Source organism: uncultured Granulicatella sp. (assembly GCF_963521425.1).
Taxonomy (GTDB): Bacteria; Bacillota; Bacilli; order Lactobacillales; family Aerococcaceae; genus Granulicatella.
Genome location: NZ_CAUQUN010000002.1, coordinates 57,672 through 107,386 on the forward strand (window position 1 = coordinate 57,672; position 49,715 = coordinate 107,386).

General features: G+C 32.1%; 51 protein-coding genes (1 of these 51 only partly in view). 48 read left to right on the forward strand and 3 right to left on the reverse strand.

Going from position 1 to position 49,715, the window contains the following annotated elements; all coding sequences use genetic code 11:
- From RWO76_RS01005 to cbpB, 19 genes are all read left to right on the forward strand, one after another.
- Positions 1–630, forward strand: partial view of a sensor histidine kinase gene (locus tag RWO76_RS01005; protein ID WP_314353712.1) — the 3' portion only. 426 nt of this gene lie to the left of the window's left edge; the window shows 630 of its 1,056 coding nt (coding positions 427–1,056); its start codon lies beyond the left edge, outside the window; the stop codon is at positions 628–630.
- Positions 631–634: 4 nt separating this feature from the next.
- On the forward strand, positions 635–1,270 hold the full coding sequence (locus RWO76_RS01010) for a response regulator transcription factor (RefSeq protein WP_314353714.1): 636 nt from the start codon (positions 635–637) through the stop codon (positions 1,268–1,270).
- A gap of 433 nt (positions 1,271–1,703) precedes the next feature.
- A complete protein-coding gene (locus RWO76_RS01015; RefSeq protein WP_314353716.1) occupies positions 1,704–3,380 on the forward strand; it encodes a polysaccharide biosynthesis protein in 1,677 nt (558 codons plus the stop codon).
- A gap of 5 nt (positions 3,381–3,385) precedes the next feature.
- A complete protein-coding gene (locus tag RWO76_RS01020; RefSeq protein WP_314353718.1) occupies positions 3,386–4,117 on the forward strand; it encodes a pseudouridine synthase in 732 nt (243 codons plus the stop codon).
- Positions 4,118–4,232: 115 nt separating this feature from the next.
- Complete coding sequence (pepV, locus tag RWO76_RS01025) at positions 4,233–5,642, forward strand: dipeptidase PepV (protein WP_314353720.1); 1,410 nt, start codon at positions 4,233–4,235, stop codon at positions 5,640–5,642.
- 158 nt (positions 5,643–5,800) lie between these two features.
- The gene (locus tag RWO76_RS01030) at positions 5,801–7,522 is read left to right on the forward strand and encodes a septation ring formation regulator EzrA (RefSeq protein WP_314353722.1); all 1,722 of its coding nucleotides are present in this window, start codon (positions 5,801–5,803) and stop codon (positions 7,520–7,522) included.
- A 117-nt stretch (positions 7,523–7,639) separates the two neighbouring features.
- Entirely contained in the window at positions 7,640–7,999 is a 360-nt protein-coding gene (zapA, locus tag RWO76_RS01035) for a cell division protein ZapA (RefSeq protein WP_314353724.1), read from the forward strand.
- Positions 8,000–8,006: 7 nt separating this feature from the next.
- Positions 8,007–8,543 carry a CvpA family protein gene (locus tag RWO76_RS01040; RefSeq protein WP_314353725.1) on the forward strand — a complete coding sequence of 179 codons (537 nt, stop codon included), beginning with the start codon at positions 8,007–8,009 and terminating at the stop codon, positions 8,541–8,543.
- A gap of 101 nt (positions 8,544–8,644) precedes the next feature.
- Positions 8,645–11,002 (forward strand): endonuclease MutS2, encoded by a 2,358-nt coding sequence (locus tag RWO76_RS01045; protein ID WP_314353726.1) that lies wholly within the window; start codon positions 8,645–8,647, stop codon positions 11,000–11,002.
- A 152-nt stretch (positions 11,003–11,154) separates the two neighbouring features.
- Positions 11,155–11,466, forward strand: coding sequence for a thioredoxin (trxA, locus tag RWO76_RS01050; RefSeq protein ID WP_314110744.1), 312 nt, complete (start codon positions 11,155–11,157; stop codon positions 11,464–11,466).
- A 279-nt stretch (positions 11,467–11,745) separates the two neighbouring features.
- Entirely contained in the window at positions 11,746–11,871 is a 126-nt protein-coding gene (locus tag RWO76_RS01055) for a putative holin-like toxin (protein WP_314353727.1), read from the forward strand.
- A 465-nt stretch (positions 11,872–12,336) separates the two neighbouring features.
- Entirely contained in the window at positions 12,337–12,705 is a 369-nt protein-coding gene (locus RWO76_RS01060) for a GntR family transcriptional regulator (protein ID WP_006702888.1), read from the forward strand.
- Positions 12,706–12,718: 13 nt separating this feature from the next.
- Positions 12,719–13,573: an ABC transporter ATP-binding protein gene (locus tag RWO76_RS01065; RefSeq protein WP_314353729.1), complete on the forward strand. Its 855-nt coding sequence runs from the start codon at positions 12,719–12,721 to the stop codon at positions 13,571–13,573.
- A 1-nt stretch (position 13,574) separates the two neighbouring features.
- Positions 13,575–14,258 (forward strand): hypothetical protein, encoded by a 684-nt coding sequence (locus tag RWO76_RS01070; RefSeq protein WP_314353730.1) that lies wholly within the window; start codon positions 13,575–13,577, stop codon positions 14,256–14,258.
- An 11-nt stretch (positions 14,259–14,269) separates the two neighbouring features.
- Positions 14,270–14,983, forward strand: coding sequence for a hypothetical protein (locus RWO76_RS01075; RefSeq protein ID WP_314353731.1), 714 nt, complete (start codon positions 14,270–14,272; stop codon positions 14,981–14,983).
- A gap of 91 nt (positions 14,984–15,074) precedes the next feature.
- Complete coding sequence (locus tag RWO76_RS01080; RefSeq protein WP_314353732.1) at positions 15,075–15,812, forward strand: hypothetical protein; 738 nt, start codon at positions 15,075–15,077, stop codon at positions 15,810–15,812.
- A 134-nt stretch (positions 15,813–15,946) separates the two neighbouring features.
- A complete protein-coding gene (gene racE, locus RWO76_RS01085) occupies positions 15,947–17,383 on the forward strand; it encodes a glutamate racemase (protein ID WP_314353734.1) in 1,437 nt (478 codons plus the stop codon).
- Positions 17,384–17,394: 11 nt separating this feature from the next.
- On the forward strand, positions 17,395–17,943 hold the full coding sequence (locus RWO76_RS01090; RefSeq protein WP_314353736.1) for a metallophosphoesterase: 549 nt from the start codon (positions 17,395–17,397) through the stop codon (positions 17,941–17,943).
- Complete coding sequence (gene cbpB / locus RWO76_RS01095; protein WP_314353738.1) at positions 17,936–18,400, forward strand: cyclic-di-AMP-binding protein CbpB; 465 nt, start codon at positions 17,936–17,938, stop codon at positions 18,398–18,400. Before RWO76_RS01090 ends, cbpB begins: the two co-directional genes overlap by 8 nt.
- A 35-nt stretch (positions 18,401–18,435) precedes the next feature.
- Here cbpB and RWO76_RS01100 read toward each other — a convergent pair whose 3' ends face one another.
- Positions 18,436–19,302 carry a mechanosensitive ion channel family protein gene (locus tag RWO76_RS01100; protein ID WP_399543031.1) on the reverse strand — a complete coding sequence of 289 codons (867 nt, stop codon included), beginning with the start codon at positions 19,300–19,302 and terminating at the stop codon, positions 18,436–18,438.
- 144 nt (positions 19,303–19,446) lie between these two features.
- Between RWO76_RS01100 and RWO76_RS01105 the strand changes: the two genes are divergently transcribed.
- Both RWO76_RS01105 and RWO76_RS01110 read left to right on the forward strand, forming a co-directional pair.
- Positions 19,447–19,842: a DUF948 domain-containing protein gene (locus RWO76_RS01105; RefSeq protein ID WP_314353739.1), complete on the forward strand. Its 396-nt coding sequence runs from the start codon at positions 19,447–19,449 to the stop codon at positions 19,840–19,842.
- An 18-nt stretch (positions 19,843–19,860) separates the two neighbouring features.
- Positions 19,861–20,256: a YtxH domain-containing protein gene (locus RWO76_RS01110; protein ID WP_314353741.1), complete on the forward strand. Its 396-nt coding sequence runs from the start codon at positions 19,861–19,863 to the stop codon at positions 20,254–20,256.
- Between the two features lie 129 nt (positions 20,257–20,385).
- Here RWO76_RS01110 and RWO76_RS01115 read toward each other — a convergent pair whose 3' ends face one another.
- Entirely contained in the window at positions 20,386–21,498 is a 1,113-nt protein-coding gene (locus RWO76_RS01115) for a Xaa-Pro peptidase family protein (RefSeq protein ID WP_314353743.1), read from the reverse strand.
- A 187-nt stretch (positions 21,499–21,685) separates the two neighbouring features.
- On the opposite strand from RWO76_RS01115, the gene ccpA reads away from it, so the two are divergent.
- The 4 genes from ccpA (at position 21,686) to RWO76_RS01135 (ending at position 29,068) form a co-directional block, all read left to right on the forward strand.
- Entirely contained in the window at positions 21,686–22,687 is a 1,002-nt protein-coding gene (gene ccpA, locus RWO76_RS01120) for a catabolite control protein A (protein WP_314353744.1), read from the forward strand.
- 278 nt (positions 22,688–22,965) lie between these two features.
- Positions 22,966–25,671, forward strand: coding sequence for a pneumococcal-type histidine triad protein (locus tag RWO76_RS01125; RefSeq protein ID WP_314353745.1), 2,706 nt, complete (start codon positions 22,966–22,968; stop codon positions 25,669–25,671).
- A 214-nt stretch (positions 25,672–25,885) separates the two neighbouring features.
- Entirely contained in the window at positions 25,886–28,270 is a 2,385-nt protein-coding gene (locus tag RWO76_RS01130) for a C69 family dipeptidase (RefSeq protein WP_314353746.1), read from the forward strand.
- A 105-nt stretch (positions 28,271–28,375) separates the two neighbouring features.
- Positions 28,376–29,068 carry a DUF554 domain-containing protein gene (locus tag RWO76_RS01135; RefSeq protein ID WP_314353747.1) on the forward strand — a complete coding sequence of 231 codons (693 nt, stop codon included), beginning with the start codon at positions 28,376–28,378 and terminating at the stop codon, positions 29,066–29,068.
- Positions 29,069–29,137: 69 nt separating this feature from the next.
- Here the strand turns inward: RWO76_RS01135 and RWO76_RS01140 are convergent, their stop codons facing one another.
- Entirely contained in the window at positions 29,138–30,988 is a 1,851-nt protein-coding gene (locus tag RWO76_RS01140) for a glycoside hydrolase family 13 protein (RefSeq protein WP_314353748.1), read from the reverse strand.
- 283 nt (positions 30,989–31,271) lie between these two features.
- Between RWO76_RS01140 and glgB the strand changes: the two genes are divergently transcribed.
- The 23 genes from glgB to RWO76_RS01255 all read left to right on the forward strand — a co-directional run.
- Entirely contained in the window at positions 31,272–33,128 is a 1,857-nt protein-coding gene (gene glgB / locus RWO76_RS01145; RefSeq protein WP_314353749.1) for a 1,4-alpha-glucan branching protein GlgB, read from the forward strand.
- A 19-nt stretch (positions 33,129–33,147) separates the two neighbouring features.
- A complete protein-coding gene (locus RWO76_RS01150) occupies positions 33,148–34,320 on the forward strand; it encodes a glucose-1-phosphate adenylyltransferase (RefSeq protein ID WP_314353751.1) in 1,173 nt (390 codons plus the stop codon).
- 1 nt (position 34,321) lies between these two features.
- Positions 34,322–35,434: a glucose-1-phosphate adenylyltransferase subunit GlgD gene (gene glgD, locus RWO76_RS01155; RefSeq protein WP_314353753.1), complete on the forward strand. Its 1,113-nt coding sequence runs from the start codon at positions 34,322–34,324 to the stop codon at positions 35,432–35,434.
- 128 nt (positions 35,435–35,562) lie between these two features.
- Positions 35,563–36,039, forward strand: a complete 477-nt coding sequence (locus RWO76_RS01160) for a DUF5590 domain-containing protein (RefSeq protein ID WP_314353754.1) — start codon at positions 35,563–35,565, stop codon at positions 36,037–36,039.
- Between the two features lie 12 nt (positions 36,040–36,051).
- On the forward strand, positions 36,052–37,239 hold the full coding sequence (locus RWO76_RS01165) for a pyridoxal phosphate-dependent aminotransferase (protein WP_314353755.1): 1,188 nt from the start codon (positions 36,052–36,054) through the stop codon (positions 37,237–37,239).
- 29 nt (positions 37,240–37,268) lie between these two features.
- Positions 37,269–38,570, forward strand: a complete 1,302-nt coding sequence (gene asnS, locus RWO76_RS01170; protein WP_314353782.1) for an asparagine--tRNA ligase — start codon at positions 37,269–37,271, stop codon at positions 38,568–38,570.
- A 63-nt stretch (positions 38,571–38,633) separates the two neighbouring features.
- A complete protein-coding gene (locus RWO76_RS01175; RefSeq protein ID WP_314353784.1) occupies positions 38,634–39,326 on the forward strand; it encodes a DnaD domain protein in 693 nt (230 codons plus the stop codon).
- 12 nt (positions 39,327–39,338) lie between these two features.
- Complete coding sequence (gene nth / locus RWO76_RS01180) at positions 39,339–39,977, forward strand: endonuclease III (protein ID WP_314353757.1); 639 nt, start codon at positions 39,339–39,341, stop codon at positions 39,975–39,977.
- 214 nt (positions 39,978–40,191) lie between these two features.
- Positions 40,192–40,542, forward strand: coding sequence for a DUF2187 domain-containing protein (locus RWO76_RS01185; RefSeq protein WP_314353759.1), 351 nt, complete (start codon positions 40,192–40,194; stop codon positions 40,540–40,542).
- Positions 40,543–40,583: 41 nt separating this feature from the next.
- A complete protein-coding gene (locus RWO76_RS01190) occupies positions 40,584–41,501 on the forward strand; it encodes a hypothetical protein (protein ID WP_314353760.1) in 918 nt (305 codons plus the stop codon).
- 167 nt (positions 41,502–41,668) lie between these two features.
- Entirely contained in the window at positions 41,669–41,881 is a 213-nt protein-coding gene (locus RWO76_RS01195; protein ID WP_314353761.1) for a cold-shock protein, read from the forward strand.
- Positions 41,878–42,282 carry a ribonuclease HI family protein gene (locus RWO76_RS01200; protein WP_314353762.1) on the forward strand — a complete coding sequence of 135 codons (405 nt, stop codon included), beginning with the start codon at positions 41,878–41,880 and terminating at the stop codon, positions 42,280–42,282. The genes RWO76_RS01195 and RWO76_RS01200 overlap by 4 nt, the downstream gene beginning before the upstream one ends.
- A 12-nt stretch (positions 42,283–42,294) precedes the next feature.
- On the forward strand, positions 42,295–42,576 hold the full coding sequence (locus tag RWO76_RS01205) for a glutaredoxin (RefSeq protein WP_314077977.1): 282 nt from the start codon (positions 42,295–42,297) through the stop codon (positions 42,574–42,576).
- Positions 42,542–42,847, forward strand: a complete 306-nt coding sequence (locus tag RWO76_RS01210; RefSeq protein WP_314353764.1) for a DUF1294 domain-containing protein — start codon at positions 42,542–42,544, stop codon at positions 42,845–42,847. The genes RWO76_RS01205 and RWO76_RS01210 overlap by 35 nt, the downstream gene beginning before the upstream one ends.
- Positions 42,848–42,857: 10 nt before the next feature.
- Entirely contained in the window at positions 42,858–43,535 is a 678-nt protein-coding gene (locus tag RWO76_RS01215; protein WP_314353765.1) for a YoaK family protein, read from the forward strand.
- A complete protein-coding gene (locus tag RWO76_RS01220) occupies positions 43,532–44,053 on the forward strand; it encodes an isochorismatase family cysteine hydrolase (RefSeq protein WP_314353767.1) in 522 nt (173 codons plus the stop codon). The genes RWO76_RS01215 and RWO76_RS01220 overlap by 4 nt, the downstream gene beginning before the upstream one ends.
- Before the next feature lie 15 nt (positions 44,054–44,068).
- Positions 44,069–44,260, forward strand: a complete 192-nt coding sequence (locus RWO76_RS01225) for a hypothetical protein (protein WP_314353769.1) — start codon at positions 44,069–44,071, stop codon at positions 44,258–44,260.
- Positions 44,261–44,273: 13 nt separating this feature from the next.
- Positions 44,274–44,624, forward strand: coding sequence for a thioredoxin domain-containing protein (locus RWO76_RS01230; RefSeq protein ID WP_314353770.1), 351 nt, complete (start codon positions 44,274–44,276; stop codon positions 44,622–44,624).
- A 33-nt stretch (positions 44,625–44,657) separates the two neighbouring features.
- On the forward strand, positions 44,658–46,010 hold the full coding sequence (locus RWO76_RS01235) for a DUF2130 domain-containing protein (RefSeq protein ID WP_314353771.1): 1,353 nt from the start codon (positions 44,658–44,660) through the stop codon (positions 46,008–46,010).
- Between the two features lie 11 nt (positions 46,011–46,021).
- The gene (locus tag RWO76_RS01240; protein WP_314353773.1) at positions 46,022–46,732 is read left to right on the forward strand and encodes a phenylalanine--tRNA ligase beta subunit-related protein; all 711 of its coding nucleotides are present in this window, start codon (positions 46,022–46,024) and stop codon (positions 46,730–46,732) included.
- Between the two features lie 71 nt (positions 46,733–46,803).
- Positions 46,804–47,862: a DNA polymerase IV gene (gene dinB / locus RWO76_RS01245; RefSeq protein WP_314353774.1), complete on the forward strand. Its 1,059-nt coding sequence runs from the start codon at positions 46,804–46,806 to the stop codon at positions 47,860–47,862.
- Between the two features lie 314 nt (positions 47,863–48,176).
- A complete protein-coding gene (gene pdhA, locus RWO76_RS01250) occupies positions 48,177–49,283 on the forward strand; it encodes a pyruvate dehydrogenase (acetyl-transferring) E1 component subunit alpha (RefSeq protein ID WP_314353775.1) in 1,107 nt (368 codons plus the stop codon).
- A gap of 2 nt (positions 49,284–49,285) precedes the next feature.
- The coding region (locus RWO76_RS01255; protein ID WP_399543035.1) for an alpha-ketoacid dehydrogenase subunit beta at positions 49,286–49,715 on the forward strand (430 nt) is incomplete at its 3' end.

Here is a 49,715-nt window from a genome sequence, read left to right on the forward strand (position 1 = left end):
GAAACGAAGGAAGAAATTATTGAATTGGAAAGACATCGTATTGCTCGAGAATTACATGATTCGGTGAGTCAACAATTATTTGCTGCGATGATGATGCTTTCTGCGATGAATGAGCAAAAAGAACAATTATCTCCAGTAATCCAGCAACAATTAGCATTAGTAGAGAAAGTTATTAATGATTCTCAATCAGAAATGAGAGCTTTATTATTACACTTACGTCCGATTTCACTTGAAAATAAAACATTAGTTCAAGGGATTGAAAGCTTATTAAAAGAATTAACGACAAAAGTGCAATTATCGCTTCATTGGGAATTAGATGAAGTGACACTTCCTAGTACTTTTGAAGATCATCTTTTTAGAATTGTACAAGAATTGGTCTCAAATACATTACGACATGCAAAAGCCAAACAATTAGAAGTCTTTTTAAAACAAAAGGATGATTATATTATTTTGAAACTAGTTGATGATGGAATTGGATTTGATACAAGTGTTTCAAAAGCAGGTAGTTATGGTTTGAAAAATATTGAAGAACGTGTTGCAGGAATGGGAGGACAATGCAAAATTATTAGTATTGCCAATCAAGGAACGATTATTGAAATTAAAATTCCTCAAAAGCAGGAGAAGGAGTAGTTGAATGATTAAAGTTCTATTAGTAGATGACCATGAAATGGTTCGATTAGGTGTATCAGCCTATTTATCTGTTCAAGAGGATATTGAAGTAATAGCTCAAGCAGAGAATGGAAAAATCGGTGTTGAAAAAGCACTAGAATTAAAACCAGATATTATTTTAATGGATTTAGTAATGCCTGTGATGGATGGAATTGAAGCGACGAAAGAAATTCTATCGAAATGGAAAGAAGCTAAAATTATTATTGTGACAAGCTTTATAGATGATGAAAAAGTTTATCCAGCTATTAGTGCTGGGGCAAAAAGTTATTTACTAAAAACTTCGTCTGCTTCTGAAATTGCGCAAGCGATTCGTGATACTTATCGTGGAGAAGGAGTATTCGAAAAAGAAGTAAGTGAGAAGTTAGAACATCGTCATCAAGTAGAAGAAGAATTTCGTTTATTTGAAGAATTAACAAGCCGCGAAAAAGAAGTGCTATTATTAATTGCTCAAGGAAAATCGAACCAAGAAATTGCGGACGAATGTTTTATTACTTTAAAAACGGTAAAAACGCATGTTTCGAATATTTTATCGAAATTGCAAGTTGAAGACCGTACACAAGCAACGATTTATGCATTTAAGCATCATTTGGTTCAGCCTTGATTGTTATTTATAATGACTTTTCTAATTTATAGTAGTAATGGACGGCAGCAGCTTCGCAAAGCGAATCTCATGCCTAAAATTTGAGCCTAGGTTCTCAAATTTTCCAGTGATAAAAGCCACCCTTGGCTTTTATCACCTATACTACTATGAAAAGTCTTTGAATGTGTCATGTAAATATTAGAGAACGTAAAAGAGAATGACTTTTCTAATTTATAGTGGTAATGGACAGTAGCAGCCTTGCAAAGCGAATCTCATGCCTAATACTACTATGAAAAGTCTTTTGTGCTGACATATATAGAGAGAGTAAATTAAAGTGAATGAGTGACTGTTTCAGTAGAAAAATCTGAAACAGTCATTTTATTTTTTATTTTACAATGCTTGAAAAATATTGTACGCTTAGGATTAGAAAAACTTTTCATGAAAGTAGGATATTATGATACGGAATAATAAAAAATCAATTGGATTAAGCGATAAAATCCGTATGCAAAAAGAATCAACAGAAGTATTATTAGAAAGTTCTTCTTGGTTAACCATCGGTAGTATGGTATCTAGATTATTAGGAGCTTTATATATTATTCCATGGGGAGCGATGTTTGCAACTCAAAGGGATGATGCGAACTTCTTATATTTCATTGCATACAATATTTATGCGTTAGTATTACAAATTTCAACAGCCGGAATTCCACTAGCTATTTCAAAGATTGTAGCTGATAATCAATCAAGAAGAGATTATGCAACAAGTTGGAAAATTTTTAAAGGTGGAATGTTATTCATGACGATAATGGGAATTCTTAGTGCAATTGCCATGTATGTAACAGCACCTTATTTTGCTAAAGGAGCATCATCTCAAGAAATTCAAGATAGTATATTAGTGATTCGTTCCTTAGTTCCAGCAGTTATGATAATTCCACCATTAAGTTTATTAAGAGGATATTATCAAGGATATAGTGATATGGCACCTTCTGCTAAATCACAATTATGGGAACAAGTAGTTCGTATTATTTATATGCTTGTTTTAACATTTATTGTCATGAAATTATTCGGTGGAAGTTATGCTGTAGCGGTTGCTCATTCAACTTTTGCTGCTTTTGTAGGAGCAGTCGTTGCATTTGCTTACTTAGGATATAAAATGTGGAAAGATATGCCTGGAATGAAGCAACTTATGACTGAAGGTCGTCCCGCCCGCCAAATGAGTTTTGGTAGAATTGTGCAAGAAGTTATGAGGGAAGCACTTCCTTTTGTGATTGTAACTTCTAGTATTCAAATTATAAGTATTATAGATCAAGAAACATTTCAGCCATTGGCAATGACGCTAACACAATTAAATTTTGATCAAAGTAAGGAATTGTTAACAATATTTGGTTTTAATGCCAATAAAATTATTATGATTATTGTATCTTTGGCAATCAGTATAGCGACTGCAGCTTTACCTTTATTGGCTTCACATTATTCTGTTAAAAATCATCAAGAGGTAAAAAAAGTTGTAGAAGAGAATATTGGGTTATACTCATTTATTATGATACCCGCATCTTTAGGAATGGCAGTTGTTGCTGAACCTATTTATAATGTATTTTATTCTCCAAGTATTGATGGAACATATTTGTTAAAAGTTTCGTGTATATTGTGTATTTTTATGGGAGCTTTTACGGTCTTTACATCTATTCAACAATCAATGCAACAGCATGTGATCGCGATAAAAGCTTTAGTGATTGCATTAGTTATTAAGTTATTATGGCAACCAATGATGATTTATTTCTTTGAGGGTGCTGGACCATTATGGGCAACAAGTATTGCATTTCTTTTTTCAACGATTTATATGGGATATCATTTGTACCATCAAACTTTATTTAATTTGAAAAAGGTTGGAATTCAATTAGTCAAAGTAATTATTATTTCACTCATTATGACGGTTGTTAGTTCTATAACATTATTTGGATTAAAACTATTTATGAATATTGATGGTAAATTTACTGCGATGATTGCTGTAGCAATTGTAGGACTTGTTGGAGTAGTTGTTTATGCATTGATTAGCTTGTATATAAGATTAGCAGATGAAATATTAGGGCAAAGAATTGTTGCAATTCGTAGAAAACTAAAAATGAAGGAGTAGGTTTAGTGAGACTAGATAAGTTTTTAGCTGATTCAGGAATTGCAACACGTTCTCAAGTAAAGTTAATTTTAAAACAAAAGCGTGTTCGAAAAAATCAAGAAATTGTGACTAATGGTAAGGTACAAATTGATGAGAAACTTGATGCAATCTATTTAGATAATGAAAGAATCTATTATGAAAAATATTTATACTATGTGATGAATAAGCCAAAAGGGGTTATTTCAGCAACAGAGGATACGAAACATGCGACCGTGTTGAATTTAATTGGTGAATTAGCACAGAAACGAGGAGTCTTTCCTGTAGGAAGACTAGATATAGATACGCATGGATTTCTATTATTAACAAATAATGGAGCTTTAAGTCATGCAATGTTATCTCCCAAAAAACATGTGGAAAAAACTTATGTTGCTAAAATTAAAGGAATCATGACTGAGGAGGATCAAGTTTCTTTTGAAAAGGGAATTACATTAGATGATGGTTATGAATGTATGCCAGCTCATTTAGAGATTCTTTCCGTTGATGAAAGTCATCTAACTTCACTTGTCCAAATTAAAATAAAAGAAGGTAAATTTCATCAAGTGAAACGTATGGTGAAAGCTTGCGAAAAAACGGTAGTAGATTTACAACGAATCAGTATGGGGCCATTACACTTAGATGAAACCTTAAAACTTGGAGAATTTCGTAGTTTAACTGATTCAGAATTAGAAGCCTTAAAAATTTTTAATGTAGAATTATAATGAATAGAGGAGTAAGAAATGAATGTTTCTTATTCCTTTTTTAGTTATCTCTTCTAGCAAATTATATGGAAAAATGATAAGATAAACCTAATGAATTTCGTAAAGGAGCGATAATATGACAATTGATTGGAAAAAAGAAGTTGAAAGTCGTAAAGAAGACTTATTAAAAGATTTATTTGATTTATTACGTATTGATAGTGTTCGTGATGATTCAAAAGCAAGTGAGGATGCACCAGTAGGCCCTGGTCCTAAAAAAGCTTTAGAAGCCTTTTTAGCTATTGGGGAACGTGATGGATTTACAACAAAAATGGTTGGAAATTTAGCAGGTCATATTGAATTTGCTCCGAATCCTGACTATAAAGAAACGTTAGGAGTTTTAGGCCACGTGGACGTTGTTCCTGTTGGAACAGGTTGGGAAACAGATCCTTTTGAACCACAAATTATGAATGACCGTATTTATGCTCGTGGTTCAAGTGATGATAAAGGACCAAGTATGGCAGCTTATTATGCGCTAAAAATGATTAAAGAATTAGGCTTACCAGTATCAAAACGTGTTCGTTTCATTATTGGTACAGATGAAGAATCTGGTTGGAAATGTATGGATCGTTACTTCCAAACTGAAGAAATGCCAGATTTTGGTTTTTCACCAGATGCAGAATTCCCAATTATTAACGGTGAAAAAGGAATTTTATCTCTACATTTTGAGTTAGCAGCAGGAGAAAGCAAAGGCCACTTCCAATTGAGAAAATTCCATTCTGGATTAAGAGAAAATATGGTACCTCAAGATGCTCACGCAGAAGTAGTCGTTCCAAATTCTTCAGAATTTGTTGCAGCATTTGATGCTTATATTGCAGCAAATCCAGTTGAAGGAACAGCTGAAGTTCAAGAAGGTGTAGTGGTATTAGATGTAGTTGGTAAATCAGCTCATGGTTCAACTCCTAAAGCAGGAATTAATGCAGCAACCTATCTAGCAGCATTCTTAAATCAATATGAGTTTACAGGACAAGAGAAAAACTTCTTATCATTTGCTGCAGATGTCCTTCACCTAGATACAGATGGTGCAAAATTAAATGTAGCATTTGAAGATTCAGTAATGGGACCATTAACAGCAAATGCAGGTATTTTAACATTTTCTCCTGAAGTAGGAGGAAAATTAGTAGTTAACTTCCGTTACCCACGTGGAATTGATGCGAAAACATTAGAAACAAAAGCAAATGCAGTGTCTTCTAACTATGGATTGACTGTTTCTGCTGGTAAATCTCAAGTACCTCACTATGTTTCACCAGAAGATCCATTAGTAGCCACATTATTAGATGTATATGCAAAACAAACAGGACTTCCAGCTCACGAACAATCAATTGGTGGAGGAACTTATGGTCGTATTTTTGAACGTGGAGTAGCGTATGGTGCTTTATTCCCAGATTCAATTGATACAATGCACCAAGCAAATGAATTCTTCGCATTAGATGATTTATTCCGTTCAGCAGCTATTTATGCTGAAGCAATTTATGAATTGATTAAATAAGAAATCAGAAAACTTTTTTAAGGACTAAATATTCGCTATAAATTGCGGATTTTGGTCCTTTTTTTTCGAAAAAAATTTTGCTATAAACCATACAAACGTGATATACTAGTCCTGTATGTAAATTAATATGTAGATAAATAAATTTTGGAGGAAGAGATATGGGATTTTTATATTTCTTACTTATAATCGTGGTGGTAGGGGCCATTGGTTATGGAGTAGCACATTACTTAAGTCAAAAACAAAGTAAAGTTATCGAAGAATTAGGAGTAAAGAAACAAAAATTAATGACTGTTCCAATTGCAGATATTTTATTCACGTTAAAAAATCTGAATTTAACAGGACAAACAAAACGTACGTATGAAACTTGGCAAGCAACTTGGCAAACAATCACTCGTTTCCGTTTTCCAGAAATCGAAGCTGCATTAGTAAGTGCTGAACAATATACACAACGTTTGAATTTTGTTAAAGGTTCTCAAATTTCAAATCAAGCTAGTCAATTGATTGAAGAAACTAAAGCTGAAGTAGATAAAATTTATACAGCATTACAAAAATTATTAGATAGCGAAAAGAAAAACCGTGAAGAATTAGAAGTGTTACAAGAACGTTATGCAAGTATGCGTAAAGATTTATTAGCACATAGTTTCTCATTTGGTGAAGCGTTAGAGTCATTAGAAAAACGTTTATCTTATTTAGAATTAGATTTTACAAAATTTAATACTTTAACGAACGAAGGTGACCACTTAGAAGCTAAAGAAGTATTAGGACGAATCGAAACTGAAATGCAAGATTTCGAACAAATTGTGGAAGAAGTTCCTAAATACTTAAAGGAAATCGAAGAAGAATATGAAGACCAAGTAGCTGATTTAAAAGAAGGCTATCAAAAAATGGTGGAAGAGCACTATCAATTCCCTAAAATTTCTATTCCTACTGAAATTCAAAAAATTGAAGAAATTATTGCTGTTGCAAGAGAACATATTAAAGCAACTGAATTAGAAGATGCTCGTCAACAATTAGATAAAGTTGCGCGTGAAATTGATCAATTATATGCAGTAATGGAAACTGAAATTGAAGCTAAAGCATTTGTTAAAAGAAATCGTGCTCAAGTAGAAAGAAAATTAAATCAAGTATTACAAAGCAACCGTTATGTCAATATCGAAGTGGATCGTGTATCTCAAAACTTTGTATTATCGAATAATGAGTTTAATCGTGTGCAAGATTTTGCAAAACAATTAGAAAAAGAACAAGAAGCTGTTGCATACTACAGTAAAGCATTACAAAATCAGCAAGTTCCTTATTCTATTGTGAAAGAACATTATGAAATTGTATTAAATACTTTAAAAGAAATTGATGAAAATCAATTAACATTAGTAAATACATTGACTGATTTAAGTCAACAAGAAAAGAGTATTCGTGATGGCTTAGATGTATTTGAATTAGATTTACGTAATATGAAACGTACGATTGAAAAATATCATTTACCAGGCTTACCGAAAGAATATTTAGAATTGTTCTTTGCAACAAGTTCTCGTATCGAACAATTATCTCAATTAATGAATCGTGTAAAATTAGATATGACTGAAATTACAGGATTAAATCAAACTATTGAAGATGATGTTGAAAAATTAGATATCATGACAGAAGAAATTGTCGACCATGCTCAATTAACAGAGTACATGATTCAACATGCGAACCGTTATCGTTTAGATCATCCAGAAATTGATACAGCTATTCAACAAGCTTTAGAGCAATTTAATCATTTCTATCGTTATGAAGAATCATTAGCGATTATTGAAAAAGCATTGAATCAAGTGGATCCTAGTTCTGCTCAACGTGTACGTGATAATTATCAAGCAGAAAAAAATAACAGTTTATTCTTCTAAACTAAAAAAAGAAGCCGTAAGGCTTCTTTTTTGTTTTACAATCCCATTTTACGTGTTTTTTTGAAAAAAAAATGGTACACTTAAAACAATATGGTAACGAATGAAAGGATGAAAGTTGTGTCTCAAAAGAAACAGCGTTATCGTGCAAATATTGCTGGAAAGACTTATACCATTTTAGGTACAAAATCTCATCAGCATATGCATAGCGTCATTAAATTATTAAACGAACAGTGGAATGAACTCAGTGAAGTTGCTAAAGAATGTTCCAATGAAGAAAAGGCCATTTTATTAGCCATTAATGCAGTGAGTTTACAATTAGAAAAACAAGAAGAATTAATGATGTTAGAAGAAGAAAATCAACAATTGAAGAAAAATGTTTCTCATCATAGAGGAAATAAACGTCAAAGTATTGCTCTAGAACGTAAGGAACAATTTGAAAAACAATTTGCAGAACAAGAAGATTTATGGAGAAAGTAGGTAGTAAATGGTAACAATCGGAATTGTCATATTTTTATTATTAGGAATTTATACAGGTGCTAGACGTGGGTTAGCTTTACAATTACTTCATTTAGTAGGTTATATCATTTCTATTTTTATTTCTATTTTTGGTTATCGAGCATTTTCTAAAATGATTGAAATGTATGTACCTTTCCCATCTTATATTCCTGGAACACATTTAGCGATTTTTTCGGATGGACAGGCATTAGAAATGGATCAATCTTTTTATTATTTATTCTCGTTTATTGTCATTATGGTTGTGAATTGGGCGATTGTTCGTTTAATTACAACAGTGATTAAAGAAATGACAAAATTACCAATTATTAAACAATTTAATGCATTAGGGGGAGCAATTTTAGGATTTGTTTTCCACTATGTAGCGATTTTCTTTGTATTATATTTAGTAGCGATGATTCCTACAGATTCAGTACAAAAGATTTTTGAAGGACATACTCTAGCGAATTGGATTGTGACTAATACACCATTATTTTCAGAAATTGTTAAAATGTGGTTGTTTTCATAATCTGTGATTAGAAATCCATTCAACAAAGAATAGTAGAATCTATAAGAGTGGAAAATAATATTTATTTTTCACTTTTTTTCTGTCTAAAAGGAGGAGAAAGCATGAATCAAAAAATTGAAGATATTTTAGAATTTCATAAAATACGACATGCTGTAAAAGAATTTGCGAATACTCAAAAAGCAAAAACAATGATTCTTCAATTACCAATTGAAACGAATGCAAAAAAAATTCGCCATAAAATTGAAGAAACAAGAGATGCAGTGACACTTTTACGATTAAAACAAGGAATCCCCATTCCTAAATTAGAAGATATTAGTGTATCGATTAAACGATTAGAAGTAGAAGCAGGATTAAATGGAAGAGAATTAAGCGAAATCTTAAAAGTATTACAAACAACGAATCAAGTGGCAACTTTCTTTGAAAAAGTGAAGGAAGAAGAGATTACATTAGATCGATTACCACAATTAGTGGAAAAATTAGAATATTTACCTGAAATTTCGAAACAATTACAGTTATCTATCCGTGAAGATGGGTATGTATTAGATGATGCCTCCATCGCATTAAAAGGAATTCGTCAAGGCATTTCTAGAACCGAACAAGAAATTAAAGGGCAATTGGATACGTATGTCACTGGAAAATATGCAAAATATTTAACGGACTCTTTAATTACAATTCGTAATGATCGTTATGTTGTTCCTGTTAAAGCAGAATATAAATCTACCTTTGGTGGAATTGTGCATGACCAAAGTGCAACAGGGCAAACATTATTTATGGAACCACAAGCGATTGTAAACTTGAATAATAAATTACGAGATTATCAATTACAAGAAAAGAAAGAAGTCGAGCGCATTTTACTTGAATTATCAGAACAATTAATGCCTCACACACCTTCTCTGACTCAAAATCACTATGTATTATCTCGTTTAGATATCGTAAACGCAAAAGCATTGTATGCCAAACAAATAAAAGCAAATGAGCCAATTATTGATGAAGAGAACCATGTTGCGATTTGGCAAGCAAGACATCCACTTATTTCGTCAAAATCAGTGGTTGCTAATGACATTATTTTAGGGCAAGAGTATCAGTCCATTGTCATTACTGGACCTAATACAGGTGGTAAAACCATTCTTTTAAAAACTATTGGAATTATCCAGTTAATGGCACAAATGGGATTATATATCCCAGCACTACCAGATAGTCGTGTAGGTGTCTTTACGCAAATTTTTGCAGATATTGGAGATGAACAATCAATTGAACAAAACTTGAGTACATTCTCATCTCATATGTCAAATATCGTTTCGATTTTACATAAAATTGATGAAAAAAGTTTAGTATTAATGGATGAAATTGGTTCAGGAACGGATCCGCAAGAAGGAGCATCACTCGCAATTGCGATTTTAGATTATATTGGGACAAAACAAAGTTATGTCATTGCAACGACTCACTATCCTGAGTTGAAAGTCTATGGATATAATCGAGTAGGAACGATTAATGCCAGTATGGAGTTTGATAGTGATACACTTCAACCAACGTATCGATTCCTATTAGGAGTTCCAGGACGAAGTAATGCCTTTGATATTTCAGCAAGACTAGGACTTCCAAAAGTTGTAATTGAACAAGCACGACAATTTATTTCTGTTGAAAGCCAAGAATTGAATGAAATGATTTCTGATTTAGAAAGAAAACGTCGCATTGTAGACCAAGAAAAATCGGTGATTCAACAGCAATTAAAAGAAAGTTCGCAATTGTTAGAAGCATTGAAGCTTGAAACAGAAAACTTCAAAGAAAATAAAGCTCGACTCATTGAACAAGCAAAAGAAAAAGCCAATGAATTAGTATCTCAAAGTCAAGAAGATGCAGAAAAAATCTTGTCAGATATTCGTGCAATGCAATTGAAAAGTAAGGAAACAGTTGTCAAAGAACACGAATTAATTGAGAAGAAAACAGCTTTAACGGATTTAAAACATGAACAAGCGTTGAAGAAAAATAAAGTACTAAAACGTGAAAAAGCGAAGAAATCATTACGTCCAGGACAAAGTGTAGAAGTGGCAAGTTTTGGACAAAGAGGAACATTAGTTGAAAAAATTTCTGAGCAAGAATGGGTTGTTCAAATGGGTATTATTAAGATGAAATTGCCTGTTGAAGATTTGATTAGTATTGAGGAAGAACCAAGTAAACCAACTCAAGTGATTGTGAAAAGTCATCGTTCAAGTCATGTTTCAACGGAATTGGATCTACGTGGGAAACGTTATGAAGAAGCTATTAAGGATTTAGAATTGTTCTTAGATGCAGCTTTATTAGCGGGATATCCTCGTGTTACGATTATTCATGGTCGTGGTACTGGTGCGATTCAACAAGGGGTTCATAAGACTTTGAAGAAACATCGTAGTGTGGCTTCTTATGAATTTGCTCCAATGAATATGGGAGGAAACGGAGCTACAGTAGTTTTATTTAAATAGACTAGAAATTGGCTTTTCTGATGTAGCAAAGGACGCCAGCAAGCCTTTGGTCTTATATATTTGCTAATGATTTTTTTCGTGAGCAGAATATTTTGTAAATAGAATGAGGCTTGATATACTATGTTTACAAGTGAGAAGAAAGGGTGATTTTAATGGTACAATCATTAAATGATAGCAATTTTGTAGAAAAAACAAATGAAGGAGTTGTGTTAGTTGACTTTTGGGCACCTTGGTGTGGACCATGTCGTATGCAAGCTCCAGTTATTGATGCATTAGACGAAGAATTGGGAGATAAAGTGACTTTTGCAAAAGTAGATGTAGATGAAAATCCTAATACTGCTCGTCAATTTGGAGTAATGAGTATTCCAACTTTAATTGTTAAGAAAGATGGAGAAGTCGTAAATAAAGTAATCGGCTACCATTCTAAAGAACAATTAGAAGAATTGTTAGAACAATATTTATAAGATATAGACTTTGCATAGTAGCAACTATGCAAAGTCTTTTCTTTTTGTAAAAAATGAGTGGCGAGTAGTTAAATTTCCAAAAGAAAGAATTTCTTTTGGAATTTTATTAAGATATGAGCGTATTTTTTCAATTGAAAGATTAAAAATAGAGCTATCCCATTTTAGAATTGTTTATGGTACATTATGTGCGTATAAAGTTTGAAAAAAATGGAAATCTCTTAATAAGGTAGGTGATGCTTATGAGCATTGAATTAAATCTACTAGGAAGGAGGTTGCGATTTGTCAAGCTATGAAGTAATGACATTGATAGGAACCTTTGCCATGGTACTATTAGCATTGTTGTCTCTGATTGTCAAAATCATAGAAATAATGACAAAAAATAACACCGCTCATGACTTTGACTAGCTGAGTGGTGTTAAATCATCATAAAATAGCCACCGTCTTTTTAACGGTCTACAAGAGAGTCGAGTTCGCGCTCGGCTCTTTTTGTATCTTTAGTATAACACAAATTGTGCAATTTACAAATCATTCAAGCAATCATTGCTCTGTTTATAAATGTATATTAGTTTTATTTACGTTTAGAAAAATTTAAGCAGAAAAAATTCCCTTTGTAGCAATAGTAAAAATCCATCTTTTATGGATTTTTACAGGGAAAATTCGAGACCTAGGCTCGAATTTTAGCCATGAGACTCGCTTTTGCGAGGCTGCTGGCGACCTTGCAGACAAAGGAGATTTTTTTCTGCTTAAATTTTGTAATTGGTGACAAAAATTATTTCTAAATAGGTTGACAAAAGAAGACAAAAGGATTATAGTTAGTTACACAAGTAGTTAACCGGTAAAGTGTTTGATTTTATAGAAAGGAAGAGAGGAATGAAATTTGATTTTCAAAGTGACTTGCCATTATTTCAACAAGTGGCTTATCAACTAGAATTAGAAATTTTTAGAGGAACTTACCAAGAAGGGGATCAAGTTCCTTCAACAACAGAGATATCCACGAGTTATCAAATCAATCCAGCAACAGTATTAAAGGGGATGAATTTATTGGTTGCACAAGATATTTTAGAAAAACGTAGAGGATTAGGAACTTATGTTAGCGTAGGGGCAATGCATATTATCCAAACAAAACGACAAAAAGAATTTTTGGAATCGACTATTCCAACCATCGTTCAAGAAGCACAAACATTAGGCATTAGTAGTCAGGAACTTTTATCAATGATTGAAAAAGAAATGACTCGATAAGGGAGTGAAAGATATGACATTAGAAGTTAGAAATGTATCAAAAAAATATAAAAAAAATCTTGCAGTAAAAGATGTGAGCTTCACATTACAACCAGAAAGTATTTATGGATTACTAGGAAGAAATGGTGCTGGAAAAAGTACAGTTTTGAATATGATTGCTCATCGAATTGAAAAGAATTCAGGGGAAATCTTATTAGATAATCAGCCTTTATGGACAACTCCAGAAGCAATGAGTGACATTTACTTATCAAGTCCTGAAAATTGGTTCCCAATTGATTGGAAAGTGAAAAAAATTATAAAAGTTTTCCAACAAATTTATCCAGAATTTGATACCGAGTTTGCCGAAGAATGCATGAAAGCATTCGGAGTTGATGAGAAAAAGAAATTAGTTGAATTATCTACAGGATATAAGAGTATTGTAAAGTTAACACTAGCACTAAGTGTACCTGTATCCTATGTATTTTTAGATGAACCAGTTTTAGGATTAGATGCAAACCACCGTCAATTATTTAATAAAAAATTATTAGAAGCGTATGCTCGTAGACCAAGAACTTTTGTCATTGCGACACATTTAATTGAAGAAATCTCTTACTTATTAGAAGAAGTCATTGTAATTCGTGATGGGGTTACTTTCCAACAATCAAGTGTGGAAGAAATTTTACAACATGCTTATTTAGTAACTGGATCAAAAACAGTTGTGAGTGAAATTATTGCAAATCAAACTATTATTCATCAAGAGGAAGTTGGAAATCAATTACAAGCAGTGATTATTTCACAACAAGTTCCTCAAGAATCAGCCGATTTTTCCGTTCGTCGTTTAACATTACAAGAGTACTTTATTCAGCTAACACGCAAGGAAGGTGAATAAGATGACTCGATTTTATCAATTGTTGAAAATTCAAATTTTAGATTATTTACGTATTTTATTAATTGGTTTAGGTTCTTATTTGGGTGTCATTAATGTTCTAAATTTTATCGATCGGTCAGAGGGATTTTCATTTACAATTAATTTACCAGCCATAAGTTTTTTAGCGATTACTTTATTAGGAATAGCTTTTTCAGTTGCTGATTTTAGAATCATGAATCAATTGAGTTTTACAAGAAGTGAACAATATCAATTTCCGATTTATATGGGAGTTATTATGACAACATTATTAACACTCAAAAATATTTTCTTTTATGTATTAGCTAGTAAAGCAGCTACAGTGGGAATTAAATTAATTCAGTGGACTGATTTAGAAGACAACTTTGTTTTAGGAACTATTTCTTTATGGGGATGGTTACTAGTGATGTTTTTATTCTCCACCATTATAGGGTTTATTCTAAATAAGTTTAACAATCAAAAAATTGTGTTAATCGTTACTGCAACAAGTTTAGGAGGAATATTTGCACTTTTAGGAATATTTGCTCGTTCAGAAGTGGTGAATAATTTCCTAGATAGAATAATTCAATACAATATCCCACTTAGTTATATAATGATTGCCATTTGTGTTTTACTATTATACTTTGTGATTCGTCATCATGAAAGTAAAGAAGTCGGCGTAGGAATGTAGAGGTGAGCGTCATGTCAAATTTACAAAAAAGGCTATTAAAGTTATTTTTAATGGAACGTTTAAAAGTGATGGGATTTTCATTTTTATTCTTTAGCGGCATAGTGGTTATTTTTTCACTGCTTCCTCGTACGGAAACTTTTGAGTTTGAGTTTGAGTTTGAAGGAAGTACATTGATGATGTTTGCGATGATATTTAGTATATTTTTGAAATGTATCCCTCAATTTCAATTGAGTACAATGGCAGGATTAACTCGAACAAAAATTATTATAAATGAATTGTTATTGAATAGTATCAATGTACTAATAACTGTAATCATCTTTTTGATGGCTTCAGCTTTAAATATAAATTGGACAATCGATTCGGTTCATATTTATTTTAGTGTAGAGATGCTACAGTTTGGTTTAAATTCTATGACAGGAATACTAGCCATTTTCCTAAGCTTATTTGCAAGTTTTATGGGAGTGACAACTTTCTTCTTTGTGATGAATAAATTTACATCGAAAAAAGCATTTGTGTTTGTGATATTTTTAATGTATCCAATCGTTGGAGTTCTTGTCATGATTGTGACATCGTTTCCGAATTTATTAAGTTTCTTATTAGCGATTTACAATTTCTATATTCAAAATCTATTGATTGGAAATATCATTCTTTGTGGATTGATGACAATTTTCTTCCTACTTGCAATTTATAAACATGAAAGTAAGAGTACAGTCTCAGATGTTTAATTTTCCTACATAATCAAACAATCCATGGTATAATGAATCAAAAGTATTTTAGGGAGAATGAACGATATTTTAAAAGCAAGAGGAGAGAATGATGTCAAATTTACAAAAAAGATTGTTGAAGATGTTTTTATTAGAACGGTTAAAAATCATAGGAATTACTTTACTATTTTTTGCCCTTCTAAGTGCGGTACTTTCTCTATATCCGATTTTTAACTTCTTAAGAAATTGGATTCTTCCAGATTTCTCGATTTATTATACGGATAATTTTATTCCTACTATAGAAGGAAATATAATCCTTATGATTGGTATCATAGTGAGTATATTTTTAAAATGTATTTCTCAATTTCAATTGAGTACATTGGCAGGATTAACTCGAAAACAAATTATTGTAAATGAATTGTTGATCATTAGTGTATATGTATTGATTAGTGTTTTTGTTTTAAATTTTATAAAGATAGATTGGATTTGGGGCCTTGTCCGTATATCGTTTAGCTCAACTTTTCCTCCTTTTAAAGATTTTCCTTTAATTGCAATGATACTAAAACTATTTGCAGATTATTTAGGCTGGACCATTTTATTCTTTATTGTTAATAAGTTTACATCTAAAAAGATGATTATAATTTTATTCTTTTTAATGTATCCATTTGCGGGAACATTCTTTTTGATTTCAATATTGATACCGAATTTTTACGTAATCGTATTTACACTTTTATATTTTTATTTACAATATCCAATTTTTGGAACTGCTATTGTTTGTGGGGTAATGCTCCTCTTGTTCTTCCTTGTTGTATATAAACATCAAAGTAAGAGTACAGTTTCAGTAATTTAACGATAAAACATGTTAGTAGTTTTTGCTAACATGTTTTATTTATTATGAAGAATTTAAGAAAAATAGGGTTTCCCTAGAAAATTGAATAATCCATGGTATAATGAATCAAGAGAAAAGAAGAAAGAGTGAACGATATGTCAAAAGCAATAGGATTCATTGATTCTGGTGTGGGAGGACTGACAGTCTTAAAAGAAGCCTTAAAGCAATTACCACATGAATCAATGATTTTTTTAGGAGATTCTGCAAGATGTCCATATGGAAATCGAACAGTTGAAGAAATTAGAAAATTTACAAAAGAAATGGTTCAATTTCTCCTTAAAAAAGATGTAAAAATGATTGTTATTGCCTGTAATACTGCAACAGCTGTAATCCTAGAAGAATTACAAGAAATATTAGACATACCCGTAGTAGGCGTGATTCAGCCAGGAAGTTTAGCCGCTATTAAACAAACAAAAACACAGAAAATCGCAGTATTAGGAACTCACGCAACGATTGAAAGTGATGTATATCGTAAAACATTGCAAAAGAAAAATCATCAATTAAGAGTCACAAGTTTAGAATGTCCAAAATTTGTTCCTTTAGTGGAAAGTAATCAGACGGATTCATCAATCGCCAAAAAAGTGGTTGCTGAAACATTACAACCTTTAATGGGAAAAGAATTCGACACTTTAATATTAGGGTGTACTCATTATCCATTATTAAAACAAAGAATCCAAGCTGTTGTGGGGCCTCAAGTTACATTAATTGATTCAGGTGCAGAAACTGTATCGACTGTAAGTGCATTATTAGATTTTAATCATTTAGCAGAAAATTATGAAACGAATCCTTCTCCAACATTAGAAATCTATACAACTGGTTCACCTATTTTATTTAAAGAAATTGCGGAAAATTGGTTAAATAGAAGTCCATTAACGGTTGAAAAAGTTCGTTTAGAAGCTTATAGGGAGGAATATATGTCTCAAAAAGAATTAGTCATCGCTACAAAAAATACTGGAAAAGCAAAGGAGTTTGCTAGTATTTTTGAACCAAAAGGATATACTGTCAAAACATTATTAGATTTTCCAGAATTAGAAGATGTAGATGAAACAGGTCATACATTTGAAGAAAATGCCCGTTTAAAAGCAGAAACAATTGCAGAAAGACTTCAAAAAATTGTTTTAGCGGATGATTCAGGATTATGTGTGGATGCTTTAGAGGGACAACCTGGAGTGTATTCTGCACGATTTGCCGGAAATCAAAAAAGTGATGCTGCCAATAATGCAAAATTATTAGCAGAATTAGGGGAATTACCTTCTGATAAAAGAAGTGCACATTTCCATTGTTGTTTAGTGATGGCTGCACCAAATCATGAATCTTTAGTCGTTGAAGGTATTTGTAATGGAGAAATTGCAAAATTCCCTTCAGGAGACGGTGGATTTGGATATGATCCATTATTTTTCGTTCCAGAAATTCAAAAAACATTTGGGCAATTATCTCGTGAAGAAAAAAATAAAATCAGTCACCGTGCAAAAGCTGTGAACTTATTAGTGGAACAATGGGAAGAATGGCTTGAATCAGTGAATCATAAGTAAGAGGTGAACGTATGAAAATTATTATTATGAGTGATAATCATGGACAAAAAATCGCATTACAAAAAGTAATTGAACACTATCAATCAGAATCAGATGTTCATTTTATTCATTGTGGTGATTCAGAGTTCCCATATGAAGATGAAGTTTTTCAAGACTGTCTTCGAGTAACAGGAAATTGTGATTATGATACAAAGTATCCGGAAGTAGAAGTGTTTGAAGAAGGTGGCATTCGATTTTTAGTAACGCATGGTCATATGCATGCAGTGAATAGTGGAGTGTATAGATTAGCCAAATATGCTAAAGAACAAGGAGCTCAAGTAGCTTTTTACGGTCATACGCATAAACTATACGAGGAAACTTATGATGGAGTTTTATGTATAAATTCAGGAAGTGTTTCTTATCCAAGAGGACATTTTGCCATGAGTCCGACTTATGCTGTATTGACGATTCATTCAGAGTCAGAAATTGAATTACAATATTTTGATATGAAACATCACCCATTAGAGGAACTTCATTATCAGTATCATTTAGATGCAGAAAGAGGATTTATTCATGATTAATCGAGTAGTACAAGACTTATTACTAGAAGAAAAGGATAAATTATTTATTACAGCAGAAAAAGTAGCGATTTTGGAAGAAGATCATACATTAGATCATGCCATGTTAGTCTTAACTCATGTACGTTATTCACTGATTCCGGTTGTTAATCGTCAAAATAAATTAACAGGATTAATTTCATTAGCTATGATTTTAAATCAAGTGGCGACGTTAGAAGAGATTGATTTAAGCCAATTACATGATTTTCAAGTAAAAGAAGCGATGGAAACTGAATTTCCAACTATTACTTTCGATACAGATATTGAAGATGTATTGAATGAATTAGTCGACCATAATTTCTTATGTATTACGAATGATGAAAAAGAATTTGTAGGAATTGTGACTAGAAAAGAAGTATTAAAACGAGTGAATTATATGGTTCATGAATTGAATAAAAAATATGAATTAGTGGAAAAATAACAAAAATGTTACTCCTTTTTACGGGAGTAACATTTTTATCTACTAGTAATATTTAATGCGGTATTACTTGTTGGAAGAGAAACACCTGCTTCGATTAAAGCTTCTTGATACAATTTTAAGAATTGATTATAAATCATATGTTGTTTTCCGTTTTTCGTAAAAATACTAATTCTGAAAACAAATTGCCCATTTGGAAGTGTTTGTGGACCGATAATAGTTGGACCTTTTACAATTTCTGTGTATTGTCCAGCATTTTTAGTGTTGACTTGATCGACTGTATCATAAACAATCGTTAAATCTACATCATTATATAGAGGAATTTCAATTAAAGCTCTCATATCTCCTCTCGATTGATTACTAACAACAGAAATACTACGGTTTGGAATAAAATGAAGAGTGCCATCAAAACCACGTACTTGAGTTGTTCTTACGCCAACACTTGCTACAGTTCCTGTAACTGAACCAATAATAACCGTATCTCCAACATCATATTGACGTTCTAGTAAAATAAAGAAACCATTTACAACATCACTTAGAAATCCTTGAGCACCTAAACCAATGGCAACACCAGCAATCCCAGCTCCTGCTAATAGACTTGTAATTGGAATTCCTAAAATGACTAAAATCCAATAAATTAATACGAAGTATAGTAAATAGTCTAAACAGTTTTCTAATAATCTCATTAAGGTCTGCTTTCTAGCAATACTTTGTGAGGATAATTTAATAGATGAAAGTACTGTCTTTTGAAAAATTTTATGTAAAACTTTTTTTCCAATGATAAATAAAATACCTAAAATAGCTAACGAAATTAATTTTGATAAAATTTCAGACAAAATCATTTGCCAGGGGATTGAAAGCCAATATTGTTCAAAAAAGCTATGTACGGTCGAGCGAATATCCATAGGTTAACCTCCTTTTTATACTACTTGATATAGTTTATCATAATTAAAATAATTTAGAAAATACTATATCACTTTTAGTAGCGTTTTGTGCATGATAATGGTATTATGATTAATAATATCGGAAATTGAGGAGGGATGTTCAAAATGTCTGGAATAGAAGTTGCAGCTTTAATTGCAGCATGTTCATTATTAGGTTTAGTAGTATTTCTAGTCTTAAAACTCAATCCAGTTTTAAATAAATTAGATAAAACAGTGAACCATGTGAACAACTCTATTGAAATTATTACAAGGGATGTCGATAATTTATCTATCGAAGTAGAGGGATTATTGAATAAAACAAATGCTTTAGTAGATGATATTAATGGAAAAGTAAAAAGAACAGATCCATTATTTACAGCTATTGGAGATTTAGGATTAACAGTTTCTGATGTAAATCATTCAACTCGTTCCCTTGCGACTAGAGTATCAAGCATTAAACCAGCTCGTACTTTAGGGGTTTTATCTGTTGGAAAAGCGATTTTATCAAGAAAGAAAAAATAATGAACGGAGTGAAGAAAAATGGGTAAAAAAACAAGCGGATTTCTTTTAGGAGCATTTATCGGAAGTGTGGCAGCTGCAACAACTGCATTATTATTTGCACCAAAATCAGGTAAAGAATTACGTGAAGATTTAGCAGTGAAAGCAGATGAATTGAAAGAACAATTATCTGAGTATGTAGATATTTCAATTGAAAAAGGTGTTGAATTATCAGAAGTAGCTTTAAATGCTACAGAAGATATTCGTGTGAATTTAAAAGATTCAGCTTCTCAATTTAAAGATACTGTTAAAAAATCTGCAACTAACTTAAAAGAAGAAGTATCTCAAACTGTAAGTAAAGTACAAGATACTTTCTCAGCTAAAAAAGAAGAAGCAGAAGAAGTTGTTACTGATTTAAAAGAAGAGGTAAAGGCGTAAAATAGACTTCCCTAAAGTAGCTAAGGACGTAAGGAGCCTCGCATGGCGAGTCTCATTGTTCAAGCTATTTCTTTCTATATAAAATAAATTAAAAACCGAGGAAGGTGGCTTCCTCGGTTTTCTTTTATCCTAATATGTTGTAATTTCTTGTGGGAAGTGGGTAAATAATTCACAACCATCTTTTGTGACAACTAAACAGTCCTCTACACGAACTCCATAGTCTTTTGCGATATATACACCTGGTTCAACAGAAAAGCACATACCTTCTTCTAAAACCATATCATTTCCTTCCATAATGGATGGGAATTCATGGCAACTTTGACCAATTCCATGACCTAAACGATGGATGAAGTATTTACCGTATCCTTTTTCTGTAATATAATTTCGTGCAATTGCATCAATTTCACTAGCTTTCATTCCTGGTTTGACAGCTTGAATCGCTAAATCATGAGCAGTTTTTACGATGTTAAAGATTTCTTGATGACGAACATCTTTAGCATTTTCTTCTCCAAAGAAAACGGTACGAGTCATATCGCTAGCATAACCATTGTGCATTGTTCCTAAGTCAAAAAGTACCCATTCATTTTTTCTTAATTTTCTATCTCCTGGAACTCCATGAGGATCAGCAGCATGGTCTCCAAATAATACCATCGTATCGAAACTCATTGAAGTAATTCCTAATTTTTTCATTTCATATTCAATTTTAGCGACAACTTCTAATTCTGTAATACCTTCTGTTAAGCTTTGAATCCCAATTCCTACAGCTTTATCTGCATAGATTCCTGAATCTTTTAATTTTTGAATTGCATTGGCATCTTTTCTTAAACGTAAATCATTAATGATAGGTGTTAAGTCATCTGTCCATTGAATTGTAGAAACTTCTTTTTTTAAATTTTCAACAGTATGTAAAGTAATAAAGTTTTTCTCTACCGCCCATTTAGTAGGGAAATCAAATTGTTTTTGTATAGCAGAAGTTAAAATTTCCCATGGGTTTTCGTGATCTTGGTAACTTACAACAGTATAAGTTGGTTCAGCAGCTTGTGCCATATTTTTTTCAAGAGCAGGTACAAAGAGTAGAGGAGAATGATTGGCAGATACAACCATCGCTAAAATACGTTCATGTGGATCTGTTGTATAGTGGGTCAATAAACTAATCGTTGTAGGATCTTGAATAAATGCAATATCACAATTTAGTTGTTGTAAAACATTAGTAAAATGTTTATAAGTTTCTTTGTTACTCATAATAAATCCTCCATATTTTTCAATTGGTAAGCATATTTTAGCACAAATAGCACGGAAAATGTAAAGAGTTTCAAAAAATATGGAAATAGTTATATGAAACGCTTGCAAAACTTGGTGAAAAATGATAACCTTTACCTAGAATAGTGTGCAAATACATATTTTTTTAAATATTTAGAGGAGAATTTAAATGGAAAAACAAACAATTACAATATATGATGTTGCTCGTGAAGCGAATGTTTCAATGGCAACTGTTTCCAGAGTTGTAAATGGAAACCCAAATGTTAAACCAGCAACAAGAAAAAAAGTGTTAGATGTCATCGATGAATTAGATTACCGTCCGAATGCAGTAGCTAGAGGTCTTGCAAGTAAAAAGACGACTACAGTAGGAGTAATTATTCCAGATGTTACGAATTTATATTTTTCAAGTTTAGCAAGAGGAATAGACGATATTGCTACAATGTATAAATATAATATTATTTTAGCAAATTCTGATCAAAATAATCATAAAGAAATTCAAGTATTAAATACTTTATTATCTAAACAAGTAGATGGTATTTTATACATGGGAAATAATTTAACACCAGAGTTACGTGCAGAAATTGTACGTTCAAAAACTCCAATCGTATTAGCAGGAACAATTGATTCTGATCATGTGGTTGCTTCTGTAAATATTGATTATAAAGTAGCAACACAAGAAGCAGTACAAAAATTAATTGAAAATGGACATAAAAAAATTGCTTTTGTAACTCCATCGTTAAAAAATACTTTTGCTTCTGATTTACGTTTAGAAGGCTATAAAGAAGCATTGTCTGTAGCAAAAATTGATTACAATGAGAAATTCATCTATGAGATTCCATTAACGTATCAAGCGGGAGAGACCTTAGTAGATAAATTATTACATGCCGGAATTACTGCTGCAGTTGTAACAGATGATGAAGTGGCAGTTGGTTTACTAAATGGTTTATATGATCATGAAGTTAATGTACCAGAAGACTTTGAAGTAATTTCAAGTCATAATTCTAAATTAACAAAAATGACTCGACCAACATTAACAACAATTGCTCCGCCATTATACGATATTGGAGCAGTAGCAATGAGATTGTTAACGAAAATTATGAATAAAGAAGAAATTATCGATACGGAAATTACCTTACCTTATAAGATTGAATATCGCCAAACAACTAAATAATAATAAAAAGACTTCGATTCATTCAGTCGAAGTCTTTTTTTATTAATTTCAGTTCAATAATTTATAGGTTTTATGGAGAAAATCCACCAATCCTATTTGACATAGAACACGAAAAGTGAATCTTATGGATAATGATAAAGAGATAATCCATTTCATTTTGGAGACGACTAATATCGTCTCTTTTTTGTGTAAAAAAATTAGGAATTAAGTATTGACAAATAGTAAAAAAAATAGTATTTTATAAAACGTAATATTTACGATTTAAAAAGGAGATAAATATGAAGCCTACTAGAAAACAACTTTGGATGGCAAGTTTAGGAAGTGTTATAGCAATTAGCACAGCAGCTTGTGGACTATTTCAAGGACAAACAGATAACAATTCTCAACAACAAGTTGAAGAAACAACAGTTTCTAATGCTCAAATGACTAAATTTGAAAAACTTGCAGAAGAGATTAAAAATAATAAACCGAAAACTATTGTTGGAGAAGTATTCGAAAATGGATATTTAAAAAAACATGGAGATCATTACCATTTTGTATATGGAGCTCCGCCAGCAGATGCTATATATGAACAAAAGACTTCTGCAACAGCGATTAGTTCTGCAGATGACGGATACGTTTTTAATCCAAATGATATTGTAGAAGAAAATGAAATGGGATATGTTGTTCGCCACGGAGATCATTTCCACTTTATTTATAAAAATAATGCCCAACAAACACTCGCAACAACAATGGCTACAAATTCAGTAGCACATGCGCATCATGAAGAAGTTGAAGATGGCTATGTTTTTGATAAAAAAGATATCGTTAGTGAAACAGAATCAGGATATATCGTTCGTCATGGAGACCATTTCCATTTTATTTATAAAAATAAACAAGGAAATCCAGTAGTAACTACGGAGCACCATATCCACGATGCTGAACACCATAATCATGACGAAGAGAAACATGACCACGAAGGTGAACACCATGATCATGACCATGATGGGTATGTATTTGACAAGAAAGATATTGTTAGTGAAACTGCAGAAGGGTATGTAGTGCGCCATGGAGACCATTTCCACTTTATTTATAAAAATAAACAAGGAAATTCAGTAGCAACTGCAGAACAACATCATCATGATGCAGATAAACACGATCATGACGGAGAGAAACATGAGCACGAAGGCGAACACCACGACCATGCTCATGATGGATTTGTTTTCAGAAAAGAAGATATTGAAAGTGAAACAGAATCAGGATATGTCGTTCGTCATGGAAATCATTTCCATTTTGTTTACAAAGATAAAAATGGAAAACCAATTTTAAATAATCACAACCATGACCATGACGGAGATAAGCATGAGCATGAAGGTGAACACCATGACCATGACGGAGATAAACATGACCACGAAGGGGAGCATCACGACCATGAATCAGAAAAACATGGAAATGAAGTTACTTCAGATAACCATGTTTCTACGATTCCAAACGAAAAAGATTTAACAGAAAAATCTCCAGAAATTCAAAAATATTTAGATTATATTACTTATGCCTATGGAGTAGAAAGAGATACTATTAAATTAGAATCTGCTTATAAAGATGGAAAATATGTAGGAAAAGTTTTTGCTTTCCAAAATATGGAACAAGGTCAAGATAAAACACATATTCATCCTTGGGCGATTCCACTACGTAATTTTGAAGTTCCAAGTTCAGATGAATCAATTGACCCTGAATTAAGATTTGCACAAGAAATTGCTTCTTTAGCAAAACGTATGGGAATTTCTGTAAAAGATATTCGAATTTTAGGCGATAAATTTGAAGTACCACATGGAGATCATAGTCACTCTCTAAAAATTAAAAACATTGAAGGTGCTAAAAAATACGTTGCGAATAAATTAAAAGAAATTACACCAACTTATATTGCTGGTGATTTAGATACTAAAGTAGTTGAAAATCAAATTGAATCTTTAGCAAATAAAGCATCTGAAAAATATAAAACACAACCTGTTGAATTAAGTCGTATCCTTACAAGTTTACGTGAAATCAAAGAACGTTTAGATGAAAAAGGGAATTCAACTCAAGGATATTTAGAGTTACTAAAACAATTTGATGAAAAATATATTGAAAAAGCATCAACAGTTACAACACCAGAACTTTCCAAAGAAGAGAAAGCTCTAAACACATTACATGAAAGTGTAATTCGTATGATTAATGAATTGGAATTAAAAGATTATAATGTTACAAAGGATGAATTAAGAGCTGCAGCGAATAAAGCTATCGAAGCGAAAGATATGAAAGCTTTAGAAGCCGTAAGAGATTATGTACAAGCCTTACAAGATGCAAATAAACGTCTTGGAGTTGAAGGTATGAAGTATTTATACTTCTTGACACAACATATTCAAGATAAACCATTACCGTTTGAGTTAAGAGAAAAAGTTTCTGATTTAATTGGAAAATTATCGAAAGCAAAATTCATTCCTGGTGAAACAGGGACAACTGAAGAGCTTATTAGTCCATCTTATTTTGCTACAAAAGAAATCAAAAAAGCTCATGAAAATCCAGCTGAAAAAGTGGATACAAGAGTTGGTGATAAGTATAAAGCAATTGCAAAACCCGATGATGAAGAATCTATGAGTAAATTAGATGAGATGAAAGAATTTGCAGAAATGGCATTAGAACAAGCAGATAAAGATGATTCAGTTCCAACTTCCGATTTCAGAGAAGAACTATCTGAAGAAGTGAAGAAAGATTTAATGACACCAAAATCAAAAAATCAAGCTTCAACTGAGAATAATACTATTCCTAAAGCAGAAGAAAATACTTCTCCTGTAGCAAGTACTACAGCTGAAACTGAAAAACCAGTAGTTTCTGATAAAGCAGCGGAAACTGTAGTACCTGCTACTACAACACCTGCTACTACAACACCTGCTACTACAACACCAGCTACTGCAACAACTGCTTCACAACCTGTAACGTCAGCTAGTGAACAACCACACGCTTAATTTGTCGATAAACTGATAGCCAAACTACTTGTAGAACATACATATAGTGGCAATCGAAAAAGAACCGAATATGATTCGGTTCTTTTTTTATATTATAATTATAATTATTATAAATTAATGAAAAGTGTTGAATTTATAATAAAGAAAGCGTATTCTACAATTGGTTACATAATCGTTTAACCATAAAAGATTCTTTTAAAAAGAGGGGATAGCTATGAATAAGAAAGTTAGTAAGACGTTATTATCTACAGTCCTTATTGGACTTGTGTTATCTCAACAAGCTGTTGAAGCTTGTTCTGCATTTATTATTGGTAAAGGACTAACAAAAGATGGTTCATTCTTATATGGACGTACGGAAGATTATCCATATGAACATGAAGATGGAACTCAACAACATACTCATAATAAAAATTTCTTTGTAAATCCTGCTAAGGATTATAAAGAAGGGGATGTACTCTTGGATAAATCAACCGGAACCGTTTATCCTCATTTAAAACATGAATATAAATATACAGTAGTAGCAGATGATTCAAGAGATTCAAACGAAGGTATTTTCTCTGAACATGGCTTTAATGAACATGGGGTTTCAATGACTGCAACAGTAACGGCTACACCACGTAGTGAAGTGGTAGGAGGTAAAGCTCCAAAAGTTGCAGCAGATGGACGAGTTTTGGAAGGACCAGAAAATGAAGTTGAATATCCGGCGATTGATCCATTAGTAAAAGAAGGAGTTACTGAAGCAATTGTAACAGATTTAATTTTACCACGTGTCAAAACAGCAAGAGAAGCAGCTCAATTATTAGCGAAAGAAATTGATGAAAAAGGATCTGCAGAAGGAAATATTATTGTTTTTGCCGATAAAAACGAATTATGGTATATGGAAATTTATTCAGGTCATGAATATGTAGCGTTTAAATATCCAGATGATAAATATTCTGTATTCCCAAATACGTATTTCTTAGGTAAAGTGAATATTAATGATAAAGAAACTATTATAGCTTCAAAAGGAATTATTGAAACAGCTAAAAAAGCAGGAGTATTTGTTGGAGATGAAAGTAAAGGAGAAATTGATTTAGCAGCTACTTATGCGCCACCATTAGAACGTGGTGACCGTTCACGTGTGTATGCTGGAATTAAATTATTAAATCCATCTTCTAAGGTCACATTCCAGGATAAACGTTATGAATTTTTACAAGATAGCCCAAGAAGAGATTTCACAGTAATCGATGGATTAAATGTTCAAAGAAATCGTTTTGAAACATTAAATGGTGAATTGGTTCCTGATGATCAAGTTCCAGGTTATGATACTAAGAAAGATCCTTATAGAAAACCAGCGTCGAAAACAGATCCAAACTATGGTAAATATGCATACGCTCCAGGGAATGAAAATGTAATTGACCCACACGTATATCAAATTAATCAAAAATTACCACAATCTTTAGGAGGAGTAATGTGGTTAAGTTTAGGTCGATCACGTAATACACCATATGTTCCTTATTTTGGTAGTATTAAAGATACATTTGAAGCATATAAAGTAAGAGGAAATAAATATGATGCTAATTCTTGGTATTGGGTAGCTACTAATATTGATACAATGGTAATGGATCATCCAGAATTGTTTGGAAAGACTATTCGTTCAAATTGGGAAAAAATGGAAGCATTGCTAATTGATTATCAAAATAAATTAATTGATGAATATACAGGGAAATCAGATGATTATGTAAAAGAACATGCTGATGAATATACAAAAAATTCAATAGAAGTTGCAAAAGCTGTATTCCAATTAATGAAAGATGTAGAAGCTAAGATGGAAAAGGCAGTTAAAACAAAAACACCTCTAGCAAGTCCATTTATTGATGTCTCATCTTTAAAAGCAGTATTAGAACGCTTAAAACCTACTACAACACCAGCATCACCAGCCACTCCGGTTCAAAAGCAAGGTTTTGATGGAAAGAATTATTTTAATAAAGAAGGACAAAAGATAATTAATAAATGGGTTTATGATGTTACTTATCAAAGTTGGTTCTTTATTGATGCTAAAGGAGAATATGTTGAAAATCAATGGGTAGGAGATTATTACTTAAAATCTGGTGGATACATGGCGAAATCAGAATGGATTCAAGATGAAAAATCTAATACTTGGTATTATGTTGACTCTGAAGGAAAATATTTAAATAGTACTTGGGTATTGGTAAAAGGAGAATGGTTCTACCTTGATGGAAGAGGGGTAATGAGAGAAAATCAATGGGTAGGAGATTATTACCTAAAATCTGGTGGATATATGGCTAAGTCAGAATGGATTCAAGATGAAAAATCTAATACTTGGTACTATGTTAATTCTGAAGGAAAATATTTAAGTAATACTTGGGAAAAAGTTAGTAATAAATGGTATTACTTTAATGGTACAGGTAAGATGTTAACGGGTTGGGTATTCTTAAATGGAAAGTGGTACTACTTAGAAAAAAGTGGAGCGATGAAGGAGAACCAATGGTTTGAAGTAAATGGAAAATGGTACTATGTTGACAAATCTGGTGAATTATTGGTGAATACAATTACTCCAGATGGATACTATGTAAATGGAAATGGTGAATGGGTATAATTCTTAAGTGAAAAAAGGAATCCATTAGAATTGATTAATTCTAATGGATTTTCTAGTATATTAGCAGTATACTTGTAGCAGTATCGCTAGAAGGAGCTAGAGTAAATGGGTGTAATTATAAATGTTATTGCGATTGTGATAGGGACAATTATTGGACTGCAATTAAAAAGAGGAATGTCTGTAAAAATGTCTACTCATATTATGCAAGGGTTGGCACTTTCTACGTTTATTATCGGCTTAAAAGGAGCTTTAGTAGACCAAGACATGATTTTGATGATTGTATGCATTTCTTTTGGAGGTTATCTTGGGGAAATAATGCAATTAGAGGAGAATATTCGAAAATTTGCAGATTGGATTCAAGAGAAATTTTCCAAAGAAGGATCTCAAAATCAATTGGCAGAAGGTTTTGTGTCAGCTGTACTAATCTTTTGTGTTGGAGCAATGGCAGTAATGGGTTCTCTTGAAGCAGGTTTGAGAGATAATCATCAAATTTTGATTACAAAAGCGATTATTGACGGAATTGCATCTATTATTTTGGCTACGACAAAAGGAGCGGGTGTAATGTTATCCGCATTAGCCATTCTTTTGTATGAAGGTGGAATAATGATTCTTGCTCAATTTGTAGCACCGTATTTAAGCGAATCCATTGTTTATGCGATGTCTGCAGTGGGTTCTTTATTACTTGTAGCATTAGGATTAAATTTATTGGAATTAACAAAAATAAAAGTTATGAACTTTTTACCTGCAATGTTTTTACCAATTGTGTTAATTCCATTATTTAGTCTTTTTCGTGGATAAAAGAAAAATAAGAGAGTGAATAGGATACAAGATGTATTTCTATTCACTCTTTTTTATAATATGAGATATTTAAGTTAATTGAATTGCTCCAAAACTATTTGGTCCAACTACGATTCCATGAGGAGTAGGGTAAAAATCTCCTTTTTGATAAAGAATATCTCCTGAATAGTTTTCAATAAAATGAGCAGAATTATCTAAGTTGATCATACATAGTAAATCACCACGTTTATAAGCGATACATCCATTTGTTACTTTAATGATGTCACAGTCTGCTTTAAACGCTTCTTGATATTTATGTCTGAAGTTTGTTAATTCTTGGTAAAATGCTAAAACTTCATCATCTTTTTCTTGAAGTTTAAATGTTTGACGATTATAAGGATCTCTAAATCCATACATTCCAATTTCATCTCCATAATAAATACAAGGAACACCTGGGAGAGTAAATTGAATAAAGGATGCGACAAAGAATCTTTCTTTTGCTAATCGATATTCACTAGCACTTAGTTTATAATCTGGTCGTTTTTCAACAGGAAATTCTTCGGGATTATCAAATGCTAATACGGTTAAAATTCTCTCTGTATCATGGCTTGATAATAAGTTCATTAAAACATCTAATGCAGGCTTAGGATAGTTTTCTAATAATTCTAATAACGCTAAAGAAAATTGATGAGCATCTTTGTATTTGACATAGTGAATAATCGCATTTCTCCAAGGATAATTCATGACACTATCAAATTGTTTTCCTAAGAAATATCTTCTACGTGTATTATATGAAAATTTTGTTGTTGCATCTTCCCAAACTTCTCCTAGTAAAAAACAATCTGGATCTTCTTGTTTAGCAGTTTTTCTTAGTTTATCTATGAAGCAGTCTGGAAATTCATCAGCTACATCAATTCGCCATCCACTTATTCCTAACCGTTGCCAATAAGGAATGACTCCATTATTAGAATTAAACATAAATTCTTGATATTCCTTATTTTCTTTTACAACAGTTGGTAGATTTGTGAACCCCCACCATGATTGATAAACATTTGGAAATTCATTAAAAGTAAACCAAGGATAGTAAGGAGAATCTTGAGATTGATAAGCTCCAACGCTGTCATAGTTTCCATAACGATTGAAATAAATACTATCCGCACCCGTATGGCTAAATACTCCATCTAATGTAATGCGAATATCCTTTTCCTTAAATTCTTTACATAAATCTTTAAAGTCTTGAACAGTACCTAAATAAGGGTCTACATTAAAGTAATCAGAAGTAGAATAACGATGATTTTCAGGACTTTCGACCACGGGATTTAAGTAAATACTATCAATTCTTAATTGCTGAAAATAAGGTAAGTGTTCTTGAATCCCTTTTAAATTTCCCATAAAGAAATCTTGAGCTCTATAATTTTCATGTGTAATAGAAGAATAAGGAATAGCATTCCAATCATCATGTCTGATACGCTTCTCTTCATTAGCAGCAATTGTTGCTTGATAATGTGGACTCTTCTTAAATCGGTCTGGGAAAATTTGATACATAATGCTTCCTTTCATCCATTCTGGAGTATGAAAGTCTTCGTCATAAACTGTTAACTGCCAAGAAGAATAAGACTGTTCTTCCATTGTAAAGACAGCAGTAAATTCATGCTTTTTCAAATATCCTATAGAATCATCAAATTGAATTTCAAAATCATAAAAATAGAGTCCAGTTTCTAATGCTTGAATATTGACAATATATTTACGAAATTGTTCTTTAAAAATATCAGTAGATTCTAATGGATAAGCATTTTTTTCATGTGTAAAATCATTTAATAAAATTAAAGAAATTTGTTTAAAATAAAAATCTTGGTGAATCCATACCTCAAAAAGAATGTTTTGAGAAGAATGGACAGCACCTTTTGGATATTTATCTTGAAGGGGGTTAAATTGAATCAAGAAATATCATCCTTTCTGTATTCGGTCTAATAGTTTAATTGTAGTATAAAATAAAGTAAAAAGGAATGACTTGTGAAAAATATTTTTTATTTTTATCATTAGTAAAACGCTTTATATTTTTTGAGAAAAATTGAAAAAAATATACGAAAATAATCAAGGATATGCTATAATTAAGCCATAAGTAAACGGAAAAATACGATTAAAGGGCTTTTGTTGTATAAAATAATGAAAACGCTTATCGTGAAATGTAAAACGGATTGATTTTAGGAAGGGAGGTATGCGTATGGAACATACTTTGGACAAATATTTGTTTCATGAAGGAAAGAATTTTCATGCATATGAATTTTTAGGTTCTTTCCTTGAAGAAAATCAATGTACGTTTAGAGTTTGGGCCCCACATGCACAACAAGTATTTGTTTCGGGAGATTTTTGTGGGTGGAATCCAACAGCATATGAGTTAACAAGAATAACGAATGAAGGGATTTTTGAAGGAATTGTACCAAATGTTCAATTCTTTGATGCATATAAGTATGTTATTAAAGCTTCAGATGGAAGAATGTTATGGAAGTCAGACCCTTATGCAAGATATACACAAACACGTCCAGAAACAGCTTCTAAAGTATATGAAAATAAAAAATATACTTGGAATGATGAGAGTTGGATTAAAAATAGAACAATTCCTTATCAACAACCGCTGAATATTTACGAAGTTCATTTAGGTTCTTGGAAGCATGGAGAAAATGGAGGATTTTGTAGCTATAGACAAATTGCAGATACTTTAATCCCCTATGTAAAACAAATGCACTATACGCATATAGAGCTTCTTCCTATTACGGAGTATCCATACGATCCTTCATGGGGGTATCAAGTAACAGGATATTTTGCAGTGACATCTCGTTATGGAACTCCAGATGATTTTAAATATTTAATTGACAAAGCTCATCAAAATGGGATTGGTGTTCTATTAGATTGGGTACCAGGTCACTTTACAAAAGATGAATTTGGATTATATGAATTTGATGGACAGTGTTGTTATGAATATTCTGATGAACGGAAGAAAGAACATAAATCTTGGGGGACAAGAGTATTTGACTATGGACGTGGTGAAGTTTGTTCATTCTTATTCTCAAGTGCTAATTATTGGATTAAAGAATTCCATCTAGATGGATTACGAGTTGATGCTGTTAGTTCAATGTTATTTTTAAACTATGACCGCCCAGAGCATTTAGCAGCTAAAAATATTTATGGTGGAAATGAAAACTTGGAAGTATTAGATTTCTTCAAAACTTTAAATCAATATGTAAGAGAAAATTATCCAGGTGTAATGATGATTGCCGAAGAAGCAACAGCATATCCTAAAATTTCTGCTCCAGTGGAAGAAGGTGGACTTGGTTTTCATTTTAAATGGAATATGGGATGGATGAATGATAGTTTAGATTATATTGAAACGAATCCAGTTTATCGTAAAGGTTGTCATAATAAATTAACATTTTCAATGTGTTACGCATTTGTAGAAAACTTTATTTTGCCAATTTCTCATGATGAAGTTGTTCATGGAAAAAAATCATTATTAGATAAAAATCCTGTTTCTTATGAAGAAAAATTTTCTAATTTTAAAACATTTTTAGGGTATATGTTTGCACATCCAGGAAAGAAATTAACATTTATGGGAACTGAAATTCCACAATTTATTGAATGGGATGAAAAACGAGAACTAGATTGGTTTTTACTAGATTATCCTCTTCATAAAAAAACGCATGATTATGTAAGAGAATTAAATCATTTTTATCAAGAAACTCCAGCGTTTTGGGAACAAGATGGAGGTTGGGATGGTTTTGAATGGCATGTAGTAGATGATGCTGATCATAATATTTTTGCTTTTTCGAGAAAAGCAAAAAATGGGCAGGAAATTTTAGTCATTTCTAATTTTTCAGGAGTAAATTGGAATCAATATTGGATTGGATTTAATGATGAACGTAGTTATCGATTAGTATTAAACTCTGATGAAGATAAATATGGAGGAAAAGGAATTCAAGTTGAGCAAGTAAAAACAATTGAGCAACAATGTGGAGAACTTCCGTATACACTTCAGATAGATATACCAGCTTTTTCAACAATGTACTTTGAAAGAATAAATTAATAATGTGGGGGATGTACATATGGCAAGAAAAAAAGAAATAGTCGCAATGTTACTAGCTGGAGGGCAGGGCACTCGCTTACAAATTTTAACTCAAGATATGGCTAAACCGGCTGTACCTTATGGTGGAAAGTATCGTATTATTGATTTTCCATTGTCTAATTGTGCAAATTCTGGAATTTCAACAGTTGGAGTTTTAACACAATTCAAGCCATTAGAATTGAATTCATATATGGGAAATGGACAACCATGGGATTTAGATAGAATGGATGGAGGATTGTCTATTTTACCTCCTTATACTGCTGGTAAAACAGGGGAATGGTATAAAGGAACAGCACATGCTATTTACCAAAATATTAAGTATATTGAACAATATGAACCTGAATATGTCTTAATTTTATCTGGAGATCATATTTATAAAATGAATTACAACAAAATGCTAGAATTCCATAAGGAAAAAGAGGCAGATTTAACCATTGCACATATTAATGTTCCAATGGAAGAAGCTCATCGTTTTGGGATTTTAAATACAGATGAAGATTTAAGAATTGTGGAGTTTTTAGAAAAACCAAAAAATCCAATTTCAACAAAAGCTTCAATGGGTATTTATATATTTAATTGGAGAGTTTTACGTGAATATTTAATTCGTGACGAAGCAAATCCTGAAAGTGAAAAAGATTTTGGAAAAAATATTATTCCAATGTTACTTGAAGAAGAAAAGAAAATATACGCATTCCCATTTGAAGGTTATTGGAAAGATGTGGGTACCATTGAAAGTTTATGGGAAGCTAATATGGATTTAATTAAAGCTCGCGAAGCTTTTGATATCGATGATAAAACTTGGAGAATTTATTATCGTCATGAAGGTAGACTTCCACAATATTTAGGGGAACATGCTGATGTTCAATCATCTATGATTTCAGACGGAACTTTAGTATTTGGTAAAGTAAAAGATTCCATTATTTCTTCAGGCGTAGTAATTGCAGAAGATGCTGTTGTAAAAGATAGTATTATTATGCAAAATGCTACGATTGAAAAAGGAGCTAGTGTATATCACTCAATTGTAGCTGAAGGAGCGGTGATTAAATCTGGTGTTTCTATTGGACATGAAGAAATTGAATTAGGAAAAGATATGATTACGGTTATTGGACGCAATGAAGTCGTCACTGAACCGAAGAAAGCGGGAGGTTGCTAAAATGATTAAAGCTTTTGCGATTTTATTTGCGGATAATTATAGACAAGATGATTTACACGGATTAGTTCGTTCAAGAACTTTAGCTTCTCTTCCAGTCGGTTCCAGATATCGTTTAGTAGATTTTATGTTATCATCCTTAGTAAAAGCAGGAATAGACAATATCGGAATTTTAACAAATCATAATTATAAATCATTAAGAGATCATGTTGGTTGGGGAAAAGATTGGGATTTAAATAGAAAAAATAGCGGGTTAACATTAATAACCCCCTTATCGAACTATTTATCGACTCGTATTCCTCAAAATAAAATTGAAGCGTTAGTGAATACAATGGTGTATACAGAAAATTTAAAAGAAGAGTATTGTATTTTAGCAGATACAAATATTATTGGAACAATTGATTTTAAAGAAATGTTCCAATATCATGTTGATACTGGATCTGATATTACAGTAGCATATCACTATCGTAAACCAGAAATTGGAGAATCTCAAATTATTTTTGATAAAGATTATAAAGTGTATGAAACGTTATATCATTTTAATGGTTCAAATGAAACTTGTGCGACTCAAGCAAAAATATATATTATGACAAAAGAATTGTTAAATGGCATTATTAAAAAAGGGATGACTCTTGGATGGGAAGATATTTTAAGAGATTATGTTTCTAAAAATTTAGATACTTTAAATGTTTATGCTTATGAAATAAAAGGATATTCAAAAGTTATTAATAGTGTAAAGGATTATTTTGATTTCAATCAGGATCTATTAAAGCCAGAAACTTTAACTACAGTATTTGATAGTGGAACAGATATTTTAACAAGAGTTCAAGATAGTGTACCTACCCATTATGGGGAACATTCTAATGTAAAAAGTTCACTTTTAGGAGATGGTTCTTGTATTAATGGAACGGTTGAAAATAGTATTATTTTCCGTGACGTTATTATTGAAGAAGGAGCAGTTGTAAAAAACAGTATTATCATGGCTGACTCTATTATTAAAAAAGGTGCTAAATTGAATTATGTGATTACAGATAAGAGCGTTGAGGTTCCAGAAGATAAGGAATTATCAGGAACAAGTGAATGCCAAGTCATTGTAGAAAAAAATAGATGTGTTTAAGAGTTAGGATAGCTTCCTATTTGGAAGCTATCTTTTTTTATCATATTTTATAAAATACTGGTGCTTTTTAATGGCTTATCGTATAATGAAGCTATCTGAGTTTAAAAATTAGAAAAGGTTGTGCATCTATGAGAAGACGTACGATGTTGCTTTTCGTCTGCACGTTTTTAGTAATATTTTTTGGAGCTGCTCGAATTTTTTATTTAAGCCAATCAGAAAAATTAAAGGCTAAAGATTTAGCAGTAGAAATTGCTGCACAGAAAGTTCAGTTCACTAAAATTACAGATTTTTATTGGTTTAATACAGAGGAAACTTATTATTCATTAGCTGGAATTACGACAGAAGGTCAACAATTATATGCGATTGTTTCTCCGGATAAAAAAGAAGTAACCATATTACAACAGGATGCTGTGATTAATGAACAAGAAGCACGCTCTATTACAAAAGAAGCGAAACATACAGATGAGATTTTAGAAGCAAGATTGGGAATGATAAAAGACGAGCCTGTATGGGAAGTCAACTATCGAACAAAAAATCAACGTATTGGATATTATTATATTTCTGCCAAAAATGGCCAATGGATAAAAGATATTGAAAATATTTAAAGGTAGGTTATTATGGTAAAAATCTCAGAACGTGTCTCTAAAATACTTCCATCAGGAACACTAGCAATGACACAAAAAGCAAGAGAATTAAAAGCATCAGGGAAAGATATTATTAGCTTATCAATTGGTGAGCCTGATTTTAATACTCCTGAAAAAATTACAAAAGCGGCAATTGAATCTCTATTGAAACATGAAACCGATCATTACACACCTACTTTAGGATTAGATGAATTAAAACAAGCCATTTGTGATTTTCATTTAAGAAAAGATGGTGTGAAAGTTTCAAAACAACAAGTAGCTGTTTTTGCAGGGGCAAAGTTTGCTTTATATTCTGCATTTCAAACATTAATTGATCCAGGAGAAGAAGTGTTAGTTCCAGTTCCTTATTGGGTTAGTTATGCAGAACAAATTACATTAGCTCAAGGAATTCCAGTTTTTGTGGAAACGAGTGAAAAGAATGCTTTTAAAGTAACGGTTGATTTGTTAGAAAAAGCTTTAACAGATAAAACGAAGGTATTAATTTTAAATTCTCCTTCTAATCCAACCGGATTAACGTATTCAAAAGAAGAATTATATGAAATTAGTCAATGGGCATTAAACCATCAGGTATTTGTTATCGCAGATGAAATTTATTATGAATTAGTCCATGATATACCAAGTATTAGTGTAGCTAGTCTATCTGAAGAAATAAAAAATAATACATTAGTTATTAATGGATTATCGAAGTCTGTTGCAATGACAGGTTGGAGATTAGGATATGCCTTTGGTCCAGTGGAAGTGATTCGGGCAATGAATGATTTAACAAGTCATACAACGAGTAATCCAGCTGCAGTCGTTCAATATGCTGCGATTCGTGCATTTCAGGAAGATTTACAAGAAGATAAAGAAGTGATGCGTTGTCAATTCCAAAAGAGAATTGAGTTATTCCATGCACTCATTCAGGAAATTCCTGGTATGTCATGTGTGAAACCAGGTGGAGCTTTCTACTTATTTGTCAATATTCAAGAAGCAATGAAAATAGTTGGAGTTGAAACTTCAGATATATTTGCATTAAAATTATTAGAGGAAGTTGGAGTGGCGACTGTATCAGGTGAAAACTTCGGTTGTACTGGTTACTTGCGATTAAGTTGTGCAAGTAGTGAAGAAGAACTAAGAAATGCCGCTCAAAGAATGAATCAATTTGTTAGAAATTATTTGTAGAAAGAGGGATTATTTTGAAAAAAATCAGAATGAACCAAGCAAAAGATTATGTTGGACAAACAGTCCTAATTGGAGCTTGGGTAGCCAATAAACGTTCAAGTGGGAAAATTGCTTTCTTACAATTACGTGATGGAGCAGCTTATTTCCAAGGGATTGTTGTAAAAAGCGATGTTCCTGAAGAAGTATTTGAAATTGCTAAATCATTAACACAAGAAACAGCTGTTTATGTAACAGGGGTTGTTCAAGAAGATACTCGTTCAAAATTAGGGTATGAATTATTAGTAACAGGATTAGAAGTCATTGGGGAAAGTCATGAATATCCAATTACTCCAAAAGAACATGGTACGGACTTCTTAATGGATCACCGTCATTTATGGTTACGTTCAAGTAAACAACATGCCATTATGCAAATTCGTAATGCGATTATTTATGCTTCATATGAATTCTTTGATCAAAATGGATTTATTAAATTTGATAGCCCAATTTTATCTGGAAATGCTGCAGAAAATACAACTGAATTATTTGAAACAGATTATTTTGGAGATCCAGCTTTCTTATCTCAATCAGGTCAATTATACTTAGAAGCTGGTGCAATGGCATTCGGTCCAGTATTTGACTTTGGTCCAGTATTCCGTGCTGAAAAATCTAAAACTCGTCGTCACTTAACAGAATTCTGGATGATGGATGCTGAATATCCATTCGTGACTCATGACGAATCATTAGATTTACAAGAAGCTTATGTAAAAGCATTAATTCAAGGAGTTTTAGACCGTGCTCCTCATGCTCTTGAAACTTTAGAAAGAGATGTAGAATTATTGAAGAAATATGTGAGTGAACCATTTAAACGTATTTCTTATGATGAAGCGATTGACTTGCTACAAGCTCACGAAGCAGATGAAGATACGGATTATGAACATTTGGAACATGGAGATGACTTTGGCTCTCCACACGAAACTTGGATTTCAAACCATTTTGGAGTACCAACATTCGTGATGAACTATCCTTCAGATATTAAAGCATTTTACATGAAGCCAGTACCTGGTAATGAAAGCCGTGTACTTTGTGCGGACTTATTAGCTCCAGAAGGATATGGAGAAATTATCGGTGGTTCTGAGCGTGAAGTGGACTATGATAAATTATATGAAAAAATTAAAGAGAATGGCTTAAATCCAGATGATTATGCATTCTACTTAGATTTAAGAAAATATGGTTCAGTTCCTCATGCTGGATTCGGATTAGGGTTGGAAAGAATGGTAACATTCGTTGCAGGTACGAAACATATTCGTGAAGCAATTCCATTCCCACGTTTATTAAACCGTATTTTCCCATAAAATAGACAATTTCAAACCGATTTTTAGAATTTCTAGAAATCGGTTTTTATGTCAGAAAAAGAGGTGAAAATTTTGGAACAAACATTTCAGCAATTTTGGATGTATCAAGGAGGAACGACCGTTCCAAATCCATTCATCCGTTATTATCAAAAATTACAATTAACTGCTCAAGAATGCTTAATGCTTTCTTGGTGGTTACAACATACAACTTCAGAATATTTTCCGCTGAATGTTGAAGAAATTTGTGATGTATTTTCGATTTCAGAAAATACTTTATTTCAAATCATTCAGCATTTATTAGATCGACAAGTGCTATCTGTTACACAAAAAGAAAACGAAGAAGGTAAAAGAGAAGAGTATTATAGTCTAGCTCCTTTATTTCAACAATTAGAAATTTTACATCGACAAGAAGTTGCTAAAAAAGAAGAAAATGAAAATCCTAATTTAATTTTTGTGATTGAAAAAGAATTTGGTAGACCCATTAGTTCTTATGAAATTCAAATGATTAAAAGTTGGATTGATAAGGACGAATATTCTCATGATTTAATTTTAGCAGCTTTAAAAGAAGCAGTTTTAAATCAAGTATTTACGTTGAAGTATATGGACAAAATCTTATTAACATGGCAAAGAAAAGGATTCAAAACGGTTCAACAAGTCATTCAAGATAAGAATCGCTCGAGAAATGGACATTTTACAGCAAAACCAAAAGAAACAACACCAATTCCTCAAGTGCCATTAGATAATTGGTTGGATTGATGGAGGGAGCTTATGTTATCAAAAACAAAAACGATTGAAGCAGTTCAAACAATGGGAGACTTATTTCCAGATGCTCATTGTGAGCTAAACCATCGCAATGCTTTTGAATTACTAATTGCAACAATTTTAAGTGCTCAAGCAACAGATGTAGGTGTGAATAAAGTTACTCCTAAATTATTTGAGAGATTTCCAACTCCTGCTCATTTAGCAGCGGCAAGTGAAGAAGAAGTGATTGAATGTATTAAGTCTTTAGGATTGTATCGAAGTAAGGCCAAAAATATTCGCCTTTGTGCGCAACAACTAATGGAACGGTTTGATGGCGAAGTTCCCTCGACTAGAAAAGAATTAGTGAGTTTAGCAGGTGTAGGCAGAAAAACTGCTAATGTAGTGATGAGTGTTGCTTTTAATATTCCAGCGTTTGCAGTAGATACTCATGTTGAAAGAATCTCAAAACGTCTTCAAATTTGTAGACAAAAGGATACTGTATTAGAAGTAGAAGAAACATTATGTCGTAAAATTCCAAAAGAATTATGGTCGAGAGCACATCATTGGATGATTTTCTTTGGAAGATATCACTGTATTGCTCGAAAACCAAAATGTCATGAATGTCCCTTATTAGAAATGTGTGCTTATGGAAGAAGGGAAGTTTAATCGATAATTTATAAATTCTACAATTTAGAAAAAAACTAAAATATGAGAATTTATAAATATTTCCTAACAAATTCGTCTTTATTTCTTAGAAATGTTATAATATCAATGTTTTTAAGACTTTTTAACTGACATTTTCCTATTTATATGCTATACTAAAGCTAGTAATATTGTAGATGTGTTGGATTTGGAAGGCCCGTGGGAAGAGGCGATAAAGATGGCACTTAAAGTGACAAAGAAAGTTCAAGGAATCGTTGAAACGGAACTTCGTAAAGGAACTAGCAAATCTCGTATTGCACATATATTGGGTATATCATATGAAGAAGTTCTTGTTGTCATTAAACGAGTTAAAGATTCTATTCGCCCAGATGTAGGAGATCGGATTCATTTTACGTTTAGAGAACAGCAAATGTACGGTGTGATTTATAAGTTACTTTCCAATAGTGCAGTCGTGATTATTGACTGGGAATCTTCTACGACCGTTATGAAAGATATTTGTGAAGATCGCACCATCGTAAATTTTAAAGATATTATTGAATTTTTACCAGATGATGCTAAGGCAGACTAATCTTGGATTAGTCTGTTTTTCTTTTAAAGAGGAGGAAAAGGATGGGAAATACGATTGAATTTCCAAATCAAGAAGAATTTTATATTCAAAAAGCAACGCAATGTCAAAAAGAAGATGATTTGATTAGTGCCATTGATTGGTTAGAAAAAGGATATATTAAGACTCGTTCAGATCAACTATTAGATAAATTATGGTCTTTACTATGTTGTAGTCAAGATTGGAATGAAATTATTTGGTTAGTAGAAGAGTTTGAATTGAAGGAAGAAATGTATTTATGCGTCTATTTAGAAGCATTAATCCATATGAATCGTTTTGAAGAAGTGGAAGATTATTTGAAAAATTCATCGCATATAGAGTATCCAGAGATAAGCAACCTTCAACTAAAAATGATGAATCATAAATTGAAACAGGAACAAGAGAAAGTTCAGCAGTTACAAGAAATTGGGGGAGCGTTACAGAACAAAGATAAGATTTTTTCTATAGAAGAAATTCAATATATCACTCAAGTATTAATTGATTCAACATTATTACAAAAAGAATTCGTTATTCAGTTATTTTTACTTCATCCACAGACCCCAATGTTTGATAAAGCTATTTTATTAGATGAATGGTTAGATTCAGGATCACTTGAGACGATTCAATTATTGTGGAATGGAGATTTAAAAATCGTCAATCGAAATAAACTGTTTTCGATTACTAAATCACGATTATATAAAGAAGAATCAGAGTTATTAAATGAGTTGATGGGTTCTTTTTCTATGGAAGAAGCTATGGTATTAGCTCAAAAATGGAAGCAAGATATCATTCGATTACATCCGTTTCAAGAAGAGTATATATCCTCTTTTAAAGAGTGGATGAATTATTTTTCAGGAAAAGAAAATTTGATGGAAAGTTTATTTTATGATGATTCTAATTTTGTAAAACAATACGAAGATTTTCAAATATGTATTTCACAATAGAGACTTTGTTCTATAGTTGTGGTTTTGAATTCAAGTGAATACTATAGAGTTAATTTTCTTTTGCCAAGTGAAAATAGACTTGAAACTTATTATTTTAAAAAAAGAAATAGAACGTATATAATAAGATAAAAGCTGTCTGAGAATAGAAAAGGCTGGAGGGTTTCATTATGAAAAAAGGAATCGTAAAATGGTTTAGCAATGAAAAAGGCTATGGTTTTATTTCTGTCACTGATACAAATGAAGATGTATTTGTTCACTTTACAGGGATTTTATCTGAAGGATTTAAAACATTAAAAGAAGGACAAATAGTTGAATTTGAAGTTGCACGTGGTGCTCATGGTCTTCAAGCTACAGGAGTACGGGTGATAGAATCGGAATGATTCGAGTGAAAACGGATGCTGCAGTTAATGGGAATCCAGGAAAAGTTGGAATTGGAATTGAAATTTTATATCAAAAACAACAATTTTTGTTTAAAGAAAATTCTGAAATTCTAATGGATAACCATCAAGCAGAATTATGGGCTATTTATCGTGCGTTAATCATTCTAAAAGAAAAAGAATGGAATCAAGAAATGATTTTTTTGAATTCAGATTCCAAGTTTGCAATGATGGCGATTGAAAAAAATTATACGAAACAAATTGCTTATCAAGATATTTTAAAAATAGTGCAAGAAGAACGAAAAAAATTTCCGCAACTATTTTTAGAATGGATTCCTGAAAAGGAAAACCGCGGAGCTGATCAATTAGCAAGACAAGCTTTACAACAAATCATAGAAAGATAGGGAGTTTTCAATATGGAAGAACATGTATTATATTTTAGTAGCTTATGTCCAGATACAAAAGCATTTGTAGAGGAGTTACAAAGACAAAATATTAGCTATCGTGAAGTAGATATCACTGCAAGTATGGCGAATTTAAAAGAATTTATTCGTTTAAGAGATGATAAACCACAATTTGAAGGTCGTAAACAATGGGGGATGGTAGGTGTTCCTTGTTTAGTGACGAAAACAGGACAATATATTTTTGAAATTGGTCAATTAAATGGAACAAGTTGTGAGGCTGTTCCGGTTGAATAGTATTCCGTTAATACTGTTAGTTTACTTTTTGGGAGTGAATCTTTTATTATTCGTTTTAATAGGAATAGATAAACGGGCTGCTAGACGAAAAAAATGGCGGATACCTGAAAAAAGATTATTAACTCTAGGAATAATTGGTGGGGGATTTGGTGGAATAATAGGAATGCTTATTTTTCACCATAAAACTCACCGAATTTATTTTACAATTTGTTATGTAGTAAATATAATTTGTTGGGGAATTGCTTTCCTATATTTTATGCAACAATTTTAAGGGGGAAGAGATGAAACAACAAAAAGGAATATTATTTGCAATATGGATTGGACTTCTAAGTGCTCTTTCAGGATTTGTAAATATTACAACATTATTATTGTATGAAAAGCCTACTACTCATATGACGGGGAATATTTCCGGTTTTTTAATCCATACGATGTCAGGTGAAATGAGCCATGCAATTACATTACTATTCATTATTATTAGTTTTATACTAGGCGGAGTTTGTTCCGGGATGATTTTTTCCGAAAAAGTTTTCCGATTTGCAAACCGATATGGGATATTACTGATTGTATTAGGTTTTTTATTAGGAATTAGTTTTTGGTTAAAATTAGAAGTTTTATGGATTTATCAACTAGCTTTTACAGTTGGTGTTCAAAATAGTATGTTTATTTATTACCGTGGAATGATTGTAAGAACTTCTCATTTTACGGGATATTTAACGGATACAGGATTTGCGATTGGCAGATGTCTTAGAGGTTATCATAAGGACAAAATAAAAATAGTTTTTTATAGTTTAAGTATGTTGTTCTTTTTATTTGGAGGAGCATTGGCATTCGAAATGGCAACATGGTCTAAAGAATTATTACTTTTTGTCATTAGTATTAGTTATGTACTTGTCGGTGGATATTATTTCTTATTCCGTCATTTATATGAATACTATCATTTGTTGGAGGAAGAAGCATGACAGATATTTTAGTTGTAGTGGATATGCAAAAAGATTTTGTTGACGGAGTCTTAGGAACAAAAGAAGCAGTAGCAATTGTTCCTAATGTAGCGTCAACGATTCGAGAGTTTTCAGGTAAAGTTTTTTATACATTGGATACTCATCATGAAAATTATTTAGAAACGGAAGAAGGAAAAAAATTACCAGTTATTCACTGTGTAAAAGGAACACCAGGTTGGCAATTAGATACAACTGTACAAGAAGCTCTTTTAGAAAAAGAAGCAGTTGGAGTTGAAAAACCTACTTTTGGATCTACAACATTAATGGAATTATTGAAGGAAATTCCTTCCATTAGCTCCATTACATTTTTAGGATTATGTACAGATATTTGTGTCATTAGCAATGTCTTATTAGCAAAAGCAAACTTTCCAGAAGTACCGATTTATGTAAGTTCAACTTCATGTGCTGGTGTAACACCTCAAACTCATCAGCAAGCATTAGAAGCTATGAAAATGTGCCAAGTGAATGTAGTAGAATAAAGTGTAGGTGAAAGAATGGATTCTAAAGAAAAATTGAAAGAATTAAATGTCCTGAATGCCATCATGTTAGTAGCAATTCTCATTGGTATTGTAATAGGGATTATCATTCAAGAATTAATTGGTGGAGTAGCGATTGGAATGCTTGGTGGATTTATCACACGATTAATTTATTTAAGAAAAAAATATAAGGATATTAATTCAAAATAAAGGAGAACTAAATATGTCACAAGAATTTTTTGAAGCAGTAGAAAAATTTGAAAAAAAATCAATTAAAGAAGTAGAAAGCTTAATCTCAAGTGGAGAAGAAGTAGTGTTATTTATCGGACGTCCAACTTGTCCATATTGCCGTCGTTTCGCTCCAAAAATGAATGAAGCACGTCAAGCTTTAAATAAACCAGCTATTTTTGTGAATAGTGAAGATGTTACACAACTAAATGATATTCAATCATTCCGTCAAAAATATGGCATTCCAACAGTACCAGGTTTATTAGTTGCTAAAGGTGGAGAGGCTCGTGTAGTTTGCGATTCATCAATTAGCGTGGAAGATATTATTGCATTCGTTAATAGATAAGACTATTTTAATTTAAAAAGGAGAGGGACTTGTATGAACGAAATTAAATGTCCGCACTGTCAAAAGGTTTTTACAATTGATGAACATTCATATGCAGATATTGTGAGTCAAGTTCGTAATCAAGAATTTACACAAGAAATTCATCAACAATTAGAATTAGCAAAAAAACAATTTGAAACAGAACAACAATTAAAATCTCAACAAGCTCAATCTCATTTTGAAGAGAAATTAGCACACTACACACAGCAAATTGCTTTATTAGAGCAAGAGCTAAAACAAGCTAGTCAACAAATGGAAGTTCAAGTTGAAAAAGAAAAACATAAATTAGAAATGGAATTATCTAAGATTCAACAAGAACAAGTTGTTTCAAAACAGGAATTGACGCAGCAATATCAAGAAAAAATTACTCAGCAAGAACAATTGATTCAATCGCTTCAAGCAAAGATTGATGCACAAGAAACAAAAGAAGCCTTACGAGTTTCTCAGTTATCTGCTGAAAAAGATCGTGTTATTGCTGATTTAGAAGCGAAAAATCATTTGCAAGAAAAAGAACAAGAAGTTCAAGCAGCGGCTTTAAAAGAAAAATACGAGCTGGAATTACGTCAAAAAGACGAAACAATTGCGTTTTATAAAGATTTTAAAGCAAAACAATCGACAAAAATGGTCGGTGAAAGTTTAGAACAACATTGCGAAATTCAATTTAACCAATTAAGAATGACGGCTTTTCCAAGAGCTGAATTTGGAAAAGATAATGATGCTAAAACGGGAAGTAAGGGCGATTATATTTACCGAGAATATGATGATTTTGGAAACGAAGTATTATCCATTATGTTTGAAATGAAAAATGAAAATGATCAAACAGCAACGAAAAAGAAAAATGAACATTTCTTTAAAGAATTGGATAAAGATCGACGTGAGAAGAATTGTGAATATGCGATTTTAGTATCTTTATTAGAAGCAGATAATGAACTATACAATAATGGAATTGTGGATGTCAGTTATGTGTATGAGAAAATGTATGTTGTTAGACCTCAATTCTTTATTCCAATTATTACGTTATTAAGAAATGCGGCGTTAAATTCATTAAAATATAAACAAGAATTAGCGCAAATGAAAGAGCAACAATTAGATATTACGCATTTTGAAGAAGACTTGCTTGCATTTAAAACAGCCTTTTCTAAAAATTATGAATTAGCTAGTAAGAAATTTAAAACAGCAATTGATGAAATTGATAAAACAATTTCGCATTTACAAAAGACAAAAGATGCGTTGTTATCATCTGAAAACAATTTAAGATTAGCGAATAATAAGGCAACTGATTTGACCGTAAAAAAACTCGTCAAAAATAATGTAACGATGAAGCAAAGATTTGAAGAATTAGAATAGGAGAATGGAAGATGGCAAAATTTATAGTAGAGCCTGAATTTTGGGAATTATTTCCAGAAGGTCAAGTGAATGTGTTAGTATTAAAAGGTATTAATAATTTTGTAGATGAAACAGAAGATCCGTATTTTGAAGGAATCTTACAAGAAGCTTGCCAAAAAGTTCAAGTTCATTTTACAGAAGAAGTCTTTAGTGATAATAAAGTTATCCAACAATGGAGACAAGCCTATTCTAAATTCAAAACCAAAAAAGGATCACGTTCTTCTATTGAAGCTTTGTTAAAACGTGTTTCTCAAGGACATACATTCCGTTTGATTACTCCATTAGTAGATATTTATAATAGTATTTCTATTGAATATGCTGTTCCATTAGGGGGCGAAGATTTAGATAAAATCCAAGGAGATTTACGCTTAGGTAAAGCTAAAGGTGGAGAAAGTTTCTTCCCGTTAGGTGCTGAAGAAGATTCACCAGCATTAGAGGGCGAAATTTGTCACTTCGACAATGAGGGAGCTGTATGCCGTTGCTTGAACTGGAGAGAAGCGAAGAGAACGATGTTACAAGAAGAAACAACAAATGCAGTTCTTGTAATGGAATCTGTCACAAAAGATCAAGCTGAAAGAGCAACAGTTGCAATGGAAGCATTAAAGCAACGTTGTGAAGAGTACTTCAATGTAACAGGAGTAAGTTCGATTGTAACACCAGAAAATAGTGAAGTTGAATTATAATAGGAAGTGGCAGAGCAGTCGTTCTGCCACTTTTTGAATAGTTTAGAAATACGAAAGAAAGGAGGAAACGAATGCGTAAAATATTACATATTGATATGGACGCCTTTTTTGCATCTGTTGAACAAATGGATCATCCTCATTTAAGAGGGAAACCGATTATTGTAGGTGGAAAAGTAAATCAACGTGGAGTCGTGGCAACTTGTTCTTATGAGGCAAGAGCATTTGGAGTCAGATCGGCAATGCCAACAAGTAAAGCGATTCGATTATGTCCAAAAGCAATTATTGTTCCTCCGAATTTTGAACGTTATCGACAATTAAGTTTACAAATTAGAGAAATATTTCATCGATATACTCCTCTCGTTGAACCGATGTCCATTGATGAAGCGTATTTAGATGTTACAGAGAATACAAAAAATCAAACTTCTGCAACGATAATTGCAAGAGAAATACAAGAAGCTATCTATAAAGAAGTAGGATTAACATGCTCAGTAGGAGTATCTTTTAATAAATTTCTAGCCAAAATTGCATCCGGTCAAAGAAAACCTGCTGGCATTACCGTAATTGATCAAGAATCATTTCCAGAATTTATTAAAACTTTACCTGTTGAAAAATTTTTTGGTGTAGGACAAGCAACTGCAAAAAAATTGCAGCAAAAAAATTTATTCACTGGAGAAGATATTTTGAATTGTTCAAAAGAATATTTAATCGAACATTTTGGAAAGCAAGGAGAAGCACTTTATAGACAGGTAAGAGGGCAGTCCGATAATCAATTAACATTGTATCGTGAAAGAAAATCTTACGGTAAAGAAGAAACTTTATTAGAAGATACAACAGATGAAGAAGTACTACAGAAATATATAGAGCAATTCTCAGAACAGATATCAAAATGGTTAAAGAAAAATAAATTGGCTGCTAAAACGATAACGATTAAATTTAAACAAAGTGATTTTGAAATAAAAACTAGAAGTAAGACATTGGAAACTTATATACAAAGTAAAGAGAAGCTTGTTTTAGAGGCATATAATTTATTAATGGAGCAGTATAATAATGAATCGGTACGTTTAATTGGACTGTCAGTATCTCAGTTTGAACAGACGCTTCATTTATTTGAACAAGTAAAACTGTTCTAAAAAGATTAATACAGTTTTTAGAACAGTGTATAACACAGAAACTGAACTGAATTTTTCATTTATTTTCAATCCGCGTGAAAAATGATAAAAATATTGCACAAAACTTTATAAATAAATCTATTGTTTATAGAGAAAAAATTGTAATGCTATTCACAAGGGATAAAAAATAAAACTCGAACTTAATTACTTGCATAACTAAAAAAAGCATGGTAAATTAGTATATGAAAATAATAGAAATGATACAGAAATAAAATTCTGTTTCTTCATTTTTGTTATGAAGCACAATTTCTTAAAGAAAAGGGGAAACAAAAAGTATGGCAACGAAGAAAAAATTCGATCTCGATGCACTTTTCACACCAGATAACTTGAATTTTGAAATGGTTCAAGTATTAGATGAAGAAGGAAAAGTTGTAAATCCAGATTTAGTACCAGATTTATCTGATGATGAATTAGTCGAATTAATGACTGATATGGTATGGTCACGTATTTTACATGAACGTTCAACAGCGTTAAACCGTCAAGGACGTTTAGGATTCTATGCTCCAACAGCAGGTCAAGAAGCTTCACAATTAGCTTCCATTAAAGCAATTGATAAAGGTGATGTATTATTACCAGGTTACCGTGATGTACCGCAATTAGTAAAACATGGTTTACCATTATCACAAGCATTCTTATGGTCTCGTGGACATGTTGCAGGGAACATGTATCCAGAATCATTAAAAGCAGTACCACCACAAATCATCATTGGTGCACAATATGTTCAAGCAGCAGGTGTTGCATTAGGATTACAAAAACGTGGTAAGAAAAATGTAGCTGTTACTTATACAGGTGACGGTGGATCTTCACAAGGGGACTTCTATGAAGGAATTAACTATGCTGGTGCATACAAATCACCTGCTATCTTCTTCATTCAAAATAATGGTTGGGCTATCTCAACTCCTCGTGAATTGCAAACAGCTGCTACAACTTTAGCACAAAAAGCTGTTGCTGCTGGTATTCCAGGTATTCAAGTCGATGGTATGGACCCATTAGCAGTTTATGCCGTAACTAAAAAAGCTCGTGAATATGCAGTTGCAGGAAATGGTCCTGTATTAATCGAAACAATCTGTTTCCGTTATGGTCCTCATACATTATCAGGGGATGATCCAACTCGTTATCAACCAGAAGGAATTCAAGATGCATGGGCTAAAAAAGACCCATTAATTCGTTTCCGTAACTATTTAACAGCTAAAGGCTTATGGTCTGAAGAAAAAGAAAATGAAGTTATTGAAGCAACTAAAGAAGAAATTAAAGAAGCAATCAAAGAAGCTGATAAACAACCAAAACAAAAAGTTTCATTCTTCTTGAAGACAATGTTTGAAGAACCAACAAACGTTATCCAAGAACAACTTGATTACTTTGAAGCAAAGGAGAATAAATAATTATGGCACAAATGACAATGATTCAAGCCATTACGGATGCATTGGCTTTAGAATTAAAACGTGATGAAAATGTCCTAATTTTCGGTGAAGACGTTGGTAAAAACGGAGGAGTTTTCCGTGCAACTCAAGGACTTCAAGATGAATTTGGAGAAGACCGTGTATTTAATACTCCTTTAGCAGAATCAGGTATTGGTGGTTTAGCTATCGGTTTAGCATTAGAAGGTTACCGTCCAGTTCCAGAAATCCAATTCTTTGGATTCGTATTTGAAGTAATGGATAGTGTTGTTGCTCAAGCAGCTCGTTACCGTTACCGTATGGGTGGAACTCGTCAAATGCCTATCGTATTCCGTTCACCATTTGGTGGTGGGGTTCACACACCAGAATTACACTCAGATAACTTAGAAGGTTTAGTAGCACAATCACCAGGTTTGA

Coding starts and splice junctions, on each gene's coding strand:
- RWO76_RS01100 (WP_399543031.1), bottom strand. CDS start 19,302: ATGGATATTCGCTCGACCGTACATAGCTTTTTTGAACAATATTGGCTT.
- RWO76_RS01080 (WP_314353732.1), top strand. CDS start 15,075: ATGTCAAATTTACAAAAAAGATTGTTGAAGATGTTTTTATTAGAACGG.
- RWO76_RS01130 (WP_314353746.1), top strand. CDS start 25,886: ATGAATAAGAAAGTTAGTAAGACGTTATTATCTACAGTCCTTATTGGA.
- RWO76_RS01190 (WP_314353760.1), top strand. CDS start 40,584: ATGGGAAATACGATTGAATTTCCAAATCAAGAAGAATTTTATATTCAA.
- RWO76_RS01045 (WP_314353726.1), top strand. CDS start 8,645: ATGAATCAAAAAATTGAAGATATTTTAGAATTTCATAAAATACGACAT.
- racE (WP_314353734.1), top strand. CDS start 15,947: ATGTCAAAAGCAATAGGATTCATTGATTCTGGTGTGGGAGGACTGACA.
- RWO76_RS01215 (WP_314353765.1), top strand. CDS start 42,858: ATGAAACAACAAAAAGGAATATTATTTGCAATATGGATTGGACTTCTA.
- RWO76_RS01205 (WP_314077977.1), top strand. CDS start 42,295: ATGGAAGAACATGTATTATATTTTAGTAGCTTATGTCCAGATACAAAA.
- RWO76_RS01135 (WP_314353747.1), top strand. CDS start 28,376: ATGGGTGTAATTATAAATGTTATTGCGATTGTGATAGGGACAATTATT.
- RWO76_RS01125 (WP_314353745.1), top strand. CDS start 22,966: ATGAAGCCTACTAGAAAACAACTTTGGATGGCAAGTTTAGGAAGTGTT.
- trxA (WP_314110744.1), top strand. CDS start 11,155: ATGGTACAATCATTAAATGATAGCAATTTTGTAGAAAAAACAAATGAA.
- RWO76_RS01185 (WP_314353759.1), top strand. CDS start 40,192: ATGGCACTTAAAGTGACAAAGAAAGTTCAAGGAATCGTTGAAACGGAA.
- RWO76_RS01075 (WP_314353731.1), top strand. CDS start 14,270: ATGTCAAATTTACAAAAAAGGCTATTAAAGTTATTTTTAATGGAACGT.
- RWO76_RS01040 (WP_314353725.1), top strand. CDS start 8,007: ATGGTAACAATCGGAATTGTCATATTTTTATTATTAGGAATTTATACA.
- glgD (WP_314353753.1), top strand. CDS start 34,322: ATGATTAAAGCTTTTGCGATTTTATTTGCGGATAATTATAGACAAGAT.
- cbpB (WP_314353738.1), top strand. CDS start 17,936: ATGATTAATCGAGTAGTACAAGACTTATTACTAGAAGAAAAGGATAAA.
- RWO76_RS01240 (WP_314353773.1), top strand. CDS start 46,022: ATGGCAAAATTTATAGTAGAGCCTGAATTTTGGGAATTATTTCCAGAA.
- glgB (WP_314353749.1), top strand. CDS start 31,272: ATGGAACATACTTTGGACAAATATTTGTTTCATGAAGGAAAGAATTTT.
- RWO76_RS01030 (WP_314353722.1), top strand. CDS start 5,801: ATGGGATTTTTATATTTCTTACTTATAATCGTGGTGGTAGGGGCCATT.
- RWO76_RS01225 (WP_314353769.1), top strand. CDS start 44,069: ATGGATTCTAAAGAAAAATTGAAAGAATTAAATGTCCTGAATGCCATC.
- dinB (WP_314353774.1), top strand. CDS start 46,804: ATGCGTAAAATATTACATATTGATATGGACGCCTTTTTTGCATCTGTT.
- pepV (WP_314353720.1), top strand. CDS start 4,233: ATGACAATTGATTGGAAAAAAGAAGTTGAAAGTCGTAAAGAAGACTTA.
- RWO76_RS01235 (WP_314353771.1), top strand. CDS start 44,658: ATGAACGAAATTAAATGTCCGCACTGTCAAAAGGTTTTTACAATTGAT.
- RWO76_RS01150 (WP_314353751.1), top strand. CDS start 33,148: ATGGCAAGAAAAAAAGAAATAGTCGCAATGTTACTAGCTGGAGGGCAG.
- ccpA (WP_314353744.1), top strand. CDS start 21,686: ATGGAAAAACAAACAATTACAATATATGATGTTGCTCGTGAAGCGAAT.
- RWO76_RS01110 (WP_314353741.1), top strand. CDS start 19,861: ATGGGTAAAAAAACAAGCGGATTTCTTTTAGGAGCATTTATCGGAAGT.
- RWO76_RS01070 (WP_314353730.1), top strand. CDS start 13,575: ATGACTCGATTTTATCAATTGTTGAAAATTCAAATTTTAGATTATTTA.
- RWO76_RS01230 (WP_314353770.1), top strand. CDS start 44,274: ATGTCACAAGAATTTTTTGAAGCAGTAGAAAAATTTGAAAAAAAATCA.
- RWO76_RS01065 (WP_314353729.1), top strand. CDS start 12,719: ATGACATTAGAAGTTAGAAATGTATCAAAAAAATATAAAAAAAATCTT.
- RWO76_RS01105 (WP_314353739.1), top strand. CDS start 19,447: ATGTCTGGAATAGAAGTTGCAGCTTTAATTGCAGCATGTTCATTATTA.
- RWO76_RS01060 (WP_006702888.1), top strand. CDS start 12,337: ATGAAATTTGATTTTCAAAGTGACTTGCCATTATTTCAACAAGTGGCT.
- RWO76_RS01115 (WP_314353743.1), bottom strand. CDS start 21,498: ATGAGTAACAAAGAAACTTATAAACATTTTACTAATGTTTTACAACAA.
- RWO76_RS01195 (WP_314353761.1), top strand. CDS start 41,669: ATGAAAAAAGGAATCGTAAAATGGTTTAGCAATGAAAAAGGCTATGGT.
- asnS (WP_314353782.1), top strand. CDS start 37,269: ATGAACCAAGCAAAAGATTATGTTGGACAAACAGTCCTAATTGGAGCT.
- RWO76_RS01210 (WP_314353764.1), top strand. CDS start 42,542: ATGGAACAAGTTGTGAGGCTGTTCCGGTTGAATAGTATTCCGTTAATA.
- RWO76_RS01165 (WP_314353755.1), top strand. CDS start 36,052: ATGGTAAAAATCTCAGAACGTGTCTCTAAAATACTTCCATCAGGAACA.
- RWO76_RS01090 (WP_314353736.1), top strand. CDS start 17,395: ATGAAAATTATTATTATGAGTGATAATCATGGACAAAAAATCGCATTA.
- RWO76_RS01015 (WP_314353716.1), top strand. CDS start 1,704: ATGATACGGAATAATAAAAAATCAATTGGATTAAGCGATAAAATCCGT.
- RWO76_RS01200 (WP_314353762.1), top strand. CDS start 41,878: ATGATTCGAGTGAAAACGGATGCTGCAGTTAATGGGAATCCAGGAAAA.
- RWO76_RS01220 (WP_314353767.1), top strand. CDS start 43,532: ATGACAGATATTTTAGTTGTAGTGGATATGCAAAAAGATTTTGTTGAC.
- pdhA (WP_314353775.1), top strand. CDS start 48,177: ATGGCAACGAAGAAAAAATTCGATCTCGATGCACTTTTCACACCAGAT.
- RWO76_RS01160 (WP_314353754.1), top strand. CDS start 35,563: ATGAGAAGACGTACGATGTTGCTTTTCGTCTGCACGTTTTTAGTAATA.
- RWO76_RS01010 (WP_314353714.1), top strand. CDS start 635: ATGATTAAAGTTCTATTAGTAGATGACCATGAAATGGTTCGATTAGGT.
- nth (WP_314353757.1), top strand. CDS start 39,339: ATGTTATCAAAAACAAAAACGATTGAAGCAGTTCAAACAATGGGAGAC.